At 40.6% G+C, this 57671-nt stretch carries 53 protein-coding genes, 1 tRNA gene and 1 pseudogene (2 of these 55 running past the window's edge); 22 read left to right on the top strand and 33 right to left on the bottom strand.

Annotated features, from left to right (window positions below; genetic code table 11):
* From P3L44_RS05415 to ppiB, 5 genes are all read right to left on the bottom strand, one after another.
* Positions 1-416, bottom strand: the beginning of a protein-coding gene (locus P3L44_RS05415; protein ID WP_272662054.1) for a CynX/NimT family MFS transporter. Its footprint begins 823 nt before the window's first position; only the first 416 of its 1239 coding nucleotides appear in the window; its start codon is at positions 414-416; its stop codon lies off the left edge, out of view.
* A gap of 116 nt (positions 417-532) precedes the next feature.
* Positions 533-1615 carry a 5-(carboxyamino)imidazole ribonucleotide synthase gene (purK, locus tag P3L44_RS05420; RefSeq protein WP_272662055.1) on the bottom strand — a complete coding sequence of 361 codons (1083 nt, stop codon included), beginning with the start codon at positions 1613-1615 and terminating at the stop codon, positions 533-535.
* Positions 1615-2130, bottom strand: coding sequence for a 5-(carboxyamino)imidazole ribonucleotide mutase (gene purE / locus P3L44_RS05425; RefSeq protein ID WP_140171196.1), 516 nt, complete (start codon positions 2128-2130; stop codon positions 1615-1617). Before purE ends, purK begins: the two co-directional genes overlap by 1 nt.
* 156 nt (positions 2131-2286) lie before the next feature.
* Positions 2287-3012, bottom strand: coding sequence for a UDP-2,3-diacylglucosamine diphosphatase (lpxH, locus tag P3L44_RS05430; protein ID WP_272662056.1), 726 nt, complete (start codon positions 3010-3012; stop codon positions 2287-2289).
* Between the two features lie 10 nt (positions 3013-3022).
* Positions 3023-3517 (bottom strand): peptidylprolyl isomerase B, encoded by a 495-nt coding sequence (ppiB, locus tag P3L44_RS05435; RefSeq protein ID WP_004260260.1) that lies wholly within the window; start codon positions 3515-3517, stop codon positions 3023-3025.
* A gap of 266 nt (positions 3518-3783) precedes the next feature.
* On the opposite strand from ppiB, the gene cysS reads away from it, so the two are divergent.
* Positions 3784-5172, top strand: coding sequence for a cysteine--tRNA ligase (gene cysS, locus P3L44_RS05440; protein ID WP_272662057.1), 1389 nt, complete (start codon positions 3784-3786; stop codon positions 5170-5172).
* A gap of 618 nt (positions 5173-5790) precedes the next feature.
* On the opposite strand, the gene fruA is transcribed toward cysS, so the two are convergent.
* The 5 genes from fruA to folD all read right to left on the bottom strand — a co-directional run bounded on the left by fruA (position 5791) and on the right by folD (position 11127).
* Positions 5791-7485, bottom strand: coding sequence for a PTS fructose transporter subunit IIBC (gene fruA / locus P3L44_RS05445; protein WP_272662058.1), 1695 nt, complete (start codon positions 7483-7485; stop codon positions 5791-5793).
* A gap of 11 nt (positions 7486-7496) precedes the next feature.
* Positions 7497-8441 carry a 1-phosphofructokinase gene (fruK, locus tag P3L44_RS05450; protein WP_140171188.1) on the bottom strand — a complete coding sequence of 315 codons (945 nt, stop codon included), beginning with the start codon at positions 8439-8441 and terminating at the stop codon, positions 7497-7499.
* Complete coding sequence (gene fruB, locus P3L44_RS05455; RefSeq protein ID WP_272662059.1) at positions 8438-9592, bottom strand: fused PTS fructose transporter subunit IIA/HPr protein; 1155 nt, start codon at positions 9590-9592, stop codon at positions 8438-8440. The genes fruK and fruB overlap by 4 nt, the downstream gene beginning before the upstream one ends.
* A 446-nt stretch (positions 9593-10038) precedes the next feature.
* A complete protein-coding gene (gene ybcJ, locus P3L44_RS05460) occupies positions 10039-10251 on the bottom strand; it encodes a ribosome-associated protein YbcJ (RefSeq protein ID WP_094960990.1) in 213 nt (70 codons plus the stop codon).
* 18 nt (positions 10252-10269) lie between these two features.
* Positions 10270-11127 carry a bifunctional methylenetetrahydrofolate dehydrogenase/methenyltetrahydrofolate cyclohydrolase FolD gene (gene folD / locus P3L44_RS05465; RefSeq protein WP_102139361.1) on the bottom strand — a complete coding sequence of 286 codons (858 nt, stop codon included), beginning with the start codon at positions 11125-11127 and terminating at the stop codon, positions 10270-10272.
* 187 nt (positions 11128-11314) lie between these two features.
* On the opposite strand from folD, the gene P3L44_RS05470 reads away from it, so the two are divergent.
* Both P3L44_RS05470 and P3L44_RS05475 read left to right on the top strand, forming a co-directional pair.
* Positions 11315-11391 (top strand) — tRNA-Arg (locus tag P3L44_RS05470).
* A gap of 195 nt (positions 11392-11586) precedes the next feature.
* Positions 11587-12795, top strand: coding sequence for a tyrosine-type recombinase/integrase (locus tag P3L44_RS05475; RefSeq protein WP_272662060.1), 1209 nt, complete (start codon positions 11587-11589; stop codon positions 12793-12795).
* A 355-nt stretch (positions 12796-13150) separates the two neighbouring features.
* Here P3L44_RS05475 and P3L44_RS05480 read toward each other — a convergent pair whose 3' ends face one another.
* The 8 genes from P3L44_RS05480 to P3L44_RS05515 all read right to left on the bottom strand — a co-directional run bounded on the left by P3L44_RS05480 (position 13151) and on the right by P3L44_RS05515 (position 23533).
* Positions 13151-15727, bottom strand: coding sequence for an AAA family ATPase (locus P3L44_RS05480; protein ID WP_272662061.1), 2577 nt, complete (start codon positions 15725-15727; stop codon positions 13151-13153).
* A 190-nt stretch (positions 15728-15917) separates the two neighbouring features.
* Complete coding sequence (locus tag P3L44_RS05485; protein ID WP_272662062.1) at positions 15918-17186, bottom strand: hypothetical protein; 1269 nt, start codon at positions 17184-17186, stop codon at positions 15918-15920.
* An 11-nt stretch (positions 17187-17197) separates the two neighbouring features.
* On the bottom strand, positions 17198-17923 hold the full coding sequence (gene qatD / locus P3L44_RS05490) for a Qat anti-phage system TatD family nuclease QatD (protein WP_272662063.1): 726 nt from the start codon (positions 17921-17923) through the stop codon (positions 17198-17200).
* Positions 17920-19239 (bottom strand): Qat anti-phage system QueC-like protein QatC, encoded by a 1320-nt coding sequence (gene qatC, locus P3L44_RS05495; protein ID WP_316928266.1) that lies wholly within the window; start codon positions 19237-19239, stop codon positions 17920-17922. Before qatC ends, qatD begins: the two co-directional genes overlap by 4 nt.
* Complete coding sequence (locus tag P3L44_RS05500; protein WP_272662065.1) at positions 19221-19973, bottom strand: hypothetical protein; 753 nt, start codon at positions 19971-19973, stop codon at positions 19221-19223. The genes qatC and P3L44_RS05500 overlap by 19 nt, the downstream gene beginning before the upstream one ends.
* Positions 19973-21757 (bottom strand): P-loop NTPase fold protein, encoded by a 1785-nt coding sequence (locus tag P3L44_RS05505; RefSeq protein ID WP_272662066.1) that lies wholly within the window; start codon positions 21755-21757, stop codon positions 19973-19975. Before P3L44_RS05505 ends, P3L44_RS05500 begins: the two co-directional genes overlap by 1 nt.
* 873 nt (positions 21758-22630) lie before the next feature.
* Positions 22631-22840, bottom strand: a complete 210-nt coding sequence (locus P3L44_RS05510) for a helix-turn-helix transcriptional regulator (RefSeq protein WP_272662067.1) — start codon at positions 22838-22840, stop codon at positions 22631-22633.
* A 105-nt stretch (positions 22841-22945) separates the two neighbouring features.
* Positions 22946-23533 (bottom strand): inovirus Gp2 family protein, encoded by a 588-nt coding sequence (locus P3L44_RS05515; protein ID WP_004264277.1) that lies wholly within the window; start codon positions 23531-23533, stop codon positions 22946-22948.
* 489 nt (positions 23534-24022) lie between these two features.
* On the opposite strand from P3L44_RS05515, the gene P3L44_RS05520 reads away from it, so the two are divergent.
* The 8 genes from P3L44_RS05520 (at position 24023) to P3L44_RS05555 (ending at position 29423) form a co-directional block, all read left to right on the top strand.
* Positions 24023-24790, top strand: coding sequence for a hypothetical protein (locus P3L44_RS05520; protein ID WP_004264276.1), 768 nt, complete (start codon positions 24023-24025; stop codon positions 24788-24790).
* 52 nt (positions 24791-24842) lie between these two features.
* The gene (locus tag P3L44_RS05525) at positions 24843-25706 is read left to right on the top strand and encodes a GTPase family protein (protein WP_316928267.1); all 864 of its coding nucleotides are present in this window, start codon (positions 24843-24845) and stop codon (positions 25704-25706) included.
* A 91-nt stretch (positions 25707-25797) separates the two neighbouring features.
* Complete coding sequence (locus tag P3L44_RS05530) at positions 25798-26223, top strand: antirestriction protein (protein ID WP_272662071.1); 426 nt, start codon at positions 25798-25800, stop codon at positions 26221-26223.
* Between the two features lie 13 nt (positions 26224-26236).
* Positions 26237-27073, top strand: coding sequence for a DUF932 domain-containing protein (locus tag P3L44_RS05535; protein WP_272662072.1), 837 nt, complete (start codon positions 26237-26239; stop codon positions 27071-27073).
* 211 nt (positions 27074-27284) lie between these two features.
* Positions 27285-27968, top strand: coding sequence for a helix-turn-helix transcriptional regulator (locus tag P3L44_RS05540; RefSeq protein WP_272567481.1), 684 nt, complete (start codon positions 27285-27287; stop codon positions 27966-27968).
* A 20-nt stretch (positions 27969-27988) separates the two neighbouring features.
* Positions 27989-28195, top strand: coding sequence for a hypothetical protein (locus P3L44_RS05545; protein WP_272662073.1), 207 nt, complete (start codon positions 27989-27991; stop codon positions 28193-28195).
* A gap of 104 nt (positions 28196-28299) precedes the next feature.
* Complete coding sequence (locus P3L44_RS05550; protein WP_006814444.1) at positions 28300-28866, top strand: hypothetical protein; 567 nt, start codon at positions 28300-28302, stop codon at positions 28864-28866.
* 110 nt (positions 28867-28976) lie between these two features.
* On the top strand, positions 28977-29423 hold the full coding sequence (locus P3L44_RS05555) for an IrmA family protein (protein ID WP_316928268.1): 447 nt from the start codon (positions 28977-28979) through the stop codon (positions 29421-29423).
* A 172-nt stretch (positions 29424-29595) separates the two neighbouring features.
* Here P3L44_RS05555 and P3L44_RS22100 read toward each other — a convergent pair.
* The 3 genes and pseudogenes from P3L44_RS22100 to P3L44_RS05565 form a co-directional block, all read right to left on the bottom strand.
* A pseudogene (locus P3L44_RS22100) lies at positions 29596-29709 on the bottom strand (hypothetical protein); the annotation flags it as partial.
* A complete protein-coding gene (locus tag P3L44_RS05560; RefSeq protein WP_140171153.1) occupies positions 29658-29918 on the bottom strand; it encodes a hypothetical protein in 261 nt (86 codons plus the stop codon). The gene P3L44_RS05560 and the pseudogene P3L44_RS22100, both read right to left, overlap by 52 nt.
* Before the next feature lie 14 nt (positions 29919-29932).
* The gene (locus P3L44_RS05565; RefSeq protein ID WP_125891632.1) at positions 29933-30124 is read right to left on the bottom strand and encodes an Arc family DNA-binding protein; all 192 of its coding nucleotides are present in this window, start codon (positions 30122-30124) and stop codon (positions 29933-29935) included.
* Positions 30125-30278: 154 nt separating this feature from the next.
* Here P3L44_RS05565 and P3L44_RS05570 point away from each other — a divergent pair, with 154 nt between their 5' ends.
* From P3L44_RS05570 to P3L44_RS05595, 6 genes are all read left to right on the top strand, one after another.
* Positions 30279-30833 (top strand): hypothetical protein, encoded by a 555-nt coding sequence (locus P3L44_RS05570; RefSeq protein WP_272662075.1) that lies wholly within the window; start codon positions 30279-30281, stop codon positions 30831-30833.
* A 3-nt stretch (positions 30834-30836) separates the two neighbouring features.
* Positions 30837-31274 carry a type II toxin-antitoxin system YafO family toxin gene (locus P3L44_RS05575; protein ID WP_125891530.1) on the top strand — a complete coding sequence of 146 codons (438 nt, stop codon included), beginning with the start codon at positions 30837-30839 and terminating at the stop codon, positions 31272-31274.
* 94 nt (positions 31275-31368) lie between these two features.
* Positions 31369-31620 (top strand): hypothetical protein, encoded by a 252-nt coding sequence (locus P3L44_RS05580; protein ID WP_140171149.1) that lies wholly within the window; start codon positions 31369-31371, stop codon positions 31618-31620.
* Positions 31621-32317: 697 nt separating this feature from the next.
* Positions 32318-32653 (top strand): metalloregulator ArsR/SmtB family transcription factor, encoded by a 336-nt coding sequence (locus P3L44_RS05585; protein WP_125891528.1) that lies wholly within the window; start codon positions 32318-32320, stop codon positions 32651-32653.
* Between the two features lie 128 nt (positions 32654-32781).
* Positions 32782-34077, top strand: a complete 1296-nt coding sequence (locus P3L44_RS05590) for an arsenic transporter (protein ID WP_140171147.1) — start codon at positions 32782-32784, stop codon at positions 34075-34077.
* Positions 34078-34382: 305 nt separating this feature from the next.
* On the top strand, positions 34383-35360 hold the full coding sequence (locus tag P3L44_RS05595; protein WP_125891526.1) for a LysR substrate-binding domain-containing protein: 978 nt from the start codon (positions 34383-34385) through the stop codon (positions 35358-35360).
* 80 nt (positions 35361-35440) lie between these two features.
* On the opposite strand, the gene P3L44_RS05600 is transcribed toward P3L44_RS05595, so the two are convergent.
* The 4 genes from P3L44_RS05600 to P3L44_RS05615 all read right to left on the bottom strand — a co-directional run bounded on the left by P3L44_RS05600 (position 35441) and on the right by P3L44_RS05615 (position 39822).
* The gene (locus P3L44_RS05600) at positions 35441-36619 is read right to left on the bottom strand and encodes a M20 family metallopeptidase (protein ID WP_125891525.1); all 1179 of its coding nucleotides are present in this window, start codon (positions 36617-36619) and stop codon (positions 35441-35443) included.
* A 581-nt stretch (positions 36620-37200) separates the two neighbouring features.
* Positions 37201-38526, bottom strand: coding sequence for an amidohydrolase (locus P3L44_RS05605; protein WP_004262397.1), 1326 nt, complete (start codon positions 38524-38526; stop codon positions 37201-37203).
* Positions 38527-38544: 18 nt separating this feature from the next.
* Positions 38545-39021, bottom strand: coding sequence for a hypothetical protein (locus P3L44_RS05610; protein ID WP_004262394.1), 477 nt, complete (start codon positions 39019-39021; stop codon positions 38545-38547).
* 12 nt (positions 39022-39033) lie between these two features.
* A complete protein-coding gene (locus P3L44_RS05615) occupies positions 39034-39822 on the bottom strand; it encodes a DUF3100 domain-containing protein (protein ID WP_036958500.1) in 789 nt (262 codons plus the stop codon).
* Between the two features lie 809 nt (positions 39823-40631).
* Between P3L44_RS05615 and P3L44_RS05620 the strand changes: the two genes are divergently transcribed.
* Positions 40632-41078 carry a GNAT family N-acetyltransferase gene (locus P3L44_RS05620; protein ID WP_140171143.1) on the top strand — a complete coding sequence of 149 codons (447 nt, stop codon included), beginning with the start codon at positions 40632-40634 and terminating at the stop codon, positions 41076-41078.
* Between the two features lie 77 nt (positions 41079-41155).
* Here the strand turns inward: P3L44_RS05620 and P3L44_RS05625 are convergent, their stop codons facing one another.
* The 3 genes from P3L44_RS05625 to P3L44_RS05635 form a co-directional block, all read right to left on the bottom strand.
* A complete protein-coding gene (locus P3L44_RS05625) occupies positions 41156-44119 on the bottom strand; it encodes a TonB-dependent receptor domain-containing protein (protein ID WP_272662076.1) in 2964 nt (987 codons plus the stop codon).
* A gap of 25 nt (positions 44120-44144) precedes the next feature.
* On the bottom strand, positions 44145-45599 hold the full coding sequence (locus tag P3L44_RS05630) for a porin family protein (RefSeq protein WP_140171140.1): 1455 nt from the start codon (positions 45597-45599) through the stop codon (positions 44145-44147).
* Positions 45600-45677: 78 nt separating this feature from the next.
* Positions 45678-46424 carry a Slam-dependent surface lipoprotein gene (locus P3L44_RS05635; protein WP_140171138.1) on the bottom strand — a complete coding sequence of 249 codons (747 nt, stop codon included), beginning with the start codon at positions 46422-46424 and terminating at the stop codon, positions 45678-45680.
* Between the two features lie 482 nt (positions 46425-46906).
* Here P3L44_RS05635 and P3L44_RS05640 point away from each other — a divergent pair, with 482 nt between their 5' ends.
* A complete protein-coding gene (locus P3L44_RS05640) occupies positions 46907-47530 on the top strand; it encodes an SDR family oxidoreductase (RefSeq protein WP_272662077.1) in 624 nt (207 codons plus the stop codon).
* Between the two features lie 139 nt (positions 47531-47669).
* Positions 47670-47864, top strand: a complete 195-nt coding sequence (locus tag P3L44_RS05645) for a hypothetical protein (protein ID WP_228676962.1) — start codon at positions 47670-47672, stop codon at positions 47862-47864.
* A gap of 99 nt (positions 47865-47963) precedes the next feature.
* Here P3L44_RS05645 and torD read toward each other — a convergent pair whose 3' ends face one another.
* Genes torD through torC form a run of 3 tightly spaced genes read right to left on the bottom strand, consistent with a single transcriptional unit; the run spans position 47964 to position 52289 of the window.
* The gene (torD, locus tag P3L44_RS05650) at positions 47964-48578 is read right to left on the bottom strand and encodes a molecular chaperone TorD (protein WP_140171133.1); all 615 of its coding nucleotides are present in this window, start codon (positions 48576-48578) and stop codon (positions 47964-47966) included.
* Positions 48575-51121, bottom strand: coding sequence for a trimethylamine-N-oxide reductase TorA (torA, locus tag P3L44_RS05655; protein WP_140171131.1), 2547 nt, complete (start codon positions 51119-51121; stop codon positions 48575-48577). The genes torD and torA overlap by 4 nt, the downstream gene beginning before the upstream one ends.
* A complete protein-coding gene (torC, locus tag P3L44_RS05660) occupies positions 51111-52289 on the bottom strand; it encodes a pentaheme c-type cytochrome TorC (RefSeq protein WP_140171129.1) in 1179 nt (392 codons plus the stop codon). The genes torA and torC overlap by 11 nt, the downstream gene beginning before the upstream one ends.
* Before the next feature lie 136 nt (positions 52290-52425).
* On the opposite strand from torC, the gene torR reads away from it, so the two are divergent.
* Positions 52426-53127: a two-component system response regulator TorR gene (gene torR / locus P3L44_RS05665; protein WP_004262356.1), complete on the top strand. Its 702-nt coding sequence runs from the start codon at positions 52426-52428 to the stop codon at positions 53125-53127.
* Here the strand turns inward: torR and torT are convergent.
* Complete coding sequence (gene torT, locus P3L44_RS05670) at positions 53100-54131, bottom strand: TMAO reductase system periplasmic protein TorT (protein ID WP_094961310.1); 1032 nt, start codon at positions 54129-54131, stop codon at positions 53100-53102. The two genes, torR and torT, sit on opposite strands and share 28 nt — an antisense overlap.
* A gap of 84 nt (positions 54132-54215) precedes the next feature.
* Between torT and torS the strand changes: the two genes are divergently transcribed.
* The gene (gene torS, locus P3L44_RS05675; RefSeq protein WP_272662078.1) at positions 54216-56969 is read left to right on the top strand and encodes a TMAO reductase system sensor histidine kinase/response regulator TorS; all 2754 of its coding nucleotides are present in this window, start codon (positions 54216-54218) and stop codon (positions 56967-56969) included.
* 51 nt (positions 56970-57020) lie between these two features.
* Here torS and cfa read toward each other — a convergent pair whose 3' ends face one another.
* Positions 57021-57671 carry the 3' portion of a cyclopropane fatty acyl phospholipid synthase gene (cfa, locus tag P3L44_RS05680; protein ID WP_272662079.1) on the bottom strand. The gene runs 513 nt beyond the window's last position, so the window shows 651 of its 1164 coding nt (coding positions 514-1164); its start codon lies beyond the right edge, outside the window; its stop codon occupies positions 57021-57023.

The raw sequence follows: 57671 nt of genomic DNA on the forward strand, positions 1-57671 counted from the left end.
AAGGCAAGGGATTGTTTTTCAAATAGCCGCGAAAGTACATAAGTCCCCGGGACCGTAGCGAGTAAGGTGAAACCAATACCAATCAATGCAGTACCTAAAAAATAGGTGCTGATGGCTTGTGTGGAATAAAGGCTATAAAAGCCAGCAACAAAGATACTGGTGCCTAGCAATAAAGTGGCTCGTACACCCACTTTGCGGATTAACAGAGACGGGAGAAAACTCGCTAGCCCGCAAGTTAAACCCAGTAGCGTAAAACCAAAACCAGCCTCACTCCAGCTCCATTTGAGCTCACTAATCATCTCAGGTAAAACCACGCCAAGAGAGGTAAAGGTTGTCGCGGTGGCTAAAAAATAAACCAGCCCTAACAGAATAAGAATGCACCACTGATAAAACGGACTAAAAGTCTGCGAGGACATATTGACTCCAGTAATGCCGCACACCTTAAATCAGGATATTTGTTTTCTGGATGACGGCGAAAATAGCATAATGCCCGAAAATAGTTTCGGGCATCGAATCGGACTATTTTCCCTATTTATTGATGAGAGTACCAGTCTAATTTTGCATTTGCCCACTCAATGCCACTTTTGTACTCATTTGGCAAAAGTGGGATCAAAGCCGCCAGTGTGGCAGATAATTGGTGGCAGTCACGATGGGAAAGGTTTAAATGACCCACTTTTCGGGCAGGGTGTACCTCTTTTTCATACCAGTGAAGGTGAACGAGGGGTAAGCTCAGCCAGTCTATATTTACATCAGTGCCGATTAAATTGACCATCACGGCAGGGCTATATACCTCTGGAGATGGCATTGGCAGGTTTAAAATAGCACGTAGATGTAATTCAAACTGGCTAATGGATGCGCCATTTTGTGTCCAATGGCCGCTATTATGTACTCGAGGCGCAATTTCGTTAATCAGCAAGTTATTGCCCACGACAAAGCATTCCATTGCCATCACACCGATATAATCAAGTTCATCCATCACTGCGCTGAGCATAGCTTGAGCTTGTTCTTGTTGCGGATTAGTTGACTTAGGGAAGGCCACACTGGTACGCAAAATGCCTTCTTGGTGTAAATTATGGGTGATCGGGTAAAAAACGGATTCCCCCGCTGCATTTCGGGCACCAATGACAGACACTTCCGCGTCAAAAGGGATACCTTGTTCAACGATGCATTCACCATAAATTTCAGCAGGCAGGTCTTTTTCATCACCAGGGCGAACACGCCATTGACCTCGCCCGTCATAGCCACCAGTTCTGCGTTTTACAATGAGAAACTCACCGAGTGTGGCAAACAGCTCAGGCCATTGTTCAGGGGATTCTAATAATGCCCAAGGTGCAGTAGAAAGTTGTAAGCTATCAAATAAGCTTTTTTGTGGAAACCTATCAGCTAAACGTGGAAAAATATCACGGTTAATAAAGGCATTATGGCGAGCTAATTCTTTTGTTAGCGGGGTTTCTGGCCAACGTTCAATTTCAGCGGTGATGACGCTTTGCTGATAAGGAACCGCTTCAGGTTCTGCATCAAGCCCTACAGGAAAAACAGCAATGCCTAATGGCTCACCCGCTTGACGCAGCATGCGGCCGAGTTGGCCATTACCAAGCACACAAACGGGTTTCATTATGCTTCCCTCGGGTCTGGGTTGTTCAGCACATCATTGGTTTGGACTTCTCGCCACGCTGAGAGGCGGTTGAAAATAGCAGTATCACTTATTGCTAATACTTGAGCGGCTAAAAGTGCTGCATTTGCGGCACCTGCTTTGCCGATGGCTAGTGTGCCTACAGGGATACCTTTAGGCATTTGCACGATAGAATATAGGCTGTCAACACCACTTAATGCAGCGCTTTGTACAGGAACACCAAAAACAGGAACTAATGTTTTAGCGGCGATCATTCCTGGTAAGTGAGCAGCACCACCAGCACCTGCAATAATCACATCAAACCCATTTTTTTTTGCATTTTCAGCAAAGGAAAATAATTTATCCGGGGTGCGATGTGCAGAGACGATTTCGACGTGAAAAGGGATTTGGAGTTCTGTTAATACATCAGCTGCGAGCTGCATTGTCGTCCAATCACTTTTCGAACCCATAACAATGGCAATTTTTGCCGCAGATTGAGCAGGAATTTGGGCAGTCATTTGGTGCTTTCCTGTATTGAAAAAAAACATCACCCTGAGGTGGGAAATTGAATTGTCTCGATCATATCATGGTAAAGCAGCAAGGAAAACGTTTGCGTGATCAATAAGTGAGCAAACAGTTGTGGCGATATATCAAAAATGGTTCGTTAGGCAAAATTACTCGAAAGGAAAGAAAATCAGTTCAATGCCTTGCTCGTTAATTACAAAGGCGGAACCTTCATAGTGCCAAGCACCTAATACACCCCGATAATGCAACTTACCTCCAATATTTACTTCATGAATAGCAGGGCGGTGAGTATGACCATGGATCATCCATTGCGCTTGGTGCCTTTGTAATGCATCAATAACGGCTTGTGAATTGACGTCCATAATCGACTCGGCTTTCATGCTGCTTGCATACTGGCTATTTTGGCGCATTTTTTGCGCGATACGGCGACGCACAAAAAGAGGGAGTAACAAAAACAGCCGTTGAACCCAAGGGGTATGAACTTTTTTACGGTAATTTTGATAGGCAGCATCGTCAATGCATAATGTATCACCATGCAGAATTAAAATGCGCTTGCCGTAAAGTTCGAGCAATGTTTCCTGTGGGAGTATGGTCATGCCACACTGTTTCGCATAGCGTTGACCAATTAAAAAATCCCGATTTCCATGAATGAAATAGCAGGGAATTCTACGGTCAGTGAGTAGTTTGAGTTCGTTGGCAACTTGTTGATGTAGCGGATTGTCATCATCATCGCCCACCCAATAATTAAAAAAATCACCGAGAATATATAGGCTTTCGGCATGGATGGCTTGCTGTTGAATAAAATTAATAAAACCGGCGGTGATCGCCGGTTCATCTTCACTCAAATGCAAATCTGCAATGATGTAAGTGGACATGCGTTCAGGTTTACTCGCTGACAGTCACTTTTTCAATGATGACGTCTTCGCGTGGAACGTCTTGGTGGAAGCCGCTGCGGCCAGTTGAAACACCTTTGATTTTGTCAACAACATCCATGCCTTCAACGACTTCAGCAAATACACAGTAGCCCCAGCCATCTGGACGCTCTGAACGGAAGTTCAAGAAGTCGTTGTCAACAACGTTGATAAAGAATTGTGCTGTTGCTGAATGAGGGTCGTTAGTACGAGCCATTGCCAAAGTACCACGGGTATTTTTTAAACCGTTGTTTGCTTCGTTTTTAATAGGCGCTTTAGTGTTTTTTTGTTCCATTCCTGGCTCAAAACCACCGCCTTGGATCATGAAACCATTAATAACACGATGGAAAATGGTATTATTGTAAAAACCTTCACGGCAGTAAGTTAAAAAGTTTTCGACTGTAACGGGTGCTTTATCGTCAAACGTTTTGATAACAATGTCACCGTGATTGGTATGAAATGTAACCATAATAGCTATCCTGAATAATTGTTTTTTGTGCGCTAACTTGCGAAAGCGTTGAGATCAGGACGTTTATATCACAGATAAAACCTGACTTGAAGCGGAAGGAAGCGTAGTCGGCCGTTTATAGCATAATAGATGTGTATTAAACCTAATCAATAAACTGAAAAGGAAGCGGGTAAACCCTTGCATTCTTAAGGTGATCGGGGTTCAATAACATGATATTTTATCGGTAGAAATCGATAATCATTTTTCAAATAAATGGAAAAGTTCAGATGCTACAAATTTTTAATACGCTAAGTCGTCAAAAAGAAGAGTTTAAGCCCATCCACGCAGGGAAGATTGGGATGTATGTGTGTGGCATCACTATCTACGACTTGTGTCATATCGGCCATGGCCGTACATTTGTGGCATTTGATGCAATTAGCCGCTATTTACGTTATTTGGGTTACGACTTAAATTATGTACGCAACGTCACCGATATTGACGATAAAATCATTAAACGTGCAGCAGAAAATAATGAAAGCGTCGAAGCGCTAACAACGCGTATGTTGGCTGAAATGCACAAAGATTTCGATGCCTTAAATATTTTACGCCCTGATAGCGAACCACGAGCAACGCGTCATATTGGTGAAATCATTGAATTAACCCAAAGCTTGATTGAGCGTGGTCATGCTTATGTCGCTGCGAATGGCGATGTGATGTTTGAAGTCAAAACCGACCCAAATTATGGTCTGTTATCTCGCCAAGATTTAGAGCAGTTGCAAGCAGGTGCTCGCGTCGAGGTCGCTGATGTAAAACGTAATCCAATGGATTTCGTCTTGTGGAAAATGTCTAAAGAAGGCGAACCAAGTTGGGAATCCCCATGGGGTTTAGGCCGCCCAGGCTGGCACATTGAATGTTCGGCAATGAACAGCAAAACGTTAGGCAACCATTTTGATATTCATGGTGGCGGCTCTGATTTAATGTTCCCACACCATGAAAATGAAATTGCACAATCTACCTGTGCTCATGATGGCCCTTATGTGAATTACTGGATGCACTCCGGTATGGTCATGGTTGATAGAGAGAAAATGTCTAAATCTCTCAATAATTTCTTCACTATTCGTGACGTACTTGAGTATTACGATGCAGAAACAGTGCGTTACTTTCTGTTATCAGGTCATTACCGCAGCCAATTAAACTACACGGAAGAAAATTTGAAGCAGGCACGTTCAGCACTTGAGCGCATGTATACGGCACTACGTGGTACAGATAAGTCAGCCGTACCTGCTGGTGGTGATGAATTTAAAGCACGTTTCATTGAAGCGATGAATGATGACTTTAATACACCTGAAGCCTATTCGGTATTATTTGATATGGTTCGTGAAGTTAATCGCTTGAAATCAGAAGATATATCAGCAGCAAATGGTATGGCTGCACAATTGCGTGAGTTAGCAAGCGTACTGGGTTTATTAGAACAAGACCCTGAAGTCTTTTTAAAAGGCGGCGCACAAACTGAAGATGATGCGGAAGTGGCAAAAATCGAGGCATTAATTCAACAACGTCTAGATGCACGTAAGAATAAAGATTGGGCGCAAGCGGATGCGGCTCGTGATGAGCTGACAGCTATGGGGGTTGTGCTTGAGGATGGGGCTACTGGTACTACGTGGCGTCGCAAATAATACGCGTCATATTTCGTGCTGTGGCGGTGTTGCCATCACTTGGCTACTTGGGTCACATACTTTTGTATGCTCCCCAAGTTATCCGCGTTCGGCGCCTAGCCACAACACGAACTATTTAGCGTATTAATAAGAGTCATATTCATACTGTGGCGGTGTTGCCATCACTTGGCTACTTGGGTCACATACTTTTGTATGCTCCCCAAGTTATCCGCGTTCGGCGCCTAGCCACAACACGAACTATTTAGCGTATTAATAAGAGTCATATTCATACTGTGGCGGTGTTGCCATCACTTGGCTACTTGGGTCACATACTTTTGTATGCTCCCCAAGTTATCCGCGTTCGGCGCCTAGCCACAACACGAACTATTTAGCGTATTAATAAGAGTCATATTCATACTGTGGTGGTGTTGCCATCACTTGGCTACTTGGGTCACATACTTTTGTATGCTCCCCAAGTTATCATTTCGAGTACTGATGGACTTAAAAAATCCTGCATATTTAAATGGTTAGGTATTGATATCTAACCGTTTTTTATTTTTAGTGTGAAATAAAAGCCCCCCAGTTAAGGGGGGAATAAGACTACCAACAGGGACTAGGAATGGAACTTAAATCTGGTGATTAAGCGATACTTGCCATTTCTTGTTGAGCTTCTTTGGGCGTTGCTTTTTTGACAATGGCATAAAGCACACCAGAAACCACCGTGCCAGCTACTATCGCGAATAAATACATCAATACATGATTAATAGCTCCGGGTATTAACAGCACAAATAAACCGCCGTGAGGTGCCATTAGCTGAATACCAAAGTACATGGATAGCGCCCCAGTTATCGCGCCACCAATGATACAAACAGGAAGAACACGAATCGGGTCTTTGGCGGCAAATGGGATTGCACCTTCTGAAATAAAACATAAACCGAGAACAAAAGAGGCTTTACCCGCTTCGCGTTCAGCGGGAACAAATTTATGTCTCGCTATTAATGTGGCAATCCCCATTGCCAGTGGCGGCACCATACCTGCAGCCATAATCGCTGCCATTGGTGCGTAGGTTTGTGAACTTAATAGGCCGACACCAAAGGCGTAAGCAGCTTTGTTGACCGGGCCTCCCATATCCGTACACATCATGGCACCCAATATTGCACCTAAGATCACTGCATTGGTGGTTCCCATGGTATTTAGCCAGTTGGTTAACCAGTCCATCAACCACGCTACAGGGTGACCAATCACATAGATCATGGCTAAACCCGTAAATAAAGTGGAAATGAGTGGCACGATTAAAATTGGTTTTAACGCTTCCATGGTTTGTGGCAATTTTAATCGGGTGCTAATAAAGTGAGCGCTATAACCTGCAAGGAAACCGGAAATGATCCCGCCTAAGAAACCGGCGCCTAAGGTGGTTGCAAGTACCCCACCGACTAAACCCGGGGTTAGCCCTGTTCTGTCAGCAATGGAATAGGCGATATAACCCGATAGTACAGGCACCATTAATGCAAGGGCTGTTTGCCCACCAATTAGGCTAAGCACCCAGGCCAGAGAGCCTTCTACATTGGATGCATCTAAACCAAAAGCAAATGAAAGTGCAGTACACAATCCTCCTGCCACAACCATCGGGAGCATATAAGACACACCTGTGAGTAAGTGCTTATAGACTCCGCGTTTTTCGTTGGATTGGCTTGATTGTGATGAGTTTTTGCCATTTTGTGGCGAAAATGTACTCGCCTCCTTTATCGCTCTATCTAATTCCTGTGCTGTTTTCTTCAATGCTGCACTGGTAGAGGTGCGGTACATTGGCTTTCCCGCAAATTTATCCACATTGACTTCGATATCAGCAGCGACAATGACTAAATCAGCTTGTGCAATTTCTTCTGGTGTAATTTCATTTCCAACCCCTACAGAACCACGGGTTTCTACTTTGATATTCCAGCCTCGTTTTTTTGCTTCAGCTTCAAGTGCTTCTGCGGACATATAAGTGTGAGCAACCCCTGTAGGGCAAGCTGTAACGGCTAATATAGAGAAAGTTTTTGTGTGCTGCGGTTCGGCAATTTGTTGTTCACAAAGTGTGGCTTCATTAATTGCTGATGTCAGGAATTCAGCAGGTTGCCTAACAGCGACATCGGGGTGGCCGAAATAGATTTTTTTGTCTGCACAATTGAAATCTTCAGGCAACTGAGTGTCAAAACAAATCACAATATCAGCATCAGTAAGCTGTTCAGTGAAGGTGATATTTTGTAAGGCAGATACATTCTTTAAGGCATCGATGGCTAGCCAGCAAATAGCAGGGCCTTGCTGGTGGCTTGGAGCGATTAATATTTTCATGTTTTTCATCCTCATTGAGCCGTAAACGGTTGTAAGTCAACCTTTGTCATCATATGTGCAAGTTGCGCTCGGTCTGTGATACCGACATTGGGTTGGGAGACTGCAAGTGCAGAAATGGCAGTAGCTAAGCGTAGTGTGTGCTCACTTGTCTGCCTCATCATTAGCCCGTAAATTAACCCACCTACCATTGAGTCCCCTGCGCCGACGGTGCTGATAACGTCACATTCAGGTGGTTTAGCAAACCAAGCACCTGATGAATTGACCCACATAGCGCCTTTTTCGCCTAAAGAAACTACTACATGCGCAATACCTTGTTGGCGAAGTTGATTCGCGGCATCAACGATATCTTGATGAGTTGGGAGCGGTTTGCCTGCCCAAATTTCAAGTTCACGATGATTAGGTTTTACTAACCAAGGAGAAGCTTTGAGCCCAGCGACAAAGGCTTCGCGGCTACTATCAAAAATGACACACATGCACTGTTCTCTAAGGCGTAACATCCATTGAGTAAAGTCTTTTAAATCAACTCCTTGAGGCAAGCTCCCACTGACGCAAATCATATCAAACTGACCTGCCCAGCTAAGTGAGTCGGTGACGAAACGTTGCCAGTCCGCTTTAGTGACACTGAAGCCTGAGAAGTTAAAATCGGTAACTTCGCCTGTGTGCTCTGTCAGTTTCACATTGATACGGGTGCGGCCTTCAACAACCTGAAAGCGGTTAGCAATTCCTGTTTCGCTGAACGCTTTTTGGAAACCATCTTGGTTTTCTTTACCTAAAAAACCACCAACAGTGACATCAATTCCTAAGTTTTTAAGTACTTTGGCCACATTTATGCCTTTTCCAGCGGCATGAAGCCCAGCCGTTTTGACTAAATTCACATCACCTCTATGAATATCAGGTAAAAGCCCAACTAAATCATAGGCGGGGTTTAACGTGATAGTTGCGACTCTTCTGCTCATGCGATTTCTTCTCCAAGTCCTGAGTTAATTGCCTCGCCAATGGTAACGATAGCTTCTTGTGCATCTGTACCTTCTGCGTGAATTCGTAAACGGTGCCCACATTTAGCGCCTAAACTGACGATTTTCATTAAGCTGCGACCATTTACGGGAGTCGCAGTACCATCAAGATTACTCACAGTAATAGTGCTTTCGAACTGCTTAATGGTGGTGACTAACTGGGTGCTCGGGCGCGTATGTAGCCCATGTGGATTAAGAACGGTGAAGTCCTGAGTGATTCCGGATGTACTTGATGATTCACTTTCCGTGTGTGAATCTTCACTACGCAATAAATTAATTAGATTGTTAACGTTATCAGTGTTGTTAATTAGATTTAATTCTTTATTTTTCAATAAATTATTTATTTTAAGTAAAAAAGTTTCTATCTGATAATTAGCGTAAGAGAGAGTGATTAGGGCATTGACTGGGTTACCTTGAAAGCTAAATGGTTTTTTTACGGTCGTTATCGCAATCGCATTCTGAATATTTCCAATAGGGCTATCACTTAACCAAATACCTTGACCTAAATACGAAGGTGTTTGGGTGAGAACTTGGGTAATAAAGTCGGTACTAACAGCTTGGGCGTTTTGTAGGTTAATAATATTCTGTATTTTTAATGTGTTTATATTATCAACACTGGCATTAACCGTGACCATAGAGTCATCAAGTTTCACTGGTTGAGTTTGGCGTTCACCCATTAGAAGTTGTTTTAAGGCTTCGGGAGTGTTTGCTTTGGCCATTGCATCCGCTGTGTGTTCATCACTGATTATATGGGTTAATTGACGAAGTAATTCGAGATGTTCGTTTGATTGAGCGGCAATGCCAATAACAATATAAGCAGTTTGGTTATCACCCCAATCAATACCATCAGGGAATTGGAAAACAGCAAAACCTGTTTTCAACACTTGGTCTCGTGTCTCTGTTGTCCCGTGTGGGATAGCGATGCCATTTCCTAAAAAGGTAGGAGCTTGGGTTTCTCGGTTAAGCATCCCTTGCGCATAACCGCTTCTTGCATAGCCAGCATTTTCTAATGCTTTAGCGACTTGTTCTATTGCATTTTTTTTATCAGATGCAGCAGCTGCAAGGTGGATATCACTTATTGGTAAGTTAAACATAATTTCTCCTGATTATTATTCATAGACGGATCAGCCAGAAGACTTGCAAGCGGACCTGATTATTTGTTAATCATGTTATCGTTAACAAGATTAGCTGAATCGTTTAGTCTTGTCTATGCAGTTAAGGTGTGAAATACAAAAAATGAGATCTAAGTTAAATTTTTATAAGGGGGGATTTTCGCGTTTTTTATCTGTTTTAAGTTAAAGCTGAAGTGGTTGCTGAAGCTTTTTATTTATATAAAACAATAAATTAATTTTTCAATATATTTGATTGCTTAAATACTTAATACAGTAAAAATGATTTAAAGAAAAAATTCGCCTAGAACTTCAAAATGGCTTTGTCAGTCTTGTAATAAATCAGAATATTTTGAATAAAAGGGAGGGGGAGTGCATTGTTGATTCTAGAAAGGAGGTAAGCTGAAATTTTTCAGCTTACCTAATTGTATCTATTCTACAACTTTGATTTTTTCGCTGCCCATTGAAACGATTTTACCCGCTACAATTTTACAGCGTTTGCGTGTTTCGACCACACCATCAACTTCAACTAAGCCATCTGCAATCATGGCTTTTGCCATTGCTCCGCTTTCAGCCCAGCCTTCAATTTTTAGCAAATCACACAGTTCGACGTGTGGATGGCCATCTAAATTGAATATATCCATGATAACTCCAAAATTACATTAAATATCGTGGTACTCTTCACATGCCTGAAGGGTATTTTGAATTAAAGTTGCAACAGTCATTGGGCCAACACCACCAGGAACTGGGGTTATCCAAGCGGCGTTTTTCGCGGCTTCGTCAAAATCGACATCCCCCGTGACTTTGCCGCTCTCTAAGCGATTAATACCGACATCGACCACAATCGCTCCAGGTTTAATCCATTCACCAGGAATAAAATTGGGTTTCCCCACAGCGACGACAACTAAATCAGCATGGCGAACATGGTGTTCTAAATCTTTGGTAAAGCGATGCGTTACTGTTGTGGTGCAACCTGCTAGTAGAAGCTCTAGGCTCATTGGACGGCCAACAATGTTGGATGCGCCAATAATGACGGCGTTTAAACCATAAGTGTTGATACCGCAACGCTCAAGTAGAGTAACAATCCCTTTGGGAGTGCATGGACGAAGGCGTGGTGCACGTTGGCACAAGCGACCAACATTATAGGGATGAAAACCATCAACGTCTTTGTCTGGATGAATGCGCTCAATGACTTTGACGTTATCAATACCCGCAGGTAATGGTAATTGAACTAAAATTCCATCAATTTCAGGATCTTGGTTTAAATCATCAATTAGCTTGAGTAATTCAGCTTCTGTCGTTGTATCTGGTAAATCATAAGAACGTGAAATAAAACCGACTTCTTCACAAGCACGGCGTTTGCTGCCGACATAGATTTGTGAAGCTGGGTTAGCGCCGACTAAAATAACGGCAAGACCGGGAGCACGTTTTCCCTGTTCTAAACGTAATTGTACTTTTTGGGCAACTTCCTGCCTAATTGTCTGCGCAATCGTTTTCCCATCAATAATTTTTGCTAACATCTGTAACTTAATCCATATATGAGACACGGTAATGGCTCTATTTTGTCAGAAGTTAGCGCCCTTGTCAGTTCAAACTATTACATAAAATGAGCATATAGTTATTTTAGTAGCGAAAAGCCATTGACTCAGCGCTCAGCAACCGTATAATTCAACGCCATCAGCCAGATAGGCTGCCTGCATTATCAATGCGCCCTTAGCTCAGTTGGATAGAGCAACGGCCTTCTAAGCCGTAGGTCACAGGTTCGAATCCTGTAGGGCGTACCATTTTGAGGTCAATGGATATCAACTGATGTCTTTTTTTATGCCTAAAATTCAGTGAATTAGCTGATTTTTACCTTTCTTCGTTCAACTGACGTCTACCTATATCAACCTACATCAAGTAATATTTGTTGGTATATGCGTTGGTACATACAGGTTCAATGAATTCTTATACCAACACAAACTCATGGGAGTTCCTATATGGCACTAACAGATGTGAAGGTAAGAACGGCAAAGCCTGCCGATAAAGGATACAAACTCACTGACGGTGAAGGGATGCACCTTTACGTGCATTCTAATGGTTCTAAATACTGGCGGTTACAATATCGATTCGACGGAAAACAAAAAACATTAGCACTTGGCGTTTACCCAGAAATATCTTTAGCGGATGCAAGGCAGCGTCGAGATGAAGCAAAACGTCAAATCGCTAACAACATTGATCCTTCAGAACATAAAAAGCTTGAGAAGATAGAACGCAAATCGGCGGTTAATAATACATTTCAAGCCGTAACCCTCGAATGGCACGAATATAAAAAGCCAAACTGGTCGAAAGGTTATGCTGAAGATTTAATGGAGTCATTTGAAAATGACATCTTTCCTGATCTCGGTAAAAGGCCAATAGCTGAAATAAAGCCACTAGAGGTACTCAGTACGCTGCGTAAACTAGAAAAAAGGGGAGTGCTAGACAAGTTACGTAAGATACGTCAAGCATGTAACCAAGTCTTCAGATACGCTATTGTAACGGGTAAAGCTGAATATAACCCTGCTTCTGAACTTGCTAGCGCATTAACACCACCCAAAGCACAACATTATCCACATTTGCTTGCTAACGAATTACCTGAATTTCTTAATGCATTAAATCATTATTCAGGTAGCCCAATCACTCGGCTAGCAACTAAAATTCTGATGTTAACAGGCGTGAGAACTATTGAGCTACGTTTAGCAGAATGGGGTGAGTTTGATTTCGAACGCTGTATTTGGGAGATCCCCAAAGAAAGAATGAAAATGCGCCGCCCACATCTTGTTCCATTATCGACTCAAGTCATCACGGCATTACGTGAAGTTCAAGCCATTACAGGACGCTATAAGTTGGTATTCCCTGGTAGAAATGACATTACCAAGCCAATGAGTGAAGCGAGTGTTAATCAGGTCCTTAAACGTATTGGTTATCATGGAAAAGCAACTGGACATGGTTTTAGGCACACTATGAGCACTATCTTGCATGAGAAGGGATTCAATACGGCATGGATTGAGCTTCAACTTGCTCACGTTGATAAGAATACGATCCGTGGTACGTATAACCATGCTCAGTACCTTGAAAACAGAAGAGAGATGATCCAGTGGTATGCGGATTATATTGATGAGTTGGAGTGTGGGGTAGGGAATGTGGTGAGTGTTAATTTTAAGTAATAAATAGCCATCTTTACGCAAAGATGGCTATTATTATTTTTATAGCGAAATAATCTTGTCTGTAATAGCTCTATTTCACCCAATGTAATTAGGTTATAATTTTATTCAAGCTTAAGGTAGCCCATTCAGGAGTATAAAAGAAGGTTAGCGTGACATGGCTTTCGCCACACGATAAGAACAATTTTGCATGAGGAATATAATTCGGCATGGATTGAAATCCTGCTCGTGCATATTGATAAGAATACAATTCGAGGCACAAAACCTGTTAGCTTAAGTCTGAACTAAGACAAATTATTTATAGTATCTGGTAATTCATTTATTGCTGTAGAGGCGCCTCTTTTGAGGCGCACAATTACTAGGTACGACGCTTTTTAAGTGCCTTAAAGTACTCGTCCAGTCGAGTTACATCTTGCTCAATTTCATTATAACTAGGGCAATCGACAGATAATCCAGTTGCATTATCATGTCCGTACATAAAAGTACTGCATTTAGACATTGCAGCATTAATTATGTCATTATCCTCAACAGTTATACCATTTATAATAACTCTAAGACTTTGGGTCTTAACTTCACGAGCAAAACGTTCTACCACTTTTCTTAATAACCATTCTTCAACGAGGCGCTCCCACGTTTCGCGCATTAGGTTATAAGTATGCTTGGCATTAAATTCATATCTAGAGTCACCAGATATTTCCATTTTTTTAAGATCTGGTAATAAATTTTTTAGAAAACCTATTCTTGATAGTGTATTTTTAGCATCCCAAGGTGGTTCAGGGGATGGGAATCCAGCAACATTACCATATTTTGATATAGATATAAGTTTCAGTGTTGAATTAGCCTCATCACTAGATTCTTCCAACATCTTAAGAAATGGCATATCATGAGTAAACACAATTACCTGACGATTTAGTGACTCTTCTGCTATTCGTTTAGCAAACTTTCGGCGCCATCTATGGTCCAGTGAGTTGATAGGATCATCAAAAATAATCGCTGATTTTCTATCATCTACAGTTAGCTCTGCTAAGAAACTAGCTAGTGCAATACATTTTTGTTCGCCTTCACTTGCTATTTCCATTATACCATTTGCCTTACCAGTGAGGTGAAGTTTGAACATTTGTTTTCCGCGTACACCACGAGTTTCAGTGCCAACATCTAAGTTTTCAAAACCAAATTTTTTAAGTTCGTTTGTAAATGCTTTCTGGAGATGACCAACCGCACCACTCCTAGCTATGGAGTTTGTTAAAGTGGTAATTTGTGTAGACTGACAAGAATTCGATAGATTATCGTACAGTGTAAGTATTTGGTGGCGTTTTATTTCTGTAAGGATATTTTGCTTTGCTGAAGTAAATAGTTTCTTATCTTCAAGGTCTTGGATTAGAAGTTCTAGAGTGGCAATCTGTTTTACTAATCCTTCATTTGTTGCTACCTCAGCTTCTTTTTTTTTCCAGTAGCTCACCTGACTACTCAACCAATCGACCGTATTAAACTCAGTTTTAATAGGAGTAAAATCTGGTTCGGTTTTAATTAGATTATCACGGATGGTTTCAAGGTTTTTGTTTAGATCAATAATTTTCTTTTCATATTCTGGGTTTTGTTCCTGAATTATACTTAAAGTCAATTCATAAGGCTTGAGATCGAATTGCAACAACTTAAGGTTACTAATAAACGAATCAAATACTACTTTTGCTTTGCTAGCTTTAATTTGTGTTTGATTTTGGAGATAATCATTGAATAACTTTAATTTTTTAGAGGTTTCACCAGATATTGATTGAAGGCAAGTAGGACATGGGGCACCCTCAATCGGAGGAAAAGTAAGTTCAGAATTATAAGTCTGTACAAACGATTTTACGTGATTCCACATGGCAGCCCATTCAGGTGAGCAAATACCAGAAAGTTCATGTCCATCTAATGCCTGAGAACGAGCAAATTCTGCTGCTGCAAATTTAGCCTTGTAATCATCAAATGAGTTTTTAATTATGCAAAAACACTCATGGTCTAACTTGCATTTTAGCTTAACTAGGTGATCTAGTAGTGGCTGTAAACTTTTGTAGCGGTCTCTGTAGGTTTTACGAATCTGCTCAGGAGTGCTAGTTTTAAGTTTGGTTAGTTCAGCTTGGTGATACTGAATAGACTCTTCTTGTTCCTTGCTTATACAAAACGCATTAACATCTTCAATTTTAGTCTTGTATGAAAGAGTTGAGATAAATGCAAAAACTTTGCTTCCAGGTCTGAAGTCAGGTAGCGGATTAGAAGTTATATATGGCTCTTTTTCTTTGTCATTGCTGGCTCGGACAAATTCACAGGCTCGCATTAACTGTGATAGCAACTTCATGCTTGCTGGTTTGTATTCAATAGTATCTTCACCTGAGATGTAGTGAGCCGCAGAGGTATTATCGAAGATTCTAATGGATTTTAAGTCTTCTTGGATTGGAGTTGATAATCTCCAGGCAATAGCATGTTGTTCTTGACCGATAGTGATGGCTATATCTGCGGAAGGTTCGCTTCGTTCCTCTTCATAAATGTTGGGTAGAATTTTAGGAGTTTCTCCGCGAGTAAGGCAGGCATTTTTAAGTATTTTTGCATAACTGGATTTACCTGATCCATTGTCACCATAAACTGCTGTTAATCCGTCAGTTGCGAACTCAAGCAACGCGTCAGATACAAGAGCAGAAACATGTCTTACATTGCTAATGTTTTTTAGGTTTACCGCATTTTTTTCTTCACCAAAACCCGAGAGATTCAAAGGAGCAATGTAACCTGCATAAGATTTGGTTTGCGATTCTAGCCCATGTTCAATTTTGGCAACTGTGAAAAGAAGTTCAAAATCATCTCTTTCTAATTTACCTTTTTCAGCCGCTAGCCTAATGGCTTGACGCCACCAAAGATTTTTCTTTAACTTGTTAGCCCAGTTAACAACACTTTCTACTGACATATTTTTCCTCCAATGCTCTGCCCCAATAGGCGGCTAAACCACAATATTAAAATAGGCATTTAATATAAACTGATTCCTTGTGACTTTTCCTAACTAGTATGTTTATTTTTTACTCAAACTTGATGGCTTAAATCTATGTTAATGAAATTAATTTAACATGCTATTTTTATACGGAAATTTTCCGCAATAATTATGTTTTATTCAATTCTGCAACTATAAAAAGTTCATTTTCTAAATCGTTAACTATATTAATTAAATTTTCACTTATCTTTTTCCTGTTTATTTCTCTTTCCATTTTTGCATCATCAGAAAAATATTTATTTATTGTTTCAATGTCGTCTATTTTAATATCTTCATTTAAATTAAAAGGATTGACTTTTGGGAATATTATAGGTTCATTTTTATCTGCATGATATGCAATAGCATTTATTGGGTATAAATCAATAATTTCTATTAAATTTTTATCAAATGTCAATATGGCAGGAAAGAAGTAACGAGAACTATCATTAAGTTTAAATGTTGTATTTTGTTCTAGTTGCCTAATATGCCACAAATCCCATGCCATATTTTTTAAATGATTAAAAATATTTTTTTGTTTTTTTTGTATTTTCCCAAAAAATTTTAATTTCTGCCCTTGCCTAAAGTAGGCATGAGCAATTGCAGCTTCTCTTCCATTCATTGTTGCTAAGCATTGATGACAAAAATCCAAGAAAGCTTCCATTTTTTTACTAAAGCTATGATTTGAATATTTTATTTGAATAGATACCATTTTAACTAGACAAACATACATACTTTTATGATAAAAATCTAACCCATCTAAAAAATTAGAATCTTCTATATTAAAATACATTGTTGAAAGGAAATTTTGAGCTCTAGATGTTATTTCTTCGTCCGGTAAGTATGACCTAATAATACCTTTGTTTTTAAGTGAATAAATATCTATATTTCTTAATATTTCATATGCTTTTAAATTTTCAAATATTTTATTAACCATAGTGTTGTTTTTGATATTTTGATAATTCTCCATACAATATGGCATAGGATCTATATTGACATTAGATTGGGATACAAAATCAAAAACTTCATTTAAATCTATTGGTTGTGATCCTTTTTTTATACCTGAAATATAAGGATACAGATAGCTCATTGCATTGGTATCAAGAGAAACTGAATAATCTATAGGATATTCTATTCTACCATGTTTCATTTCATGGAAACTTTGCTCATCAAAAACAAAAACATGTTCAGTTTCAAATAATCCTCTAATTGCACCGGTTGAAGAAAAATTTTTATTTATGGTATATCCAGGCACACCTCCGTTATCAGAAGAAAATATAAATTTATATTTTTTCAATAACGGATGGAATTTCGAATATAATTCAAAGGCTTCTGATAAATTAGTGGTATTTCCTATCATAACAACGATATCTTCAGGGGCCTTATCTATTAAACTATTCATCAATCGCTACCTTATAAGTTACATAATGTCCTAAAATTCTCTAAAATATGTTCTTTAACATCAGTTTGATTCATTCCCCATAATGTGGCTAGCTGCTTTTCCACAATTTCACAATCCCATGGCATTAGTGGACGATTGCAGAACTTACCAAATGGTCCATCTGTTTCTGGAAGAATACGTGATTGAGGAATTTTTAAAGTCAACGCCTTGCCTTTTATTGTATCGAGCATAGCGGGCCCAATTGAGAACCAACATCCTAAGTCAACAGCCCTTTCAAGCTGCTTAGGTGTTCCTGTGAACCAATGTAATATTGCAACTCCGTCAATATTTTCAATCTCATCAAGGACTGCTGATGCACTTCCTCGGCTATGGATACTCATAATTTTTCCACCAGCCTGATTTACGCTATTAAGTATATGTCGAAATACCTTCAATTGAAGGTTCCAATGTTCTTTAAACCCTTTACCGCCATCAAGACCTATTTCCCCAACATACCTTGTCTCCGAAAGTAGCGAATCAAACAGCTCTAATTCATGCGACCTTTGATGTGCAATTTGGGGATGAAGCCCAAGAGCTGTTCGGATTCGTTGGCTTCCTTTAGCTAGCAAAGAAGTCCCATGCCATGCTTTGGGGGTCGTTGTTACCGACAGTATATAACTCCCTCGATGCCTGCATTCTTCAGCCACCTGCTCTGGCTGAGGATATAAGTCAAGGTGACAGTGCATGTCGATGCTCACACAATGCCCTCACTCAGTAAGTAGTTTTCGACCTCATTTAAACCATCCGAAAACACCTGCTTAAAATCATTGAATGCTGCCATAGGTAAAGGGCCGCTTTTGGCGATCCATGCTCCTATGTTTAAAGTTGATTTCTGCGCGATTGCAATCCTAAGAGCGATAAGATCATCCCTACGATCAATTTCATTCATTACTTTAGCTAGGGACTGGAAAGTGTAATCAGCATCTCGACTGATCGCTCCCGCATGAAGTGATGCCCGTCGAATGATACAAGGTACGCATACCCCGCACTGCTGATTTGTTCGTTTCCAATGACTGCAAGATACCGTACTTTCGATAATTCTAGATAAGAGCGGCTTATCCAAGCATTGGGAGGTCATTTGCCCTTTTGTTTTGAACTGATATGGATTAATTATTTGGCAGGGAATATTGGTTGTATCAAAGATCCTTTGTATGCTCGCAATAAAATGTGGGTGTGTTGTCCGCGTGCTCAACGTACCTATTCGGCGTGGGGTAAGTGGCGCATTTAATGAGATAAATCCATTTTCAGGCACGAACAGTTCGATTTTTTCTTGTTGAGATACTTCTTGTACAGCACAAGCGCCCACTGCTGCAAAAGCAAGAAAATTGAGACTCCGCGTTCGCATCGTAATATCAGTCACACCTTGGCATAGATGCGGATCAGCATTAATTTCAAACCGTGAGTATTGACCATTCAATCTTTCAGCAATTTGATCTTGGCGCGACTTATCTCCTTTATAAGCATGACTAACCAAAAGCGGAGCACGTCCCTTTGTCAGGAGATCTATTGCGCCAATAGCCGAATCCAATCCTCCCGAAAATAAGCTGACGCAATCAAGTTCTTTGAGCTTAATCAGCTGAAATCTTGAATGTTGGCTATATGGTTCAGGCGGTGCATAACCACCATTACAAAACTCGAAATCCCAGATGTCTCCACTAAGGAAATGCAAAGCGCTTTCAAGCTCCTTTTTTAGAGCAATCCATCGAGATGACTCATGAAGCGGAAGTTGTAGCGACAGCTGACGAGTCCAACCATCCTCAGCACTTTCACGCTGAACGAAAGTATCGGCGGCTGTAACCGCTAATGCGATGCTCAAAAAATCTATGACCTGGGCTGGAATTTTGACTCCCAAGCGCTTAATTCTATCAATTGCAGGATTCCCAATAACAGATATATCACCGCGACCTTGACCACTTAATCCATAGAGCTGTACAGGCAACACGTTATCACTTGCTGGTGGTAAATGGCGATGATCATGATGAAAAACTAATTGTGTCATTGATAGGCCTCCCATTCTTGCCAAGCTTCAATAATTGCCTGACGTTCAATGTTGATTATTTGATTCCGTGAGAACGTTCTGATGTTACCAACAAGTTTTGGAGCCATATGTTTATCAACAACAACTTTGATTAATTCTCTAAGTTCGGTTTCTGCTTGGATTGCCTTTGAGGGGGTGTCTGCTTTATTCCATGCCTTATTAGAGTCCATTACCATCTGAAGAAAAATACTTTCCGCTAAATAACCAATCATTGTATCAACAATCACTTCATCAGTTATTTTTTGAGGATCGAAAATTTCGACTCCATCAAGAGCTTCCACTAAAGCATGGTTCATGGCTGCACAGATCTTTTCTGAATCACCATCCTGTGATGTTAAAGCTTGAGCAATAGCTGATATTGCCACTTCACATGGAAGGCCTGTTAAACTACCCAGATTGATGTTTGGTTCTCCGGGAGCCGAAGGCATTCCCGTTAAAGCCCCAAACAATCCGCCCCCTGCCTGTGTGACACTCCCTAGTCGTCGTGCTGCATTATTGCTCCCTCCAGAGGCTTTTCGCGCGTAATGTCCTATGGCTTTCTTGAAGTCTGCTCTATTACCGTTTGAAACTGCATTTCCTAAAGATTCACGGAATGGCGCAAATCTTCTTTTTTGTGGCGAAGGTAACGGTTGCTGCGGCTGGTCATCAGCCCAAGGTGGAACTAATGGAGAACCACCTCCCGGACCTGTACTTGATTGTGAAGTTCCCATTAGGCGTCCTTATTCCATTGCTCATCTTTTAGTGCTGTAGTCATCCACGGTGGTCGTCTTGTCCCCAGCTGCAACTCCTGCAAGTAACGAATTAATATGCTAGCTGCATCTACCGAGTGGCGTGCTAATACGCATGCACCAGAAAATCCCTTAGGTTTACGAGCCCAGTCCGATACTTGTCTTAACTGGCTAATTAAACCTTCCATTACTGGTACTTGTTCTTCACGAGGAAGTGTTTCCAAAAGAGTTTTCGCTGTCGGAGAACTAGTATTTTTTAGTTCCATAAATGCATTCAGTACTTCCCGCCCGGATGGCGATAAACCAACCACATATGCACCTATTGGCATAGTTTCTCGAGATAGATATATGGCAGCTCTCAAGTCGATTCCGCCAAGGCGTGGTTCAAGTTGTGCCCATTGACTGATGAAAGCTTTAGTCGTTGGGTTATCAGTCCATGTTTTTGGCGCTTCAGAAGGTATTTCTCCATTAGCATCTTCGAGCTGTTTTAGTAGCTGTGGCATACCTTGTTCAATATCTACAAGATGATATAAATCAGCGGTAGCATCTACTCCGACACATCTCTCAAAGATCACTAGCTTAGTGATGATGGCTTCATCCAAAGGCATAGATCGTCGCTTCGCAATTTGAGATCGCATTTTCACAACATTCAACAAGCGTTTAACGATCCTAGGGTTACCGTGGATAATTGGAGAGTTGGCTAATAGTGGAGCAATACGGTCAGCACGTGCAAATGCTAATGCGAGATCGCTATCCTCTGATTCACCAGTCATTTTCAAGGCATCCTGGCGTGCAATTGGTTCATCTTTCCAGGATTGCTGTAATGCTTTTTCTAAACCATCACGGAGCGCGGTACGTTTTTCGCCTTTTAGACCATGCTCAATAGCATAAAGCATGAACAGATATGAACGGATCTCACGTACCCCAGCTTTTGGTACCCGAATAGGAACCTGAATTAGCTTATCTAGATAGTCTATTTGATGTCGTTGTGATGCCCCTTTGAAGTAATCAGCCACAGAAGAACGAATCATATCCTCATCTGCTGCAATGATAAAGGCAGTATTAGTTAAGAAAAGGAATAATCTGATAGCTTCAAGCGTATGAATAGCATTGGTAGGGAGGCAGCGATCGAGGTTATCTATGACCACGATAAGTGGTTTACCAAGTTCGTCTAAAATCTCCCCATATTCCTTGCGGAAAGCATCAATCTGCTGAGGAGGACTTTTTTTAGTCTCTGGCTTAATCAAACCACTAGTCTTTTTTTTGCCTTCTTTAGCTAGGTTGCCCAAAGCCTCATACTCTTCTTGACTCTGGATACCATCGGTAATATTTTTTAATGCACCAATACCTCTTGAAAGGAAACCACCAGTAGGAACTCCTGCAAATAAAGCAGCTCCTTCAGCCAGAAGGCCCATTGCCCTAAATCCATCAACCCGACTAAGGAGTTTCGCCGCTTTTGAGGTAAGGGTGGCATTTCCTTCCACAGCTTTTGTCAATGCTGTAGCTATGACCTCGAGAAGTGCGGCTCGAGCGTCGTCATAACCCTGATAGAGCCAAGAGTCAAAGTTGATAACAATCCAATCTTTGTGTTCTCGCTCAAGTTTTTGCTCTATCAGTTCCAAAAGTGAGGATTTACCTGCTCCCCAATTACCAAAAATACCTATCGATACTGGTAACATTCCTTCGGTGGAGAGCACATCTACGGCTAGCTGGGATACCTCACCAAAATTTAAGTAATCTTCCGAGGACTCCTTATCGGACCACATTTTTTTTCCTTATGTTACCTAATAAATTGGTAGTGATAGTGTCAAAACCTACTATCTAATTAGGATTCGTTAGATGTAACAAAAAATAGAGATTTATTTTAAATTATTTATAATATTCATGTAGTTTATGATTTAAACCAATACGTATCTATGACCAATGTCGAATATACAGACATAAAATTATTGAAAACAAAAATTCGCTGTAAGAATTGTTATTAATTTTTTGATATGTAATGTATTTATTATCAACCAAACAACACATAATCATCCATTATCCTCGTCAGTCCTCAGTTCTCCATTTGCCTGCCAATTATCCGTTTCACCAACCGTTCTTCAGTTTTCATCTTCAGGGTATTCAGCCTATCATCTAAAGGAAAACCTAACATCAAATCATACCAGCGCAGCCACATTAGTTTGGGACGCAGCACAGGGTTATTGAACTGGTTAAATAGGATAATCAGTTTGTCGGCAAACGAATACTGCCCGAGTCACATGCATTTGTTGAGAAGAATGCCTTCCAGCATCGGGTGGTAACGTAGTAGACGGTTATCGACCTCTAGGCTTCCATTCATATCAGATAGTACAGATAACGGCTCATGGACATTCTACTGCGAATTAAGCGGTATAAACATGAGGAACGACAACGAGTGTACTGTCGGTGTTAGGGAAGCGTATATCAGCTACCATAAGCTGGCTGTTATTTTCGATAGGGATGCCACCTTCCCTGATAAACGGCGATTTTGGTAAAGCTAGCCAGCTCAAGTAGTGACGTAGCTATGCCTCATGAGAGTCATGATACTTTTTCATTGTTGAATTTTCAGTGTGATTTAAATGTTGGTGTTGCTAACGAAGAATAGGGGAGTGATGTGATGGTTAGACTCTGGATTCGGCAATACGTGCTTGTAACCAATCTTCAACCTCGCTCTTTAACCAGCGAGAGCTACGCCCTAGTTTTATTGGTTTAGGAAACTCGCCATCTTGGATGAGTTTATAAAACCACTTATCTGTTAGTCCGGTTAAACGGGTTATAAATTTCATATCAACGAATTGGTCATCTAGTAAGGGAATAGTTTGCGTGTTCATTATTGAACTCCTGTCTTTAAAGTTAAAAGGCAGAAGGGATATCGATAAATGTTTAGGGATATCTTTCTTCCAAAAGATATCCCCCTCATGTTTTTTATTGGTAGATTAACGGCTGCATCCGAAAGAACGCTCACCATCACCATAATATTTTGTATGTTCTTTGGCTAAGTAACGACAGCGTTGGTTTAATTCGAATATCGTACTTTCATTGTTAGCATTATTGTTATCTAGCCAAGTAACAGCATTGTCTGGGATATGAACTAAATAACGCTCCGCAGGGTAGTTAACACCAATTGCACTACACCATGCTTGTTGTACTAATGCATAAAGCGTTCCTTCCGTTCTAGTGTAATCACCTAAACTCCAATAGACGTCCTTATTGACTAGTAGCAACAAGTGATAATGTTTCCGACAACTGATCTCACCAAACTCTCTGACCCAAACATAAGATAAGGGGCATGAATAATTACGAGCCCATACTTTATTTTTGCGTCTTAGGTCTGCGCCTATTTTGGCTTTTAGGGATTCAATGAAACGAGTTATGACTGTTGAATCCTCATGGTAACAAGTTGTCGATGACGGGAAGCGTAAATCTACGCGAATAGCTGTGACACGATTATTGGTGAGGAGTGATTTATGGATAGTGCTATCTATCTTACGAAGATAGTCCTCATTGTAGGTATAACTAGACATGATTTATTCCTTAAGGTTTTTTAAGTCATATCTAGTTCGATGGATGTAAAAAATAGATAAGTTAGTCAAGATTGCTTGAGTGATCTTTAGGTCTATAAAATGTCATTCTTACTCTATTAAATATATAACTATACCAGCACCGTTTTTACACACAGAAGTCCTGCTTGTCAGAGGCTCAGTGACTCATCTCATTAAAAAGTACTCTGATATTAATTTTCTAACGCGAAATGGATAACAGCGTCACTTTCACAATATTAGAATTATTTTTTTAGTATGCTTATCAATAAAAACAGCACTATTGTATTAGTATAAGCCTAATAATCTATGTATAACCCTTTAAAATTAAGGAATGAAAGAACATGAATATCACGATTAAATCATGAATAAAAATGTGTTTTAATTAGCTATTTATTGGTGGTTTTAATAGTTTTTTATTACCGTATGATAAAATAATCATCATATTTTAATTGATAAAAAAATGAGGCTTTCATGACGATGAATTATTCATATATAGAGAACGAAATTTATGGTTATATGAGAAAGAATAAAGTTTTTTGTTACCTCATATGGCGTGTGTTGAGCAACAGCAAAGACGCAAATTTTTATATGTTTAAAACACGAAACTATTTAAAAGATCTCACGGTTAAGTACGATTTTAGTCGTGTTATAAAAACAGTAACGAATGATTTTTTTGACAAGAAATTTCTTTTTGAGCCGAAGAGCCATGAAGGGCGATATGTTGAAAGTATCGAATATATTAACTTTGTTGTTACAAAACTTAATGCTTATAACTACACAGATTATGCTACTGATATTTATAGAATGCTTGACTATTTGAGAAATGACTTAGTCAAAAAGACCTGCCGTTACAGATATTTTGATTGGTTAAAAGCGTCTGATAGTAAAACTTGCGAGTGGGTCTATAACTACCTAATCAAGAGCAGAGTAATAGATAAAACTCAATATCAAGATAATGAAGAGCTGTATCTTTACATTGTGACTGGTTTTTATTTATGGCAACCACCCCAAGAGGAAAGAGATAACCGTTATAAAAAATTACTCCTAGCTCGAAATGAGCGAAAACACAGAATAACTAGCCAATCAAAAGGTTCGGTAAGGCCAAAAAAATCACCGAAAGATATTCAACTTTCAGCAGAAGCAAGAACTAAATTGACAGAGTTAGCCCTTAATTATGGTGTACCCGCGTCGGAATGGTTGAATAGCTTCATTATTGATGAATATGAAAAAATGAAATAAATTTCAAATATATATCATCTATGCGAACTTAACATATATTAAGGTTGCAACGATGAATAAACTCGAGAATCATTTTCTTTTCCTCCCTAAAGGGGCTAAGGATGTGTTTTTATCCCATTTGAATAAACTCATCAACTACTCCCCCACCATCGGTCTGATGGGTAAAACAGGGGCTGGAAAATCCAGTTTAATCAACGCCCTATTCCAATCTGCCCTATCGCCCGTCAGTAATGTCTCTGGCTGCACACGGCAAGCCCAGCTCTTCAATATGACCATAAACAACCACACACTCACCTTTATTGATTTACCCGGTGTGGGGGAAAGCCTTGAGCGAGATAAAGAGTACCACCAGCTATATCGTAACTTATTACCAGAACTGGATTTAATCATCTGGGTACTCAAAGCCGATGATAGGGCATGGTCTTCTGATGAACAGTGTTATCGCTTTCTTACTGAGCAATGTGGCTACCAATCTGAACGATTTCTGTTTGTATTGAATCAAGCTGACAAAATAGAGCCCTGCCGCCAGTGGGATGAACACAACCACCAGCCATCCCTTGAACAAGTGGCTAACTTAGAATTGAAGCAGCAAGCCGTGATAACAGCATTCAAGCCGCACCACCCTGTGATGACAGTCTCTGCGGCAGAAGGTTTTCAACTTACTGAATTAGCTGAGCAATTAATACAGGCGTTACCGGCGCAAGCCAGTAGCGGGGTAGCTAGGCAACTGAACAGCACTTACCGGACGCAATCTGTGGAAAATTCGGCACGTAACGATTTTGGGCAATGTGTCAGTGATATCATCGATACAATAATCGATATCATTCCATTACCCCCATTGATAAAACATACGATCAGCACGGTCAAAAACAGCATCGTCTCCGTCACTAAGTCCCTGTGGAGCCTGCTGTTTTAACCTCTTACGTTAACCCATTCTTTGTCACTCTCAGCGCCAGTCCTTAACGAGGTTGGCGCTTTTTTATCTCTTTTTATTGGAGTTCCAATTTATGAATCATTCAACTAAATCCGCTATCACAATGGAATTAGTCCCTGATGAACAACGCCTTGATTTTTGGTTCAACCATTTTGGTGCAGTAAAAGGCTGGGCCACCTTTGAAGTGGTGATCTTCACCACGATGGGGCAATTCTGTGATGAGTATCATGGCGGTTACTGGGAGTACGGCGTGCTCAGCAATGGGGGAGCCTTTATCTACCCTGATATCAACATGGATACCTTAACGTTATTTAACATGCACAACGGCAATGAAGCCACTATGAGTCAAGAAGCGGCAGGGATTGCTATGTGTCTGATCCTGTACAGCATCTGGTCATTCCAAACGGAAAGCGAAGTGATGTGCGACCGCTTTTATCAGCTGCGCGACTATGCTTCACAACATCCCGAATCCAATGCCATTTTCCACTTAATTGATTAATCAGGAGTCTATCATGAGTTTATTAGCCTCTCGTTTTGGTTCAGCAAATAGTATCCGTCGTGACCGTCCACTCACCATCGAAGAATTATTCCATACTGTACCGAGTGTGTTTTCTGAAGAAAAGCACGATTCACGCAGTGAACGGTATACTTACATTCCTACCATCACTTTGTTAGACAGCCTGCAAAAGGAAGGCTTTTATCCATTCTTTGCTTGCCAAACTCGGGTGCGTGATGTCAGCCGCCGAGAGCACACCAAGCACATGTTGAGGCTGCGGCGACATGACCAAATTACGGGCGTACAGGTTCCTGAAATTATTTTGCTTAATAGCCATGATGGCTCAAGCAGCTATCAGATGTTGCCGGGACTCTTTAGAGCCGTGTGCTCTAACGGTTTAGTGTGTGGTGATGTATTGGGAGAAGTTCGTGTGCCCCATAAAGGGGATGTGGTGGGTAAAGTGATTGAAGGGGCGTATGAGGTACTCGATACGTTTGAGCAAGTGGCTAAAAAGCGCGAAAGTATGCAGTCATTATTGTTACCTCCACCCGCCCAGCACGCCTTTGCTGAAGCGGCTTTGACCTACCGCTTTGGCGACGAGTTCCAGCCCGTCACGCGAGAGCAAATTCTACAGTCTCGACGCGTTGAAGATAAAAAAGAAGACCTTTGGACGGTGTACCAGCGACTACAAGAAAACCTGATTAAAGGAGGATTATCAGGCCGCACTGCAAAAGGTAAACGTGCTCGCACTCGTTCGGTTAATGGGATTGATGGCGATATCAAACTCAATAAGGCTCTATGGGTGATGGCCGATACTTTATTTAACCAACTTGCCCCTCGCCAGCCCAACTAATTTTCTCGCCCTGACAGGTTGTGTCGTTACGCCTTACTTTTTTATCATTCAAATAAAAAGCATAACGTTATTTATCAATGAATTACTTATAGTCATTTTTCATTAAAATGCCTAATGAGAATTTTTCCCAACAGACATAACCTGTCAATTCCCTAAGTTAAACTCCCTCACTTCTTAATTTTCTAACGTCTGTTATTGAGAGCAATACGTTATGTTTCAGACCAACCGAAAATATGACCGCATGGCTGTGCGACTCTCTACGCTGATTGCTCGCTTAATGGCAGGAGAAAGCCTTGTGCTCTCATGTTTAGCCCAAGAGTTCAATGTTTCTGAACGCACGTTACAGCGCGATTTTCGTGAACGCTTGGCTTATCTAGGTGTAGAAGGTCGGCAAGGTTGTTATCGCTTGCCTATCAATACGCTAAAAGCTTACCGAGACAAAGATATTCTGACCTTTGTGAAACAGATTGGAATGACGCGATTGTTTCCGGGGCTAGACAGCCGCTTACTCGGGTTACTGTTAACTCAGCAGCCTCATGCACCTTGTCTGATTTGGCACCACGCCCATAAGATTTCGGCTTTACATGCAGACCATTTCTATCAATTGGTGTATGCCATTACAGGCAGACACTCCATTAGCTTACTCACACCTGAGCGTCGTTTTAATCCGCTACAACCTTATCAACTGATTTACCGTGAAGGACAGTGGTATTTACTAGCGGAATATCACCAGCAAGTGCATGTTTTATTGTTGGATGATATCCAGCAAGTTCAGCCGCTAAATACCCCCTTCACACCAAAACACGCAGTGATGCAACTGTCACAACAAAACAGTTTTATCGCAGCATTACCGCATTTTCGATTGATATCACAATTACTTACCTCTCTTCCATAATGCAAAGAAAGGAGACGACCATGACGTTATTAACACCACCAGCATCGCATCCCACACATTGCCCCCACTGTTCTTCTGAGCAAGACATTATTGCATGGGGCACGGGCTGGATATGCCGCGACTGTAATTTTGAATGGGTAACACCGATTCAAAATCAAAAGCCTATCTCCAGTGAGATTAAGGAGAGACTGCAATTTCACGGTAAAGAAACATTCAGTCATTCATGAACTGACCACTTAATACGCCACACCAGAGAAAACTAAGCATCCACTAAGTAGTGCTTATCTTGCGTCAATATTGACGTATCTAATAATATTGAAAGGAATTTTAAATGAAAAAATATTTAGCTCTTATTACATCCGCATCATTATGTCTTATCGCTTCACAAGCCTTTGCCGCCAGCAAGCCGCCTAAAGATACGATTTGGGAATACAAAGGTGACGGTGGTAAAACTTTATGGCAAGTTTGTGGCAGTCAAAACAGCACCTGCAAAATAGTGGGTTCAACCAAACATTATGTTGCCGTGCTGAACCGTAAATCCGCTTCGGGTTGTGCGTTCGGTGATTTTTATATCGTGGCAAGAACTGACGGTTTTTGGCAGCAGCGAGATACCGGCACATGTAGCCCTAACGCTTACATCCAAAAAGGAACCATTAATAATGGTCAATACTCTACCGTCGATATTGGTGTTGGTGGAACTATCGTGGCACAGTACCCTATCGGTTATTGGAGCCAGAAGAAAGAACTTTCGGGTAAAAATCGCCCTCGTTGGAAAGAGAAGGATAGAACGCAAGGCGGTTTACAGTTTAACATGAAAGCTTATGAGGATATTCAAAAATATGGACGTATTCAAAAAGAGACATTAGAAGAAATGAAGCGAGAGAAACAAAATCGATAAATGTGGATACATGTTCATTGTCTTCATTCTTTCATCGTCAAGCTTAAACCACTTCCGAAGGGAGTGGTCTTTTAATTCAACTAAATGAATTTGTTCATGAGGAATATATGATGAAAAAGATAAATATCCTATTCGTTCTGAGTATGTTGGTGTTGGGTTCATTTACATATGCAAATGAACAACGCTACGCAAGTATTACACATACAAGCTCAAATTTTATTAACAGAGGTTATTGTGGTTACTCGTTTACTCTCGATAACGGCGGTAACCAGATGGTTTTAGACCATGCTGAATTTGGTGCGCTTGAGATAACCTTGAGAATGAAGGATGGGCAAGGAAAGGTATTAGGGGATACGATACTGGAAGTTGAACCTTTTGGCGATTCTAGCGCAACGCGTGTCACGTTTGCAGGATTAGAAATTCCGTGTGAGGATGTCGCTGTATTTGAAGTGGTTAAAGCGGTGGAAAATCAGAACGGGCATAAGGTTGAATTATCGCTATCGACCTTTCAGGCGAATAATCTAGAGTTGGCGAAGATGTCGATTTCAGGGAAGTAGAAAAGCTTCGGTATTATGATAGAAAAATAATTGTTGGTATATTTGTTGGTATAAAATTTATCGAACACGATATTTTTATTATAAAACAATGTTAATTAACTCGTGTTCGAATCCTGTAGGGGTACCATTTAAAATCAATGAGTTATGCTGGTTTTAATCCTGCTTGATTTCCTTATTGTGTCGTAATTGTATCGTTATCATTAAAAATGGTATCAATATGTCTCGCGTGTTCGCTTAAATGATTAGGCGCAAGATGTGCATACCTTCTGACCATTTCCATTCTCTCTCAGCAGTTCTCAGCAATGACTTCATTATTATTGCCAAATGCTTTTCTTTGGTGGCTGTTGTTACTTGGGCCTCTGAATAAGCAGGGATTTCCTTTCCCTTACGCTTGGCTGCTTCAGCTTGTTTTTCCCATCGCTCTCTAACCTTCCTATTTCTCATCTTGCTTACAGCTACATAAATTTTTGCTTCTGTAATATCTTTCAGCTTCACACCGTCGAAGTGATCTAACCAAAAGGAAAGACGACCTTTATGGTTAAAACTTCAACATGAGAATTACGCAGTATCCAATATTCGATAGCTGTGACCATTTCCTGATTGGTTGAGCGATTATTAAATTCAGCTAACTCTTGAACTTTATCTTTTAAATCAATCGGTAATCTGAGGTTAACCTGCTGATGGGTATTTTTATTGGTAATTTTTTATTACCAGTCTTGATAGTTGTTATGGTGGGTATTATCGAGGCGCGGTATTATACACCTCGATATTCAAGATACAAGTAGAGCTTGCGGTTAAGTTAACTTAATTCTAATATACTCCAAGGTATATTTAGCAATTTGATAAGGCATGAAAATGAATCCTTTACTAACACATTGTTTTGCAGCGATTTTAGCGGGTGGAGTGCTCAGCGTTCCTTCGTATTCGCTCGCTGACGCATGTAATGATAAGGAGTCGCATGTCATGAAGAGAAATGTGATTGATAATGTTACAGAGCTTAAGTCTGAGTATGCAGAAAGAAATCAGATAGTTAATAAGCTAGCTGATGAAATAAACGCGTACTACTTTAATCTGTTAGAGATGGATGATTATCAAGCTCATGGCGTTATGCTTCAAAATGGGGTTGATGAAAACAAAGCTTGCGAAGCTGCTTTAAGAGGATTTGAAAATGTTCTTAAAGTAATGGTTAAGCAAGGCGACTTGTCCGATGAAGAAAAAACGGAAATGAAATCATACTTGCGAACAGTTGCTAAGGCTAGATATGCAATAGCTCGTTTAAATGATTTTTCTCGTCAGTTATTCACTATCCCTAAAACATTCGAAAGTGATATCGACTTTAATGCTTTAGGGGAATTAGCTGATTATACAACTAAGAAAATAATTTCAGGTGATTATTCCTTTACTGGCTAATTCATGGACGAAATAGAAGTAACTATAAACGAGCAAACAAGAAATCAATTTTTTGGCGACTTATTCCAAAAACATTTAGATCTCGAAGCCAAGCTACTCAAAGACTTTAAAAAATATAAGTCCGACGGAGTTGTTCCTAGTTATTTCGGAAGAGATGTTTCATACGTTAAGCCATATTCAGCTGAAAAAGCTTGTTTGATGCACATTCATTTAAAAATACCACCAGATAGATTTCCAGATGATAGGGTTCAATATTACAGAACTCACAAAAATGGAAATCCTGAAAAAGATATCTGCTTGGTGTATGTGCAGGGGCTTATTGAAGATCACCGATACTCAATTATAGCCATACTACATCCTGATGCTCACTTGAAAGCACAAGACTATAAGGTCATGGATGAGTTGGCTCAAATAGCCCAAAAATTTAGAGATGAAAACTAACCCACTCCGGTGGGTTTTTTATTGCCTGAAATAATATATGTTAGATATGGAATTTAAGTTAAGTTTAGGTGTACCTTTATAAGGATATAATACAGTGCGAACACTTATGTATGCTTTTTTGATGTTAGCTGTCTATGTATTGATTGTGGTCTGTTTATTGGGTTTCGTTATTGCTGGCCTTACCCTGTTAGTAGACAAGGTGAGAAAAAACATTAGAGCAAAAAAGAAAGCAGCTAGAGAATGGATGCCTTTTTTATTGTGGGTTTTTATTTATATAATTTTTACTAATTTAGCTTATAAAGTTCTTAGTTATGTTTTAGATGAAGGACTGTGGATATTTACATAATACAAATCCTGATGCACTCCCGCTAAGCTAACACTCGGTTGGGATCTAGCTCGTCCTTTGGCTGGGTAGTTAGACCAATAGCTTGCCTGATTTAGTTCCTTGCGGACTCATGAGATTAGCGTAAATAACGCCATTAATTTCGGCCAGTCTTCTTGTTACTTCATACTCTATATTAGGGTTAAGTTTTTCAATAGCTGGTGCTATTCAGTTGTTGGACTTGAATTATGTATAAAACCAAATGGTAAACACCGAAGGGAAAGCATGCTAGCGGTGAAATCCCTGAGTTCGCTCAATCAGTTAATGGCGCTCTTGAATCAACGACGATTATGTTCAAGTTAAAACCTGAAAGATAAAGTTTAAATAAGATTGATTAATAGCAGGTTCAATTTGAAATCGCATTAGTGTTAATTTTATGGTTCCGTTTGAAACGGAGGCAGTGAGAAATACAGGTATGCTACGGGTAGGATTATTTTTTGTCAGCCTTTCATCACCGGCAATAGAATTATCAGATGGTGATATTCTTGCAATACTGGTGGCTTTGCGAAAGCTGAAGCTTTAACTCTTCTTCGTTCAACTGGCGTCTACTGATATTAAGTCATATTTGAGGTATACGGCACTATCGCGCTAAATATAATATATACGTTTTGACGCATGTGTATTTTGGGTGTAACTTAAAGAAAAGACTAAAGAGGTACACATGGAACCATTACAACTGTTTAAAATTTTAGGTGATCAAACAAGGCTCGATATCGTGCTGCTTTTGAAAGCAGCTGGTGAACTGTGTGTGTGTGATATTTATACGGCTTTAAATCTATCGCAACCAAAGACATCTCGACATCTAGCAATGCTTAGAGAATCAGGTCTTTTGCTCGATTCAAAACAGGGTAAATGGGTTCATTATCGTTTATCTCCAGTATTACTACCGTGGGTGAAAAGTATCATTGATGTAACTTATGCCACAGAGAAAAATAGAGTTGCAGATTTGCTTAACAGCCTAGAGACAAAAGAACCTGCTGGCCGTTGTGCAGTATAAAATTTTTTAAGTCAATATATATGAATATTCATATATATTAGCATGGGAATGAGCAAAGTTAATTGGGTCGGTTAATTAGCCAATTTATTTCAGGAAGGTATATCTATACCCTTGTTCATGAGGTCGTTATGTTGATTGCTGCATTAATTTTTATTTTAACGATTACGTTTGTTATTTGGCAGCCTAAAGGGTTGGGTATTGGTTGGAGTGCAACAATAGGGGCAATATTAGCCCTGATCTTTGGTGTGATCAGTTTTCAAGACATCCCGATTGTTTGGAATATTGTTTGGAATGCCACGGCGACATTTGTTGCCGTCATTATCATTAGCCTACTTTTAGATGAAAGTGGTTTCTTTGAATGGGCGGCATTACATGTTGCCAAGTGGGGCGGGGGTAAAGGAAAACTGTTATTCAGTTATATTGTGTTACTTGGAGCAACGGTTGCGGCCTTATTTGCCAATGATGGCGCAGCATTGATATTAACGCCCATTGTGATTGCGATGTTATTGGCACTTGGTTTCAATAAAGGCACGACATTAGCCTTTGTCATGGCTGCCGGGTTTATCGCAGATACAGCGAGCTTGCCGCTGATTGTTTCGAACCTCGTGAATATCGTTTCTGCGGACTTCTTTAATATTGGATTTACGGAATATGCATCAATTATGGTACCAGTGGATATTGCAGCAATTATTGCAACATTAGCGATGCTGCATTGGTTTTTCCGTAAAGATATTCCTAAACAATATGATGTTACCAAACTGAGTGAGCCCGCCTTAGCCATTAAGGACATGACAACGTTTAAAGCAGGTTGGCTGGTATTAGTGCTGTTGCTTATCGGTTTTTTTGTCTTAGAACCATTAGGTATTCCAGTGAGTGCAATTGCGGCTATTGGCGCTTTAATTCTTTGGGTGATTGCAGCCAGAGGCCATACAATTAATACCAACAAAGTATTACGTGGAGCACCGTGGCAAATCGTCATTTTCTCTTTAGGAATGTATTTGGTTGTTTATGGTTTAAGAAATGCAGGGTTAACCGATTATCTTTCTGAAACGCTGAATTACCTTGCAGACAAAGGGTTATGGGTAGCAACAATTGGTACAGGATTTATCACTGCATTTTTATCCTCAATAATGAATAACATGCCAACGGTATTAATTGGTGCCTTGTCCATTGAAGGAAGTGAAGCATCAGGATTAATTCAGCAAGCGATGGTTTATGCGAATGTGATTGGGGCTGATTTGGGGCCAAAAATTACGCCAATTGGCAGTTTGGCAACATTGCTGTGGCTACATGTTTTATCGCAAAAGAACATGACCATTACATGGGGATATTATTTCAAAACAGGGATTATCATGACACTCCCTGTACTCATTGTCACACTCGTTGCTTTAGTGCTTCGACTATCATTATTTCATTTAGGGTAAGCCAAATGAATGAAATCACTATTTATCGCAATTCTGACAGTGAAACTTCACACAGCCCCCTTGCCATGATCCGCAATGGGGTGTTGAGACCAGTGGTTTTATCGCGCTGAATATTATAGGTTCTTGTAGAATATTTATTTTATGATTTATGTTTTGGACTGTTTTTACTAGGGAATAAACCACAGTGTACTTATTGCTAATCAGTTCGTTATGGTATAATTCCTGCACAGAATAACCAAGATGTTAAATCTTGGACTGTGCTTGTATCTCTATTTTTAGTCCATTATACATTGGATAATCCAGCAATGAACATTAGTCAGCTTAAAAGCTTTGTTGAAGTGGTAAAAAGTGATTTTAATATCACGAATGCGGCTGAAAAACTGTATACCTCTCAGCCAACGGTAAGTAAGCAACTTAAAATATTGGAAGATGAGCTGAACGTTTCATTATTCAATCGGAAAAATAATAACTTATTGTCGCTGAGCCCGATTGGTGAGAAAGTTCATCATGTTGCGTGTGATATTCTTGCGCAGTTCGATAAAATTAAAAGTATCGTGTCTCATGAAGATACGACGATAAAACAAAACCTGCATATTGCAACAACCCACACCCAGATCCGCTATAAATTACCGCAAGTGATTGAGCGTTTTAACGCACGTTACCCCAATATTTCTTTGCATTTTCACCAAGGCGCGCCTGCTCAGATAGCAGAGATGGTGAATAATGGCGATGTGGATTTTGCCATTGCGACTGAGTCTATGCACCTTTATGATGATTTATTGGTAATGCCTTGTTATCAATGGTCTCGCAGTATTATTGTTCCTCATGACCACCCATTGGCTCAATGTGAACAGCTTAGGATTGAAGACCTTGCAGACTACCCGCTAATTACCTATGTATTTGGTTTTACAGGGCATTCAAAGCTCGATCAAGTCTTTTATCAACATAAATTAACGCCAAATGTTGTTTTAACTGCGGTAGATACTGAAATCATTAAATACTATGTGAAACGTGGTGCTGGGGTCGGTATTATTTCAACCGTGGCTTTTGACCCAGAGGAAGATAGTGAAGCATTATGTTGTATTGATATTAGCCACTTAGTCAAGCCAAGTTATACACATGTTTGTATTAATCGGCACATGCATTTAAAAGATTATATGTATGATTTTATCTCTCATTACGCTCCCCATCTTGATTTGAATTATATACATCAGCCAAATCAATGGGTACCTACAGAACAAAGTGAGAAAGATAGGTTATATAGAGAATTGCCTGAGCTATGACTTATCTGCGGATGATTAAGAAAAAAGCCGAGTAATGGAATTTACTCGGCTTTAATATTACTGTGTGTATTATATTTATTCTAACGAGTGGCGATATTAATAAAGATTTGAGCGCCAATCAGCAAGCAATCGTCATCAACAAAATACGGGTTTGCATGTAAGTAATTATTAATCCCTTTTGCTTGATTACCACTTCCTAAAAAGTACATGGCACCGAGTTTATCTTTAGTGGCATTGATCATATAACTGAAATCTTCACTTCCTGTCATCGGCTTACCGTTTGAATCAATATGCTCAAGTGGTAAAAAGGCGGCTGCAGCATCATAAATGACTTTGGCCGCTTGCGGGTGATTGACGACAGCGGGATAACCGCTGGCTTCCAATGTGGTTTTAAACCCACCAGCTTCACTGCGAGCTACAATTTCATTGAAACTTGCCTTTAATATTTTGTCTGTTTCTTCATCCATTGAACGGATCGTTCCGCGTGCTTGAACATGGTCAGCTAGCGCATTTGGGATCGTTCCGCCATTAATCATGCCGCAACCAAATACAGCGGGACTGAAAGGATCGGTCTTTTTGGCAACAATGTAGTCCATATAATCAATGATACGTGTTGCTTCGCGGATAGCATCTAACCCTTTATGAGGGGTTGAGCCGTGAGCAGACACACCATGGACATCTAGTGTCCATGCTGAACCGTATGAGGACATAACTCCTGAATTGAATTTAATATAACCCGTTTCAAAGGCCGCATCATTGTGTAACCCGTAAACTTCGTCGACGCCTTCCATACACCCCATTTCGACCATTTTGTTAGCGCCCGGTACTCGCATGTCCTCTTCCGCCATTTGGAAGATAAAACGGACGTTATGGGTGAGTTCAGAACGGTTTTCACTGAGGTATTTCGCTGCGGTTAAGGCGATGGTCATGTGGGTATCATGGCCACAGTTATGGGCGCAACCTTCATGGACAGAACTGTGCTCATTGCACGTTAAATCAGGCATTTCAAGGCCATCGATATCAGTACGATAGGCAATTAAGCGCTTGGTTGGGTCGACAATCAATTCAGCGGTAAAACCTGTGTAGCCTTCGAATAAACGAATGTTATAGCCAAAGCTTTCCATCAATTCACGGCAATATTGTGAGGTTTTGAATTCTAGCCCAGACAATTCGGGGATTTTATGTAAATCCTGACGTGTTTTTTTGCTAAATGTTTCTAAAGCAAAGAGTTTTTCACTGATATTGTATTTGTTGGTCATTACGTTTTATCCCGTATACAGAAAGCGTTTTTAATGCTGTTAAAGGGCCCCTGGTGTGAGCATGGAATAATGAACAGCGCGCTCATTTAATTTATGTGTATTTTAAAAATTAGATTCAGAAATAGGATAATGTCTACTTCTACTCGTTATTTTTTATCTATCAATTTATAGGTCAATTTTAGCGTGGATATTAAAAAAGTGAGCGTGACGGAGATCGTGTTTATATCATATCAGTATTGCATGGCTCATGAATAATAAGGATGGTAATTTATTAAAATAATAATAAAAAATCATCACTTCAATTAAAATCCTTTTATATCAATTTGTTATGATTTTATTTTTCAATTTTAATATTAAGGATATTTATATTTTAAAGCGAGCCTGAATAGGGTTTAAGTTAAATTTTTTATTTAAAGTAGGGCGGTGATTGGTATGATTTTAGAAATTTTTTTAAATGAGATGGCGAATGTAAAAAGAAATTAATTAATGCGAAGAAAAAATTTTAAAGGTGGGATAAAAGCTAAAAAAATCATATTCCCCTTATTATAATTAACATAGCAATAAGGGGAATATTTTAATAATTAGTTCTTAAAAGAGCCGATAAATGAGAGGTATTCCTCTTTGCTCATTAATGGGGTGTAATCAGCTAACATCTCATCAGCTTGGGATGCATCATCAAATAACAGGTCAATAATTGCCATTGCCATCATTTGAGCTGGGCGGATATAGGCCATATCATCATCAAAAACAACGTAATCTTTACCATGCAAACCACCACGAATTGCGCCAATCCATGGGTGACTCACTGGCATGATATGTGATAAGTCACCTGTATCCGTGCTTCCCGTCATGTGCCCAGCAACCCAAACATTTTCTTCACCAATCAAGTCATGGGCATTTTGCTGCAACAAATGGTTCAACGTATCGTTGTTATACAGTGGGAGGTAACCCGGTAAATCTTTGACTTCTACCTCTGCACCGACAGACATTGCACCAGCAACCAATGCGCGAGTAATACGCTCATTCGCATCAATCATTGCAGGGACATTTGACGCTCGGACATAACTTTCCATACGGACATCACTTGGGGTGACATTGACCAAATCGCCGCCTTGCGTGATGATCGGATGAAAACGAATATAATCTTTTTCTTGGAAGGTCTCGCGGATCGCATTCACTCCCATAATCCCCATCATTGCGGCATTGAGGGCATTGACACCTAAGTGAGGGGCAGCCGCAGCATGAGATGCTTTCCCTTTGTAGTTAATCAACTTGCCAATAAACCCATTGGTGGTGGTCGACATTTCAATAAAACCGGTATCACGTTCTGGTTTGACACTGGTTAAATGAATTTGCATCGCCATATCGATATCATCAAATTCACCAAGGGATATCAGCTCTGGCTTACCGCCGATATAACTAATTTTTCCTTGTTCAATCAGTTTATTACGATAAGCCAGTTCAACATACTCCTCAGCGGGAACGGCGAAAGGAACGACGTCTCCCGCGAGGTATTGCATAGCACCTGACTTAACCAGACCAATAGTCACAGCCATCATATTAGCGATTTGAGCATTGTGCCCGCAGCAATGGGCAGCACCCGTTAAATCATCGGCTTCTGGGTGTTCTGCACAAATAATCGCATCGAGCTCACCAATCACAGCAATACTATGTTTACTCCCTTTTCCACCTTTAAGGCGCGCCTTAACACCTGTTAATGCGAGTTGGTTTCGGTAATTAACGCCTAGCGCAGAAAATGCAGCTTCCACTTTTTTTGCTGTTTTGATTTCTTTGTAGCCTAGCTCAGGCTCTGCCCAAATATCATCTGCTAATTTCTTGATATCCCCTTTATGGGATGCAATTGTCTCGCAGACGATGGCTTTCAATTGGTCTTTGGTCATTGTCATGGTAAATATTTCCTCTTGTTAGATAACGCCGCTCCATGAAAGTGTCACTTGACCAATAAGTGCAGCGAATAAGAATGTTCCCGTAAAGACCGCCAGTGAAACTGGGATGATACGCCATGAAATAGCTTTAAATTTATCAATATCTTTACCGAGTGAAAGACCGGCAAATGCAAGTACCGTCGTACTAATAACAGCAAGTGATATTTTACCTGTCATTGCGATCATTTCTTTATCGTAAGGGAATAACGGTGAACACAAACCGGCAGCAATTAAAGATACCCAGAAAATTACAGGTAACTTACCTAATGGTGGGATTTGTGCAATTAAGTATGCCACAAATGACATCCCCCCTAATAATGCCATGGCGATAAGTGAGTCACTAAAGACTGCGCCAAAGCTGCCGCGGCCATAAATTGAACCGCCGAGTGCATCTCCCAGTGAAGTGAAGATGATTACTAACACGATGATTATTGCAATTTCTGCCATCTTTTTCATGATCTTATATCCTTATTCTGTATCTGCTGATGCTGTTGCACGTTTTCTTTTCAACTTGTTGTATAAGAAAGAGGCAAACGGTAAGGAGAAGAAAATATAGATGTACAGACCTAATACTGAAGACATCAAGTTTGCGGAGGATGAAAATGCTTGAATATCCGCAGCGTGTTCAGGATAAAGCTCCAATAATGGTGCGACTGACGCAGCTAGCATCGAGCCACTTCCGACCCCGGCTCCCATTGCTAAAGCGAGAGGGCTCATAATATCGAGTCCAGCGATAACACTGGCGATGATGCCCATCCAAACGGCTCCGTACAATGTTCCGCAAATATACATTGCCATAACACCGCGGCCTTCTGGTGAACTTAAACCATATTTGGCTTCAATAATGGCAATATTAGGTTCACGACCGATAGAGTAGGTCGCACCAACAGCTTCACGGCCCATGCCTAACATGATAGCAAGTGGTAAACCGAGTAAAATGGTACCGATAAAGTGACCGATTTCTTGCAAGATTAATGCGCCACCGGCTTGAATAATTTTTTCCCAAGATGCACCAACGGAGGTGCTTAATTTTGCAATTAAGATAACTAACGCGACACTCATTATAGAGCTAGCGTGTGCCATGTTTTTTTCGCTGAGAATTTTGAATTTTGGAAAACTGATAATACCACCCATCAACATGGAATAAAGCATTGGAAAAACCATGACTAAACTGATTTTAATTTGCCCTATAGCTTCCGAAAGAAGAATGATAAGTAAGCTAACCAAAAGCAACTTACTATCTTTTAATATACCCATAGTGTTACCTTTCATTGGAAATGTTTTAAGAGTTATTCGTATATATTTATAATAAAAATGCATCATTTTCGTATTCATACTATCCATGAAACTATTTTCCTGACAATATTCCGAAAGTCTCTTAACCATGCCGAAAAGGCATGGTTAAAATCAATAAATTAAAATAATTAATAAAAATGGAGTCTTTGAATTGTTTTTTGCATTTCAATATTAAAAATGTTTTTATTTTTCAGTACGATACAAAAATTTATTAAATTTTTAACATGTTGTTTCATAAGTAATTTTTATTTTCATATGCATTAATGCGAAGAGTTATCAAATACCTAATAAATGTGAGGTTGTTCAGGTTTTATGTATTTTTATATGAAAAGATTTTATTTTTATTGAGTTTGCATAATGGTGAAAATTGAGGAGTTGCTGGGTTTTGTTGTTGTATTTTTGGGTTTTAATTTCTACTTTAATCTGATTTAAATTTAATTATTAGTTTAATAAACTAGTGCGTTTTTTTGCTTTCCTTTCAAAAAAATTTGATAAATTACAATAATATTGTATTTGGCGGTGATATTTGACTTGGATCGCAATTCTGAATATTCATTAATTAGAAAGCAATAAATGAGTCGAAATTTTATTTTAGTCTAAATGCTGATATTAATGTTATCCGTAACATATCAACTGCTATTTGTTTATAGCATCTCAAAAAATACAAAGGCACGAATGGCGCGAACAAAAAAGTATTTATTGTTAATTTATGGTGAGTCATCCTTTTATCACAACGGTATTGTAATCGGGAAATCTAAAGTAAGGTGTTTATGGCCATTACCCTAAAAGATATCACCAAAGACAATTGGGTGGATATCATATGTCTCGAAATAACCAAAGAGCAGGAAGACTTTGTCGCTCTTAACTCAGAGTCAATCTCAGCCTCAAAATTTTTTGATTATTATATTAATCGAGGTATCTATGTTGATGATGAGCCTGTTGGCTTTGTTCAATATTATTCAAACCATGAAAATGGTAGGCCTGAAGAGGTGTTTATTGATCAATTGATGATTGATATAAAACATCAAAGAAAAGGTTTTGGTTCTAAGGCTATTCCGCTAGTTCTCGAGGAAATTAAAAATTTGGGCAAATATAAGTCCGTATCAATTTGCTATGTCGAAGGTAATGACATCATGAAACCTTTTTTTGAACAATTTGGCTTTTCTGTTGTTGAGCAAGATGAATTTGATGAAACTATTATGCGGTTATTTTTCTGATACTAAAGTGATAAATATCCACTCCAACTAAAAGTTAGCAGCGGATATTTATAGAGCGGTAAATCAGCAGTATTTATCTAAAATTGCGCATTTAATCCTAAGCGTAGTGTGCGGCCCGGGGCTGGCATCATACTACGTGTCAGTGGGTCGATATAATAACGATCAGTTAAGTTGGTTACTAAGAATTCGACATTGATATTTTTATCAATTTGGTAACTGGCATAGGCATCCGCTGTAAAGGTCGGGGTCCAGTGCATTGGGCTATTATTCGCCATTGAATAACTTCCTGGAAATTGCTGCATTAGTTTCCGTTCATCTTTATTTTGCACACTGCTGGTATAACGTAAGCGTGTTCCCACCTCGAGAGTTTCATCCATAAAACGCATGCCGAGATTGGAGTTAATCGCATATTTAGGCTGTAATTGTGTGCGTAAAAAGCCACCGGGGAAACCTGCGGTAGTGCATTGAGATATATTATAACGGTTAGTTGGGTCCAAATTAGCGGGTGCGGAGTCATCACAAACCTCATTTTTGAGGCGGTAATCAACACCAATATCCATAAATACCCCACCATTATCGTAGCGAGCCAAGGCTTCAATCCCTGCAGTTTTATGTTCTTTTACTTGAACAAAATTAAGACGCCCATCGCGGTCAAATGCATTTTCGATGACCGTATGGTAATAGCCTATTTTCACATCAGCGTGGCGCTCAGCACCGAGTAACCCTTGTAAATTACGTGAATAACCAAATTCAAAGGTTTTTGCACGTTCGGGTTTGAATAACATTTTCTCTTTGCGAGCTTCACTTTCCCCAGCAAACCCAATGCTATTTTCGAAAATACTTGGTAAGCGTACCGTTTCGATGTAACGCGCATAAACGCGGTCGTTATCAGACAACCAAACATTGGCACCAAAAGCAGGCGCCCAGCCATGGCTTTTTTGTTTGCCTGAGAATTTCCATTTTTCTTCTTCTGTGAGTTTTCGCTCGATATCATCTGAAGGGTGTGAATAACTTGCGCCATAGACATAAACTTCTTTCCCCGTTACTGGGTCGACTGCGCGTGCTTGGGAGTCAAAAGTGCCGTTATGGAAAGGGTTCGTTTTTGTCGTATAGCGTCCGTCTTTATCTGATTTCCATTCCGTGCGGAAATTGACATCTAAAACGCCATTTTCTTCTGGATGTTGAGAGCTCTTTCTCTTGGTGATGAAAACAGTATAATTCGTGTCTTCAAGCCCTATCGTTTTGAGTAATATTTGTTTATTCCTATAGCCACCATTGAAGGGTTGGTAGCCATTTTCAATTGCTTTATTGTATTCATCTTGGGTTAAAATACGGTTGTAATTGATCTGTTTAGCGAGGCGCTCATTGGGGTTTTGAAAACCTTTGGTGCGCTTGCGCATTTGCTCCTTTAAGTAGTCATCCTCCGTCCAACCATCAATATATTTTGCACCCGCATCCAATTCCAACCAACTCGTTGGGCGATAGTTAAAGTTAAAGGCAATACTGGTTTCTTGCCGACGACCTTTACGTGGAAGGGCAATAAACGGGCTAGCAGTTTGCGATGGTGGAACGTCATTTGAGTCTAATTTTTCTTTGAGCATTGAACCGCGAATGGTTAAATCAAGATCGGGGGTGAGCGCCATGGTATTGCGTAAATTAAAACCAATACGATCATTTTCGGAGTTAGTTGCGGCTGTATTAATTAAAGTGCCATCAATGTTAGGATCTTTGCCATCGCCATAGCCATACTCAAAGGCCCAGTCACGCTCTTTAGGCTCTCGAGGGTAGCCGCCAGAGGTATTGGTATCTCCTACGGAATGCGTCATCCAGATATTCGCATTTAGGTCAATCCATTGATTATCTTCGGGTTTCCATTTGTATTCGGCATTATAGGCATTGACCGTAAAGTGAGCTAATGGCCATTGTGGTAATACTTGTTTTCCTTCCAGCTCAGCAAATCCTAAACGTGAAGGCATAATTTCACCATAGGTACTTTCACTCCGGCGAAAGCCAAAGTGTAATGTTTGGTTTTCAGTGAGATATAAATTTGTTTTGACTAAATAGGATTCCAGCTCATTAGAGGTATTAGTCACTTCTTTTCCGGGGCGAAATACATTCGCGGCAAAAGGTAAGTAAGGGTCTGGGCCAAGTTGTTGCTGCACTGTTTGTTGTTCATTTAGTTGAACGGATTCCTTATAACGGTGAGCGCCATTTTTCCCTGCAAAATAGTTGCCTTGCCGGCGATAAGCATAGGCGGCCATTAAATCGAATTTTTCTTGTCGAGTTCCAACTGCGATCCTTCCGCCATTATCTTTAAAATTGAAAAATTGCGCACTTCCTCGGGATTTTGGTGTGATGTTGACGACAGGATCGGAGAATACAGAGTTATTATTTTTATAAATCTCTGGGTGATCACGATAATCCTCGCCATAACCAAAACGTGGGATACGTTCCCGTGTAGAATTACTGCTAGTCTCTAATTTCAAGCTAACACCAAATTTTTCATCGGGGGCGACAACATCATCTATCCCTAGGGTTCTGATGGCTATTCCACCACCAACAGAGGTTTTTATATCGCCTGCAAGGGAACCACTTTTTTCAACTTCGATACTGCTTATAAGGTTTGGGTCTATATAGTTGCGGTTATTTGCCCCATTGTAACCCCGGTAAACTGTGAGTGATTGCTCGGTACCATCGACCGTCACAGGGACGCGTTCTTGCCCTTGAATGCCTCGAATATTGGGGTCTAACGCACCACTATTTCTCGCATCACCGCTATAGACACCAACTGCACTATTTAGCACATCTGCAGTACTGGTGCCTTTATAACGTTCAACAAGGTCTTTCCCTAAGTAAATTTTAGAGCCTTTTGCATCATATTGGTCATCGTAGCCTTGTTGATCACGCTCTTTGATGGTTTTTGCTGAATCTTGAACAGTAATGGTGCCAATGTGTTCTTCTTTTTCCCCTAAAGCAATCGATGGAATAAAGAGGGCGGTAATAATTGCTGTCGTAATAGGTGTTAATTTGTATTTATGCATAGTGTTTTTCTCTGTGCCATAACGCTTAAAAACGGGTTTCTAACCCAATAGAAATTTCGTGCTGGTGATAGGTGTAAATTCCATCTGCGGAACTGCGATTGTTACGAAAGCGATAACTGGTATAAGGCGTAAATGTGAATAATGAATAAGTGGGAAAATTGAGCCGCGCAAAATACATAGCTTCACGATCATGGCGTTTCACATTCAGGAGGTAATTGAAGGCTTGAAATTGGCTTTCTCGATAGGTGGCTAGCGCTAATAAATGCACATCAGGTGTAAGCACGGTATAGAAGCCGCCTCGGACACCCAACTGGTCATAATCATCGCTACGAACTTCGGTCGTGAGACGGGTTGCATCTGCTCCCAAAAAGATGGAAGTATCGGTGGTAATACCGTAGATACCCGTTAGGTGTAGGCTACTTCGATTGCCATCGGCACTGTCATACGGTTTTTGGTAATGAAGCTGTTGGTGATCCGCGGACATACTGAGGATCATGTTTGGGCTGAATTGATAATCAGCTTCAATTTTGCCACCCATCCCTAAATAACGACGCTTTTCATTGACTGTTTTTAATTCAATTAATGGGCCAGCGGCGACAGTGGTATTCGCATCATTAAAACGGTATAAAGTAGCTAAAGAGGTGGTATTCTCACTAAATTCGGCATAGTGAGGATAGCGGTCGCCATAGGATGTCCCCTTGATTTGCAATGAATGATGGCCAGAGATAGGAATTATTTTACTCAGGCTCGCGTCATAGGTGAGCCCTGACGACGCGATGGGGTTGTCCATTTTTAATGTGCCACCTGGTACTTCCCAAATTTTATTTTTATCAGGGACTTGGTTAATATTGCTGTTATTTTTATAACCGAAAGAGAGACTACCGCTCCAAGCTGTGCGGTTTTCGATAGCGCGAATAAATTGTTGAATGGTCTGCTTTACACTGGCGGGTAATGCAAGTGTTTCATCGTGAATTAAATTCTGAAATAAAGCCAATGACTCTTTATTTTGATTATCTTCAAAATAGGCTCGAGCGAGTTCTAATTTAATGCGAAGAAACTTTGGGGAAAGGGCCAGTATTTGGTGATAATAAGTAATTGCTTCAGGGTAATGGCCTTGCGCTTTAGCGAGCTCAGCCTTTGCAAATAAAATAAGCAATGGGTCTGCATCAGCTAGCTGTTGGTAGCGAGGTAATAAGCGTTGTACATCTTGAAATTGTCGATGGTTGATTGCTAGGTAAATAGCTTGGCCTAGGTCTTGCGCATTATTTTCAAGGGAATAGTTTTCCCCATTCAAATTAATGGATAGGCCATCAGGAAGTAGCCATTGATCTTTATTAGGAACGACAGCACTTTTTTCACGATAATTTTGTTTGTCTTTTTGCCATAACAACTGTTCACGGTCTGTATCCAAACTGGTTGAAAATGCAGAGGGCACGACCATTGGAACCATGATAGCAAGGGCTAATAAAAGATATTGCATAGGGTTAGCTTCGGTAATAAAGGGCGGTGACCAGCAACGCGTGATGCTTTGTTGCGGCCACCGAGATTGATCTACGGGTTACTGGGAAATATTCCCACGGCTTCCCCCAAAGGCCATATCTTTACTGTGGTCGCTAAATTCAGTTACCCCAGCAATATGTTTAGCTTGGTCGCCAAAAAAGTGGCCGCGGGTTTCACCTAATGCGCCATTAAGTGTCGCATCTCCTGCGAAGGTCGCATTATTTTTAATGGTGGCATCAATATTCGTTGCACCAATATTCCCTGCTAAAGATTTAGTACCAAAGTTAGCTGTCAGGGTACCTGCGGCCATTGCGCCTCCGTTATATTGGCTTATTCCTTTAACAGAGTATTCAGCAGTGCCCGCTGTTGGCATATTGGTGGTGATGTCTTTACCTGAGTAGTAAGCCGTGTGTGTGGCGTCATTAACTTGCCCTGTCGATGACCATTCACCGAAGTACACCTCAGCATCCGCGACTTTGGCAAAGTTAAATACGCCCATTTTGTTATGTGAACCAGGGCTATTAGGCATGGAAATCACATGCGCTTCATTTCCCTGTTTTTTTGGCGCCATTTTTGTTAGTCCTGAGAATGAAATGATTTTTCCACCATATACAGTTTGCACACCAATACCGGGATCACCGATAGCGCCGGCATGGCCACCACCAGTGCCTTCTGTTTTACCAACGCGTATGGAAGGTTCATTTGGATTGAAAGATTGGCTTTGGTCAAAACCGACTTCAGCAGAAGCGGCAAAAGTGACCCCACTAGTGGCGAATGCTAGGGCGATAATAGTTAACTTTTTCATCGAAATACTCCATTTTTATTAAAGATATTAACGATACTATTGATTAGGAAATTATTATTTCGCATATATATGGCGGTAGGTATTAAATCAAATAATAATATAAATGCAAATGATAATTCTTCGCATTAACATTGAAATTATTATGGGTATCAATAGGATGGTAGTATTTCGTTCATTGTTAGTTGTTGATATTACGATTTATTTTTGTAATTAATTTGTTGGTTTATCAATTTTTATGATAAGTATTTTTTAACGAAAAAGTTAAACTAGTCACATTTTAATGTGTTTGATTAAAAGAATTACATAAAAAACATTAAAGTTAGTGTTGTTTATTGTTTCATCATCGGTGCTAGTCAATGGCGGGCTAAATAAATTAAAATAGCAAATGAAAATAAGGCGTATTATCATTAATGGTGTGGTAATTTAGTTTTTACCGATCACTATTAGATTAATATTTACTCAAAATGCTAAGGGATAAAGTAATGGCACCATGGTTAATTTTTGGCGCTGGTGGAAAAGGTGTTGGCCATCAGATTGCTCAGTTGGCAATAGCAGAGAAACATCCTGTCATCGCAGTTGTACGTAATAGGCAATCTGCAGCAGCGTTAGAGGCTGTAGGGGGGCAAGTTTTCATCGGCGATGCTTGTGATAGCGAGGTGGTTAAAGCTGCATGCCATGCCGCAGGAACAAATGCCACAGTTATTTCAACCATGGGAGGTACGCAAGATTATTTAGCTCACCGTACGGTGATTGATTGTGCCGAGCAAGCGGGTATATCTCGCATGGTGTTAGTTACGTCATTAGGCTGTGGAGATTCATGGCCTTATTTATCTGCTCGGTCACGCGCTGCGTTTGGTCAGGCAGTGAGAGAAAAATCCCTTGCGGAATCATGGCTACAAACTAGCTCGTTAGATTATGTGATTGTTCGCCCTGGTGGGTTATTACATGGTGAACCAACGGGAAAAGCAGTTCTTCAACAAGAGGTTGAAGTTCATGGTTTAGTGATGCGCGCGGATGTTGCTTCACATGTTTACCAGTTGGCTAAGCAAGGGGAATTGAAAAAACAAATTTATAGTGTGGTACAACCCGGTCTGACCCCCTCTTAATAAAACCAAAGTTTTTTTGCATAGTGACAACGACATCATAACTATCCTCAATTATTTGTTTATTGCCTTAGACTCGCATAATTTTGAACAAGTTATTCAAGTTTTAGGGGAACAAACAGAAAAGCATAAGGAGACAATCATGAATATTGCACAACGATTGCAAGATAAAGGACGACAAGAAGGACGACAAGAAGGGCTGCAGGAAGGATTTCAAAAAGGCAAAGAAGAGGCAAATATAACAACGGCGCGGAATCTTTTGGAACAAGGAGTTAGTATTGAGATAATAATGAAAAGCACTGGGCTGAGCCGTGAAAAACTTATTTCTTTACAGTAACTCAGGTGTTATGACTCAGATTTAAAAGGGATATTATTTATCAATATCCCTTTATTTAATAATAGTTGAATAATATATAAATTATTTAAATGGCATCTGCTAGGTTTGCTTATCCCATTGAACTAGTGCTAACGACAGTTGACTCAAAGCGGCATAAAAACCAAACTCATCATACCGTTGGCAATTTTGGCTAAATATTGGTAGCCATTGCAGTAAAAGTGACAAGGTTTTTAGGCGCAATTGCCTTACTTTTTCTTGGTCCAAATGGGCTTCATTTAATGAAAAATGTAAGTGACTTAATAGCTCTAAAAAAATTGAAATATGATCAGAAGGCTCTCTAAATGCCTCATTAGTTTCCATTCCAGCCTCGGCTAATAAGTACTTAATTTGTTCATTACCTTGCTCACAGTTTGGATAAACTGAGGCGTAAGGTAAAGCTGATTGCTTATCAGACATTAAAAATAAGCTACAGAAGTCGGCGGCTAATTCGAGCTGAGCATCATTTCGCATCATTAGCGCTTTGATTTTTGTTTTAACCTCTTGAATTAGCGAAGTTAAAACAGGTTCCTGCTCGATAGTCGTAAACCAATCCATCATTTCGCTAGATTGAATCTGTGCTAACGTTGCATTATCTAATTCACGTGAGAACAATTGTGCTAGCCATGCATAAACACATGCTATTTGTTCTGGCGACAAAGTGATTTGTTTTGTCATTTGTTCACCTGTGATGCAGGAACATATTCACATTGAGCAACCATTTCAATTGGCCCATCGAATGCATTGACGTTATCCACTTGTCCTGTGTATTTTTCTATCTCCACTAAGGTGGTATGTGCGCTGGTGGCCTGCGCTAATTGAGAGGTTCCAATATCAAGCGTTAATACGTTTGGGTTTCCGTATTTGCACAGGGAATTGATTTCTCCACCCTTAGTCGGGTCATACCAAGCTCCTTCATGGATACGAGCAACGCCTTCTGTATATAAGTCAGAAACTACGGCTCCTGCTAACACTTGCCCGCGGTCGTTGAAAACACGAACAATATCACCATTTTGTATGCCTCTAGCTTTCGCATCTTGAGGGCTAATAAAGACCGGCTCTTTGCCACTCACAGAATAATATTGACGTAATACAGGGGATTCGCACAATTGTGAGTGTAAACGAAAATCGGGATGTGCGGATTGCAAATGTAGTGGCCATTTTTTTGAACCTGGACCACCATGAGAGCGTTCTGCTTTTTCGAACCACATTGGGTGACCTTGGCAATCATCATATTGCATATCAGCAATAGTTTTTGAGTAAATTTCAATTAAACCACTCGGTGTCCCTAAAGGTTCTAAGTCGGGATCTTCCCTAAATGCTTGATGACGAACAAACATTTGTGGATGTTCAAATTCCACATAGCCTTCTTTTTCCCAGAACGTATCGAAGGAGGGTAAATGGATACCACGGCCTTTTCCTTGTTGGCTGCCTTCTTGCCAAATGCGTTTTATCCAACCCATTTCGTCCAAACCTTCAGTAAAGGCTTCTTCACGACCAAAACGGCGGCATAGGTCACGTAAAATATCGAAGTCATTACGTGACTCAAACTGCGGTTCAACGAGTTGTTTCATCGCAATAATTCCACGATTTGAATGGTTACCGTATTGGTCAAGGTCATTACGTTCAAATTGTGTGGTTGCCGGCAATACGATATCGGCAAAACGACAGGTGGATGTCCATTGATTATCAATAGAGACAACCGTTTCTAGTTTGCGCCAACCTTCAATAATACGGTTAATTTGTTGGTGGCGGTGGAATGGGTTGGTTCCAGCAAACACACACATTTTTAGTGGAGGTAATTTAACTGCTTTACCGTTCCAGTTGATTGTTTTTCCTGGTTCTAAAATAGCATCAATAAAACGAGCAATAGGAATGGTGCTGCTGTAGCCTTTGTAGTCATTGTTATCATGAATAGGTGGCACTTTGGTTGAGCCGGAAAAACCACTTAAAATAATTCCCTGGCGGCTTGGGGTTCCTGCTCCATTATAGTGCCAACCGAAGCCAAATCCTCCACCCGGTAAGCCAATCTGACCTAACATCGCAGCCAAAACGACAATCATCCAAGACCATTGTTCACCATGTTGCATGCGTTGAACGCACCAACCTGCAATGATTTGGGTTCTATTTGCTGCCATTTGGCGGGCTAAGGCTTGGATTGTGCCGGCATCAATGCCACAAATTTCAGACGCCCATTGTGCATCTTTGGGTTGTCCATCTGTTTTTCCCATTAAGTAGGGAACAAATTGCTCGAAACCAACACAATATTCTTTTAAGAAGGTTTTATCATGCAAGTTTTCACTGTAAAGCGTGTGGGCGATGGCTAATTGCAGTGGAACATCCGCTTGCGGGTTAATTGCAATATGCTGAACATTGGTACGCCCAAGGTAATCATGAGTAGAGGTGATTATAGGGTCGATACTGATGACTTTTATCTCGCCACTAGCAGCTTTCTCTTTCAGTTGTTCATAATATTCATAAACGTCATGATCAGGACACCACCAGTTAGCTTGTTGGTTTTTAATCAGGTCAGAGCCCCATAATACGATGGTTTTACTATTTTTAAGGACTAGCGGCCAAGAGGTTTGTTGTTCATAAACCTCCATTGACCCGACAACTCGAGGTAAAATTACTTGTGCAGCACCCGTTGAGTAGTCTCCGCCAGTACTGACACTATTACCGTGCAGCGCAATGGCGCGGGCTAACATACCTGAAGCGTTGTGAAGCATCCCTGTCGATTGCCAGCCATTTGCAGTAAGTAATCCACTTGGTCCATAAGTTGTTTGAATACGTTCTAATTCTTGATAGAACAAATCAAGGGCCTCATCCCAAGAAACACGTACGAAGCGGTTATCACCTCGTTGTGAGGTGTCACTTAAATGGCGTTTACGTAGCCAGTCAACACGCACCATTGGGTAACGGATACGGGCAGTGCCATGCACATGGTCAGGCAATCCTGCAATCATTTTTGATGGAAATTTATCGTGTTCAAAGGGTTTTGCTTCGATAAAACGACCATCAACTACGGTAGCGCGAATTGCGCCCCAGTGTGACCCAGTTAGAATGCCTTCTTGTACCATCGCAGTTTGTTCTCCAGCTGTTGCAGCGTTAGCCTTACGTGGTGTTAATAGGGAAGGGCCTAACATACCCGCAACAGTGAGCCCGCCAAGCTGGAACAAAAAGTGTCGACGAGAAGCTTGAAAAGTTGGATTATTTTTCATTCTGTACTCCGTTATCACCGTGTGAAGATCCTGCGGTATCAGATGCATTCATTTGTAAGTATTTCAATAAGGTACGCTCTTCTCGCTTATCTAAACTGGTAAAGCCAATCATACCGTTTAATGTGCCTATCCAACCGTTAGCATCAAAGTGAGCAATATCTGGCGCGCCATGGCATTGATTACAAGAACCGTTATATAAAGAGTCTGCATAAGCCCATATCGGTTTGATATCATTGACCATATCACCTTGCTGCATCCATGCAGTCGCTTGCAGTTTGCTCCATGACGTATCTGTTGCAGCGACGACGGTACTTTCTAAATTTTTCACATTTTCTTGAACATCACCACGTATCGAAGCTACGAAAATTCGCTTGCCGGGGAATTCAGATAGAACTCGTTGGCGACCATCGGTTTCTGTCCACCCTGTGATTTCAACTTGTAGCCAATCGCCATCACGTTTTAGGACTTTCACCTCTGAGGCTGGAAGTAACGAGCCAGCGGGGTCTTTATCCCCTTTATTGGCATAAAGAGGTTTAATATCAAGTGAATAAAGAATATCAGCATCACTACTTGCTTTCGCTCTTAACTCATCAAATTGTTTACGAAAGCCACTGCTCATATCGGGTAATTGATGGGCAATCCCTTTATGGCAGTCAATACATGACTGATTTTCTTTCGCAGCGATTTGCATTTGGCGAGCTGCTTCTGGATTTTGTTTGGCGTGGTCCATCGAGTCATAATCATGGCAAGAGCGACAAGTAGCAGAATTATTTTCTTTCATGCGAGCCCACTCGCGTTCCGCAAGTTCGGCACGTTTGGCTTCAAATTTTTCTGGGGTATCTATCGAGTGAGCAATAAATGTTTGATAAATATCATTGCTTGCTTCGAGTTTCCGTTTAATCATGCCTGGAAGGTCGGAGGGAATATGGCAGTCATGGCATTCTGCGCGTACGCCAGATGCATTTTGGAAATGTACCGATTGTTTATATTCTTCGTAAACGGGTTCCATGCTATGGCAACTGACACAAAACTCAGTGGTGCTAGTCACTTTCATCCCAACATGGGGGACAACGATTAACGCAACACCTACTGCAATCCCGACAACGATTAACGTTAGCATTGACCAACGAGCACTTGGTTTTCGCAACGCTCTCCAGAGTTTCCGCATAATAGCCCCTGTAATTATATGGTTTAATACAGGCGATCTTATTGAGTTAATATGAATAGCGGTACTAGTCAGAATGAACAGCTTACGGCAAGATATGAGCAAATATGAACAGATATGAACAGAAGAGAGTATATCAATGACATCACATCATATTGTGGTTGTTGAAGATGAACCCGTTACTCAGGCTCGCTTACAGGCTTACTTTGAGCAAGAAGGGTATCGTGTTTCTGTAACGGGGAATGGCGCGGGGCTACGCGAAATTATGGACCAGCAAGCCGTTGACTTGATTCTGTTGGATATTAATTTACCAGATGAAAACGGGTTAATGTTAACAAGGGCACTACGTGAGCGTTTCACGGTAGGAATTATTTTAGTCACAGGTCGCTGTGACCAAATTGACCGTATTGTGGGTTTAGAAATGGGAGCCGATGACTATGTTACTAAGCCCTTGGAACTCAGGGAATTAGTCGTTCGCGTTAAAAATTTACTTTGGCGAATTGACCTTGCTAAGCCTTCGCAAGCTCAAGTTGTTTCACAAGATAATTGTTATCAGTTTGCTGGCTATTGCCTAAATGTTTCGATGCATACGCTCGAATTTGAACATCAGGCTATCAAACTCACACGGGCTGAATATGAAATGCTAGTGGCTTTTGTGACGAACCCGCGGGAGATTTTAAGCCGAGAACGTCTTTTACGTATGTTATCTGCCCGACGAGTTGATAACCCTGACTTACGTACCATAGATGTACTTATTCGCCGTTTACGCCATAAAATCAAAGCGGATTTATTAGTGACTCAGCATGGTGAAGGCTATTTTTTAGCCGCCGATGTATATTGATATACGGGCCTAAAGCCTCCTGGAGATAATGAGTTGCGTAAGTGTTCACTATCTGCGTTTTGTTGGGTAAGCACTAAAATCGGCGGGCTTATATTGTTTGGAACCGGCTGCTTTTGTAGTACTTTGATGGCTTGTTCAATCACTAGCTCACCTTGCCAAACCATTTGGTCGCTGGCAGCCATAATAATTCGGCCTCTTTTTAACCCGCGGTAGACTTGGTGAGAAAGGTAAAAAGAGACAATATTCAATGGGTTCGTTAAGTTTCGGCCTTCACCCATTGCGGCCTCAGCAGCAATAGCAGTGCCAACGACGACATCGACATCAGGGTTACGCTCTAACATTTCATGTAATAGATTGCGTTGAACCTCAAGGTCGTTATCTCCTTGCGCCACATCCACAATTTGTACTTGGCTACCTGCAATAGCTTCTCGGAATCCTTGCTCCATTTCATGGCTGCCTCCGGCATTTAATGGGCCAGGCATAAGTAAAACTTTCAATGGCTTACCTTGACTCCATTGGACTAAATAGCGCCCCGGTTGATAACCCATTTGAAACCAAGGTACACCAACGCGGGTTTTAATTGTTTTATCGTGTGTAGCATTGATGACTTCAATGACAGGCGTATTTTCTACCAGTTGGCTAAGGTTTGGAAAAGTTGTGGTGCTACTGCCTAGTAAGATGGCATCTGCTCCCCATTGTTGGCACTGTGTAATTTGCTTTTGTTGGGTTGCTAGTTGGTTATATCCACCGGCTTCTAATACGTTTAGGTCAATGCCATAGTGTTTTGCCGCTTTTTGCATTCCGTAATTAATTGATAACCAATAAGAATCTTTTAGGCTAGGATAAAGCGCACACAACTTCCATGTTTTTGTGGCGGTAACGGGATCATGTGGTTGCTGGTCAAAATGCAGTGTGTCACGCCACTGAATTAGTGAGCTATCGTGCGCCGTTGCTAGGCTCAACAACGAGTGAAATGTGAACAGTAGTAAAATCAATACACGCATGATAGCCTCACAAACCAGAAACCTTTATCCTAAATGCATTCTTGCTGCTAACTCAACCATTTTAATTTTTAGGCTAACCAAACCGTGAATTTATCACTAACTAGACGACTATGGATGGGCTTTGCGTTGATGGCTGCATTGACCTTTATTAGCACCCTTGTGGGGTGGTACAACTTACGTTTTGTTAGCCAAGTTGAACAGGCCAACACCGAGGCTCTGATCCCAACCATGAATATGGCAAGGCAACTGAGTGAAGCGAGCGCTTGGGAGCTATTTTCTGCACAAAATCTCACAAATGCAGATAGCGAAAGTATTTGGTTAGCACAAGGACGAATGTTAACGGCGCAAAGCCTTAAAATCACTAATTTACTGAAAATATTAAGAGAACAAGGCTTTAATACACAAAATATTGAACAACAAGAAAAAGAAATTGCTCAGTCATTAAGCCAACAGGGTGAATTAGTTGGGCAGCGGTTAAAACTGCGCGCAGAGCAGCAACAATTAAGGCAGCAGATAATTACAGCGGCGGGAGATATCGCCCAAAAGGCACATGGTCAGGCAAACAATGCCGCCACCTCAGCGGGAGCAACTCAAGTCAGTATTTACGACCTTATTGAAAGGAAACAAGGGGAACAAGCACAACAAGCCCTTGATCAACTAATTGATATTGACCTTGAATATGCCAGCCAAATGAATGAGCTTCGATTAAGCGCGATGCGTGTACAGCAAATGGTACTTAATTTAGGTTCAAACCAGCCCCACCGCAATATGGCCGAATTAGAAAAACAGTTGAATTCTGCAGTTAAAATCTTACAACGTCGGCAAAAATATATTGAAGACCCTGCAGTGCGAGGCCAAGTAGAAAACGCGTTAAATAGCGTGAAGCGCTATACCGAGTTAATCGCGTTGTACCGGAAAGATAACGACATCACAACACGTTTACAGATTTTATCACAAAATAATATTGACCAATTTGCACGTTTTAGTAGTGAAGTAGCGCAATTAGTTGACATCATTGAGCTTCGTAACCAAACCGCATTGGGACAACTTAAACAAGCCAGTGAACGAGGGCAGAATTGGTTGTTAGCATTGAGTATTGTCTCATTACTCTCACTTATCTTGATCCTTTGGCGAGTGGTTTATCGTTTAGTGACAAAGCCGCTGGCACAGCAAACCCAAGCCCTTCAACGCTTATTAGAGGGCGATATTGACTCTGCATTTCCTGAAACTGCAGGGGTAAAAGAGCTTGATACGATTGGCCGTTTAATGGATGCATTTCGTGAAAGTGTTCATGCCTTAAATAATCAGCGTGAACAGCTAGCAGACGAAGTCAAAGCGAGGACGGCAGAATTGCGCGTGATGGTTGTTGAGCACCGCAAAGCTCGTTCTGAAGCAGAACAAGCCAATCAGGCTAAATCGGCATTTTTAGCGGCAATGAGCCATGAAATTCGCACTCCTCTTTATGGGATTTTGGGGACAGCGCAGCTGTTATTAGAAAATAAAGCACTTAACCAATATCATGATGATTTATATGCGATTACTGACTCAGGTGAATCTTTATTAGCAATTTTGAATGACATTTTGGACTACTCCGCAATTGAAGCAGGGGGACAAAATGTTTCCATCAATGATGAGCCTTTTGAGCCCAAGCCGTTATTAGAAAGTACTTTGTATTTAATGAATGCCAGTAATAAAAATAGTGCTATTCAGTTAGTTGCAGATATTGCGGATGATTTGCCGATTGCTTTACAAGGGGACCCGCTACGGATCCGACAAATTATCACGAATTTACTCAGTAATGCATTGCGCTTTACTCAAAAGGGGCAAATCACTTTGCGTAGTTGCCGTTATGGTAAATATTGGTTTATTGAAGTGGAAGACACAGGGTGTGGCATTGATAGCTCGCGATTTACTGATATTTTTAAGCCATTTGTGCAAGTAGATAGCCAGCGGGGTGGTACAGGACTTGGGCTGACAATTAGTGCAAGTCTAGCGCAAGCGATGGGAGGTGAATTGACGGTTAGTAGCCAGTTGGGGAGCGGGAGCTGCTTTCGTTTAACATTGCCGCTATGTATCACCTCTCATCCAGTGGGTAAATCGGCTGAGCTGCCATTAGACATGCGAGGTGTGAATTTATTACTCATAGAAGACAACCCATTGACTCAAAAAATCAGTGGAGAAATGTTAACCCGCAGTGGGGCTCAGGTAACCATTGTTGGCTCTGCTGCTGAGGCTTTGGCGACTCTACAAGCTGGTCAACAATTTACGGCGGCATTGGTGGATTTTGGCTTACCTGACATCGATGGTATCACCTTGGCTAAACAAATAGCGAAAACTTACCCTACATTGATTTTGATTGGTTTTAGTGCTCATGTGATTGATGAAACATTGCGCCAACGAACCAGCCAAGTTTTTCGCGGTATCATTCAAAAACCGGTACCAAGAGATATGTTAAATCAATTAATTGTTAAATATATTTCAGGTGGTGAATATACATTGTCTGATTCTGGTGTTCAGGGAGAAGTTATAAATTTACAACAACTTGCCAGTGATGCCGAATTAATGGGATTCCAGAAAATTCGCGAATGGGTGAGTATTTTTAAACAACATTCCTTGCCTTTGCTCGATCAAATTGACATTGCACGAGCAGAAAGTAACGCAGAACAAATAAAGCGCCTTGCTCACCAGTTAAAAAGCAGTTGTGCCAGTTTGGGAATGCAAAATGCAGTACAAAGCTGCGTATTATTAGAACAGCAGCCAATGGCGGATACCCAATTGAAGGATGATATCCAGCAAGGCTTACGGGCTATTGATCAATGGTTGAATAAAATACATTGACTCTTTAACTAGCCCGTAAGGTTAACAAAGATATATATTCAGGACAAAAGCTTAGCGAGCAACCCGTAGGCCCCCGGTCACACCTTGTGGGCTCCAAAGTATTTGCCATAATTGAATATCTCTCGCTCTAAATGCACCTGCACAAGCATTTAAATAATAAGAAAACATGCGTTTGAAGCGAGGCGTATAATTATCTTCGAGCTCTGACCAAGCCGCTTGAAAACGGGAATACCACGCCATAAGTGTATGGTCATAATCTGCACCAAAATTATGCCAATCTTCCATGACCAGTTTGCCTTCGCTGGTTTCGCCAATATTTTGTACAGACGGTAGGCAGCCGTTTGGAAAAATATACTTGTTAGTCCATGGGTCGACATTTACTTTATTTTGATTAGAGCCAATGGTGTGAAGTAAAAACAAACCATTAGTTTTTAAATTGCGTTGAATAACATCAAAGTAAGTCGCATAGTTTTTAGGCCCGACATGCTCAAACATGCCTACAGAGACAATACGGTCAAATTGGTCGTTGAGATTCCGATAATCGTCTAATTTAATATCGACATCTAAGCCTGCACAGCGAGCTTGAGCATATTTTTGTTGCTCAGCGGAAATAGTGACACCCGTGACAGAAACTCCATAGTTTTTTGCTGCATAGGCAGCGAGCCCGCCCCATCCACAGCCGATATCCAGTAATCGCATACC

Source organism: Providencia sp. PROV175, from assembly GCF_032707045.1.
Lineage (GTDB): Bacteria > Pseudomonadota > Gammaproteobacteria > Enterobacterales > Enterobacteriaceae > Providencia > Providencia hangzhouensis.

What these genes read in the sequence shown, in the direction of transcription:
- P3L44_RS05610 (WP_004262394.1), bottom strand. Translation starts at nt 39,021, where the DNA reads ATGAAAAAGATGGCAGAAATTGCAATAATCATCGTGTTAGTAATCATC.
- ybcJ (WP_094960990.1), bottom strand. Translation starts at nt 10,251, where the DNA reads ATGGATATATTCAATTTAGATGGCCATCCACACGTCGAACTGTGTGAT.
- purE (WP_140171196.1), bottom strand. Translation starts at nt 2,130, where the DNA reads ATGACTGCCCAAATTCCTGCTCAATCTGCGGCAAAAATTGCCATTGTT.
- P3L44_RS05620 (WP_140171143.1), top strand. Translation starts at nt 40,632, where the DNA reads ATGGCCATTACCCTAAAAGATATCACCAAAGACAATTGGGTGGATATC.
- fruK (WP_140171188.1), bottom strand. Translation starts at nt 8,441, where the DNA reads ATGAGCAGAAGAGTCGCAACTATCACGTTAAACCCCGCCTATGATTTA.
- P3L44_RS05530 (WP_272662071.1), top strand. Translation starts at nt 25,798, where the DNA reads ATGAATCATTCAACTAAATCCGCTATCACAATGGAATTAGTCCCTGAT.
- P3L44_RS05525 (WP_316928267.1), top strand. Translation starts at nt 24,843, where the DNA reads ATGAATAAACTCGAGAATCATTTTCTTTTCCTCCCTAAAGGGGCTAAG.
- P3L44_RS05550 (WP_006814444.1), top strand. Translation starts at nt 28,300, where the DNA reads ATGAAAAAATATTTAGCTCTTATTACATCCGCATCATTATGTCTTATC.
- P3L44_RS05480 (WP_272662061.1), bottom strand. Translation starts at nt 15,727, where the DNA reads ATGTCAGTAGAAAGTGTTGTTAACTGGGCTAACAAGTTAAAGAAAAAT.
- P3L44_RS05605 (WP_004262397.1), bottom strand. Translation starts at nt 38,526, where the DNA reads ATGACAATGACCAAAGACCAATTGAAAGCCATCGTCTGCGAGACAATT.
- P3L44_RS05590 (WP_140171147.1), top strand. Translation starts at nt 32,782, where the DNA reads ATGTTGATTGCTGCATTAATTTTTATTTTAACGATTACGTTTGTTATT.
- P3L44_RS05615 (WP_036958500.1), bottom strand. Translation starts at nt 39,822, where the DNA reads ATGGGTATATTAAAAGATAGTAAGTTGCTTTTGGTTAGCTTACTTATC.
- P3L44_RS05585 (WP_125891528.1), top strand. Translation starts at nt 32,318, where the DNA reads ATGGAACCATTACAACTGTTTAAAATTTTAGGTGATCAAACAAGGCTC.
- P3L44_RS05570 (WP_272662075.1), top strand. Translation starts at nt 30,279, where the DNA reads ATGAATCCTTTACTAACACATTGTTTTGCAGCGATTTTAGCGGGTGGA.
- torD (WP_140171133.1), bottom strand. Translation starts at nt 48,578, where the DNA reads ATGACAAAACAAATCACTTTGTCGCCAGAACAAATAGCATGTGTTTAT.
- P3L44_RS05475 (WP_272662060.1), top strand. Translation starts at nt 11,587, where the DNA reads ATGGCACTAACAGATGTGAAGGTAAGAACGGCAAAGCCTGCCGATAAA.
- torR (WP_004262356.1), top strand. Translation starts at nt 52,426, where the DNA reads ATGACATCACATCATATTGTGGTTGTTGAAGATGAACCCGTTACTCAG.
- ppiB (WP_004260260.1), bottom strand. Translation starts at nt 3,517, where the DNA reads ATGGTTACATTTCATACCAATCACGGTGACATTGTTATCAAAACGTTT.
- lpxH (WP_272662056.1), bottom strand. Translation starts at nt 3,012, where the DNA reads ATGTCCACTTACATCATTGCAGATTTGCATTTGAGTGAAGATGAACCG.
- P3L44_RS05555 (WP_316928268.1), top strand. Translation starts at nt 28,977, where the DNA reads ATGAAAAAGATAAATATCCTATTCGTTCTGAGTATGTTGGTGTTGGGT.
- P3L44_RS05625 (WP_272662076.1), bottom strand. Translation starts at nt 44,119, where the DNA reads ATGCATAAATACAAATTAACACCTATTACGACAGCAATTATTACCGCC.
- P3L44_RS05485 (WP_272662062.1), bottom strand. Translation starts at nt 17,186, where the DNA reads ATGAATAGTTTAATAGATAAGGCCCCTGAAGATATCGTTGTTATGATA.
- torC (WP_140171129.1), bottom strand. Translation starts at nt 52,289, where the DNA reads ATGCGGAAACTCTGGAGAGCGTTGCGAAAACCAAGTGCTCGTTGGTCA.
- P3L44_RS05515 (WP_004264277.1), bottom strand. Translation starts at nt 23,533, where the DNA reads ATGTCTAGTTATACCTACAATGAGGACTATCTTCGTAAGATAGATAGC.
- purK (WP_272662055.1), bottom strand. Translation starts at nt 1,615, where the DNA reads ATGAAACCCGTTTGTGTGCTTGGTAATGGCCAACTCGGCCGCATGCTG.
- fruA (WP_272662058.1), bottom strand. Translation starts at nt 7,485, where the DNA reads ATGAAAATATTAATCGCTCCAAGCCACCAGCAAGGCCCTGCTATTTGC.
- P3L44_RS05500 (WP_272662065.1), bottom strand. Translation starts at nt 19,973, where the DNA reads ATGGGAACTTCACAATCAAGTACAGGTCCGGGAGGTGGTTCTCCATTA.
- qatC (WP_316928266.1), bottom strand. Translation starts at nt 19,239, where the DNA reads ATGGGAGGCCTATCAATGACACAATTAGTTTTTCATCATGATCATCGC.
- P3L44_RS05540 (WP_272567481.1), top strand. Translation starts at nt 27,285, where the DNA reads ATGTTTCAGACCAACCGAAAATATGACCGCATGGCTGTGCGACTCTCT.
- torA (WP_140171131.1), bottom strand. Translation starts at nt 51,121, where the DNA reads ATGAAAAATAATCCAACTTTTCAAGCTTCTCGTCGACACTTTTTGTTC.
- fruB (WP_272662059.1), bottom strand. Translation starts at nt 9,592, where the DNA reads ATGTTTAACTTACCAATAAGTGATATCCACCTTGCAGCTGCTGCATCT.
- P3L44_RS05520 (WP_004264276.1), top strand. Translation starts at nt 24,023, where the DNA reads ATGACGATGAATTATTCATATATAGAGAACGAAATTTATGGTTATATG.
- P3L44_RS05505 (WP_272662066.1), bottom strand. Translation starts at nt 21,757, where the DNA reads ATGTGGTCCGATAAGGAGTCCTCGGAAGATTACTTAAATTTTGGTGAG.
- P3L44_RS05510 (WP_272662067.1), bottom strand. Translation starts at nt 22,840, where the DNA reads ATGAACACGCAAACTATTCCCTTACTAGATGACCAATTCGTTGATATG.
- folD (WP_102139361.1), bottom strand. Translation starts at nt 11,127, where the DNA reads ATGTTAGCAAAAATTATTGATGGGAAAACGATTGCGCAGACAATTAGG.
- P3L44_RS05635 (WP_140171138.1), bottom strand. Translation starts at nt 46,424, where the DNA reads ATGAAAAAGTTAACTATTATCGCCCTAGCATTCGCCACTAGTGGGGTC.
- P3L44_RS05595 (WP_125891526.1), top strand. Translation starts at nt 34,383, where the DNA reads ATGAACATTAGTCAGCTTAAAAGCTTTGTTGAAGTGGTAAAAAGTGAT.
- P3L44_RS05575 (WP_125891530.1), top strand. Translation starts at nt 30,837, where the DNA reads ATGGACGAAATAGAAGTAACTATAAACGAGCAAACAAGAAATCAATTT.
- P3L44_RS05600 (WP_125891525.1), bottom strand. Translation starts at nt 36,619, where the DNA reads ATGACCAACAAATACAATATCAGTGAAAAACTCTTTGCTTTAGAAACA.
- cysS (WP_272662057.1), top strand. Translation starts at nt 3,784, where the DNA reads ATGCTACAAATTTTTAATACGCTAAGTCGTCAAAAAGAAGAGTTTAAG.
- P3L44_RS05535 (WP_272662072.1), top strand. Translation starts at nt 26,237, where the DNA reads ATGAGTTTATTAGCCTCTCGTTTTGGTTCAGCAAATAGTATCCGTCGT.
- P3L44_RS05645 (WP_228676962.1), top strand. Translation starts at nt 47,670, where the DNA reads ATGAATATTGCACAACGATTGCAAGATAAAGGACGACAAGAAGGACGA.
- P3L44_RS05640 (WP_272662077.1), top strand. Translation starts at nt 46,907, where the DNA reads ATGGCACCATGGTTAATTTTTGGCGCTGGTGGAAAAGGTGTTGGCCAT.
- torT (WP_094961310.1), bottom strand. Translation starts at nt 54,131, where the DNA reads ATGCGTGTATTGATTTTACTACTGTTCACATTTCACTCGTTGTTGAGC.
- P3L44_RS05630 (WP_140171140.1), bottom strand. Translation starts at nt 45,599, where the DNA reads ATGCAATATCTTTTATTAGCCCTTGCTATCATGGTTCCAATGGTCGTG.
- P3L44_RS05545 (WP_272662073.1), top strand. Translation starts at nt 27,989, where the DNA reads ATGACGTTATTAACACCACCAGCATCGCATCCCACACATTGCCCCCAC.